This is a genomic window from Pseudooceanicola nanhaiensis (assembly GCF_020171315.1).
GTDB lineage: Bacteria > Pseudomonadota > Alphaproteobacteria > Rhodobacterales > Rhodobacteraceae > Pseudooceanicola > Pseudooceanicola nanhaiensis_A.
Window position 1 is genome coordinate 168,628 of sequence record NZ_JAIUZP010000007.1, and the last position, 54,187, is coordinate 222,814.

Genomic DNA, 54,187 nt, shown 5'->3' on the forward strand with positions numbered 1-54,187 from the left:
TGGGCGGGGTAATCGCCGGCACTTTACCGGTTCGGGCCGCGCCCGATCCTGCGATACTTGTTTCCCGCAAGCAGTGTTCCTGTCTCGCGAAGGGGCTTTCGCGATTACGACCGTTGGCAATCCGGCCGCCGGTCTCATCGCAGCCCGATCCCCTGCCGCGCCCGGATGCGCGGCGCAAAAGGGACCCGCACCGCGGGCCCGAAAGGACCTATTACATGACCTTCGAAACGCTGGGGCTCGCCCCCTCCCTGCTCGCGCGCCTTGCAGAGCTGGAGCTGACGACCCCCACGCCGATTCAAACCCGCGCCATCCCCGAGGCGCTGGACGGCCGCGACGTGATGGGCCTCGCCCAGACCGGCACCGGCAAGACGCTGGCCTTCGGCCTGCCGATCGCCGACAAGCTGCTGCGCGACGGTGGCCGCTGCGCGCCGCGTCAGGCCCGCGCCCTCGTGCTGGCGCCGACCCGCGAACTGGCCAAGCAGATCCACGACAACCTGCGCGAGGTGCTGAAAGGCGCCCACCTGCGCAGCCAACTCGTCGTCGGCGGGGCCTCGGTCAACGCGCAGGCGCAGCGACTGGAGCGTGGCACCCACCTGCTGATCGCCACCCCGGGCCGCCTGATCGACCTGATGGACCGCCGCGCGATCGACCTGTCGGGCACCCGCCACCTCGTCCTGGACGAGGCGGACCAGATGCTCGACCTCGGCTTCATCCACGCGCTGCGCCGCATCGCGCGCGAGCTGCCGTCCGAGCGTCAGACGCTGCTCTTCTCGGCCACGATGCCCAAGCAGATGGAAGAGATCGCAGGCGCCTACCTGACCGATCCGGTGAAGATCGAGGTGACCCCTCCGGGCCGCACCGCCGACAAGGTCACCCAATCGGTGGTCTTCGTCGAACAGGCGGCCCGCGTCGGCAAGCTGACCGGCCTGCTGGACGATCACCGCGAGGAACTGGCGCTGGTCTTCACCCGCACCAAGCATGGCGCCGAGCGTCTGAGCCGCAAGCTGGAGCAGTCCGGTTTCGCCGTCGCCGCGATCCACGGCAACAAGTCGCAGGGTCAGCGCAACCGCGCGCTGGAGAACTTCCGTTCGGGCGAGGTCCGTGTGCTGGTGGCGACCGACGTGGCCGCGCGCGGCATCGACATTCCTGACGTGCGCCATGTCTACAACTTCGATCTGCCCAACGTGGCCGACAACTACGTCCACCGTATCGGCCGCACCGCGCGCGCCGGGCGTGATGGCCGGGCGGTCAGCTTCGTCGGCATCGAAGAAATGGGCGATCTGGTCGGCATCGAGAAGCTGATCGGTCAGGAGATCGAGACGCTGGAAGGCCACCGTCCCGAGGCACCCCGTGGCGGTCGCGGCAAGAGCGGCGGCAATGGCGGCGGTCGCGGTCGGCGCGGCGGCGGCGGTCAGGGCAAGCCCTCGGCGCAAGGCAAGCCGGGCGGTCAGGCCAAGAGCAACGGCGCCCGCAACCGCCGGCGCAAGCCCTCGGGTCAGCGCAGCGCCGCGTGATCGCGGATCGCAGGGTTTGAGAACTGGCATAGGCCCGGCTCGGTGAGCCGGGCCTTTTGCTGTCCCGCTGAGGCCAAACGCGAAGCCGCACATCGACGGCGCGCGCGGAGGCGATACTGTCCTCTCTGGCAGGCATTTTATATCAGCCACACACATCGTGTCCCATCGAGGGACCGCCCAGCCTCACCAAATCGCCGCCGCGTGGGAGCGCGCCGTCGATGCGCGGCGGCCTGCGGCCTTGTCCCGCGCCGGCGGTTTTCTGGGCTAATGTAAGGAGCAGGGCATACCGGTATCGCGTTCGCTGGCGAGCGGCGCGGAGGCGGCATCTGGCGGTGCTGGAGCCAGCACCGGTCACTCGCACACCCGCCCGCCGCAGCGCCCAAAGAAAAACCCCGGTTCCTGCGAACCGGGGTTTCCATCTTCAGCAATCCGCCGACGATCAGGGCTGTTCGTCCTCGTCGTCGTGCTTGCCGCCGGGCAGCGAGAAGAAGCTGTCCGCGTCGGCGTAGTTCTTGTTGTCCTCGTCCTCGTCGTCATCATCGGAGAGCGAGAAGGTCTCGAGCCCTTCGATGGCCGTGGGGATGCGGGGCTCTGCCGGCATGTCGAGGCTCTGCTCGGTCGACAGCAGCTTGCGGCGCTCGTCGTCGGTCATGGCAGCGCCCTCGGCGGCCTTGGCGGCGGCGGCCTTCTGCACGGCGGCGTCCAGTTCCGACTGCTTGCACAGGCCAAGAGCGACGGGGTCGATCGGCTGCATGTTGGCGATGTTCCAGTGCGTCCGCTCGCGGATCGACTGGATCGTCGGCTTGGTGGTGCCCACCAGCTTGGAAATCTGGCCGTCGGTCAGCTCGGGGTGGAATTTCACCAGCCAGAGGATCGAGTTCGGACGGTCCTGCCGCTTGGACAGCGGGGTGTAGCGCGGGCCACGGCGCTTTTCCTCGCCCTGTGCGGCGGCGTTGAACTTCAGCCGCAGCTTGTGCAGCGGGTCCTTCTCGGCGCGGTCGATCTCTTCCTGCGTCAGCTGGTTGTGGCCGATCGGGTCAAAGCCCTTCACACCGGTCGCAACGTCGCCGTCTGCAATGCCCTGGATCTCAAGCTCGTGCATGCCGGTGAAATCGGCGATCTGCTTGAAGGTCAGGGTCGTATTGTCCACCAGCCACACGGCCGTGGCTTTTGCCATAAGCGGTTTTGCCATGTCGCGTCTCCTTCATCCAAAATGTCCCCGAACCAAAACTTTCCCGTTGCCTGACTTGCAGGCGGCACCGTCTGGTGCAGGTTTCCGTTGTAGGGGAACTTGGCGCCTATATAGTCGGGCAAAGGCCGATTGGGAAGAGAGAATGCGCCAAACGCTGATTTTGCTGGTCTTTGCGCTCTGTCTTGCGGGGGCCACCGCCCCCTCCGCCCGGGCCGAGGGAGCGCGCGCGGGCGACTTCGACTACTACCTCCTGTCGCTCAGCTGGTCGCCGACATGGTGTGCGCTGGAGGGCGCGCAGCGCGGCTCGCCGCAATGTGATCCCGGCAAGGGGTTCGGCTGGGTGCTGCACGGTCTCTGGCCGCAGAACGAACGCGGCTATCCCTCCTACTGCAACACCACCGTGCGCAACCCGTCGAAGACGCAGACCGCTGCCATGGAAGACATCATGGGCGCGCCCGGCGTCGCCTGGTACCAGTGGAAGAAACACGGCCGCTGCGCCGGGCTGGAGCCGGAGGCCTATTTCGACCTCGCGCGCCGCGCCTATGCCAGCGTGACCCGCCCGCAGGTGCTGCGCGATCTGGGGCGCGACGTGACCCTGCCGGCCAAGGTGGTGGAGCAGGCCTTCCTCGAGGCCAATCCGCAGCTGGAGCCCGACATGATCACGATCACCTGCCGGTCGCGCCGGATACAGGAGGCCCGCGTCTGCCTGACCCGCGATCTGGAGCCGCGCCGCTGCGGCGCCGACGTGATCCGCGACTGTTCCCAGAGCGATGCGTTGCTGGAGGCGGTGAACTAGGGCGAATAATGCCCCGATGGTCGTCGGTCCGGGGCGGCCCCCGGACCGTGATCCGGCCTCAGCCGACCTTCAGGACGATCTTGCCGATATGGCCCGAGCTTTCCATCCGCGCATGGGCCTCGGACGCCGCGTCGAGCGGGTACTCGCTGTCCATCACCGGGCCGATCCGGCCCGCGTCCAGCAGGGGCCAGACCTGCGCGCGCAGCTCCGCCGCGATCCGCGCCTTGGCGAGGTCGCTTTGCGGGCGCAGGGTGGAGCCGGTGATCGTCAGCCGTTTCACCATGACGAGGGCGAAATTCAGCGCCGCCTTGGGCCCCTGCAGGAAGGCGATCTGCACCAGCCGCCCGTCCTCGGCCATGGCTTTGACGTTGCGCGGGATATACTCGCCGCCGACCATGTCGAGGATCAGGTCGGCGCCCCCCGCCTTGCCCATGACCTCGACGAAATCCTCCTCGCGGTAGTTGATCGCGCGCTCGGCCCCAAGCTCCAGGCAGGCCGCGCATTTCTCCTCGGACCCGGCGGTGACGAAGACCCGTGCGCCAAAGGCCCGCGCCAGCTGGATCGCCGTCGTCCCGATCCCGGAGGAGCCGCCGTGGACGAGGAACCGCTCGCCCGCCTTCAACCCGCCGCGCATGAAGACGTTGGACCAGACGGTGAAGAAGGTCTCGGGCAGGCAGGCGGCCTCGTTCAGGCCCATGCCCGCGGGCACGGGCAGGCAATGGGCGGCGGGCGTCGCCACGTATTCCGCATAGCCGCCACCGGGCAGAAGGGCGCAGACCTGCGTGCCCACGCTGGGCCAGCCGACGCCTTCGCCCACGGCCACCACCTCGCCCGCAGCTTCCAGCCCGGGCAGATCGCTGGCACCGGGGGGCGGGGCATAGCTGCCCGCGCGCTGCAATGCATCGGGGCGGTTCACACCCGCATAGGCCACGCGGATCACCACCTGCCCCGGTCCGGGGGCGGGGACGGGCCGGGTGACCGGCGTCAGCACCTCGGGGCCGCCGGGGGCCGAGATCTCGACCGCGCGCATGGTTTCGGGAAGCACGGACATGGCTCTCCTCCTGTCGTCGTCTTCTGAATTGGGGAAGGGGCCCGGCACCCGGACCCCGCAGGCAGGCGCGTGGCGGCTCAGTGCGACCAGCGGCCCGGCAGGCCGGTGCCGTTGCCCGGCGCACGGATCTTGCCGATCAGTGCCAGCGGCCCGGCCAGCACGGTCTGCGCCAGCTTGTTCTCGCGCAGGCTGGCCTTGGTCTTCTCGATTCGCATCACGCCCTCGATCCGGCGGTCGAGGAAGTCCCAGGTCGCCTTGTGGCCCTCGCTGTCATCGCCCAGCCAGTAGAGCACGGTGGCCCCGTAGACCCCCGAAAGCGTGGCGCGCTTGGTGTACCAGTTCACGTCCTGCGAGGTATCGCCAAGCGCGGTCCAGATCCGGTCCGCCGTCTGCCAGATCGCCCGCGCGCCATCGGCGGCATGCTGCGGCAGGGAGAAGAGCGTCGAGCCCCGGCGCACCAGTTCCTTGTCCGCATCCTCCAGCCGCAGCCGGATCGCCAAGGCAACCCGGTCGGAATACCGCATATCCGACAGGTCCTTGGCGGCCATGGCCTTCATCATCTCCGCGTCACCCCGGGCGTGGTAGGCCAGGGCCAGGTCCACTGCGCCGCGCGGATAGAGCGCCCGCGCCAGCTCGGGACCGACGCCCGCATCCTCGGCCGCGGCGCGGAACGTCGTCTCGGACCAGCCGTCGAAGGGGACGTGCATCAGGGCGGCATCCAGCAGCGCCTCGCTGGGCGACGGGGTGGCGGTCTGGCTCTCGGCTTGGGTCTCGGTGGTGGACATGTGGGCCTCCGGTGGGGCTAGGGCTGTTCTGTCTTGATAAATAGGGCGACCGCTGCTATACGGCCACCTCCTGCAATTTCATGCAACTCTAACTTAGGAAGGTGGTGACAACCACATGCAGGTCTCTGTTCGCGACAACAATGTCGATCAGGCGCTCCGCGCCCTGAAGAAAAAGCTGCAGCGCGAAGGCGTTTTCCGCGAAATGAAGCTCAAGCAACATTTCGAGAAGCCGTCCGAGAAGAAAGCGCGCGAGAAGGCTGAAGCAGTTCGCCGTGCCCGCAAGCTGGCACGCAAAAAAGCGCAACGCGAAGGTCTCCTCTGAGTTTTTCCTCAGACGAACACCAAGCTATTCGACGACCCCCGTGGCCCGGCCCCGGGGGTTTGTCATTTCTGGGGGCCCGGTTCTGAGCGGCCCCAGCCCACCGGATCCCGTCAAGCGGCGCATCTCTCTTTCAGGCAAAGCTCGGCCTGCCGGCCCTCGCGACTGCGCATTCTTGCACAGCGGTCCAGCGCCCTGCTCGGTGCAGATGTCCAGCAGGCGTCCTGCAGGCGCCTTGACCTGAACCGCCGAGTTCATTTATGACGGTTTCTTAAATTTATTGTGTAAATCCCCGGTCGCAAGCCTGTCCCCAGCCAGCGGCCCGCCTCTTCCCCCGAGAGCCTAATGCCCCGCAACCATCCCCTTCTTCTCGCGCTTCTTGCGCTGTTCGTCGTCGGTCACGTGATCTCCATCGGTGTCGCGCTCTATGATCCCGCGCTTTATCCCGTGGCGGTGGGTCAGGAAGACGGGCCGCTGGAATATCTCACCGCGGTCTTCCTGTTCCTCGCCGGCCTCGTTCTCTTCCGCCGCGCAGCCCAGCTTCGCGGCCATCTGCCGCTCTACACGGTCGCGCTGACGGTGCTCTACGGGGCGATGTATGTCTTCGTCGCGGGCGAGGAGATCTCCTGGGGTCAGCGGATTTTCGGCTGGTCCTCGGGCGAGTATTTCGTCGAGAACAACTTCCAGGCCGAGACGAACTTCCACAACCTCGTGGTGGGCGATCATCACCTCGCCTCCACGCTCTTCGGCAACTGGCTGACGCCGGTGCTGCTGCTCTACCTCCTCGTCCTGCCACTGCTCTGGCCGCGGGCGAAATGGGTGCAGGGCTTCGTACGCGCCCTCGCCGTGCCCGTGCCCGCTCCGCGCGAGGCTTTTCTCGCGGTCGCGGCTTCGGTGATCGTCCTCTCGCTGGACTTCGTCTACCGCAACTTCGAACTCTACGAATTCGCTTTCTCGATCATCTCGCTGATGATCTTCCTCAGCCCGTGGAACGCAGCGATGTACGGGTTGGAGCGCGCGCGCGTCCGAGCCACGGCGGTGGCCGCCTGACATCCACTGTTCGGAAATATCCTCGGGGGGTGCGCCCCCATGGGGCGCAGGGGGGCAGACAGCCCCCCTTTTGCACTACGCCTCCACCCGCGCATCCTCGAGGATCATCTCGCTCGCCTTCTCCGCGATCATGATCGTGGGGGAATTCGTGTTCCCGCTGGTGATCCGGGGCATCACGCTGGCATCCACCACCCTGAGCCCGCCCACGCCCCGCATCCGCAGCCGCGCATCCAGCGGCGCGCTCTCTTCCGCGCCCATGGCCACGGTGCCCACGGGGTGGAAGATCGTGGTGCCGATGTCGCCCGCCGCCTGCGCCAGTTCCGCGTCGCTCTGCGCCGCGATGCCCGGTTTCATCTCCTCCGGGCGGTAGGCCAGCATCGGCGCCTGCGCCATGATCTCCCGCACCTGCCGGATCGCCGCGATGGCCACCTGCCGGTCGCCCTCGGTAGAGAGGTAATTCGGCGCGATTTTCGGCGCCTGCAGCGGATCGGCAGAGCCGATGGTGATGCTGCCCCGGCTTTCCGGCCTCAGGTTGCAGACCGAGGCGGTGATCGCCGGATAGTCATGCAGCGGCTGGCCGAAGGCCTCCAGCGAGAGCGGCTGCACGTGGTATTCAAGGTCCGGCGTCGCCAGATCGGGCCGTGACCGGGTGAAGGCCCCCAGTTGCGAGGGTGCCATCGACATCGGCCCGCGGCGGCGGAAGGTATAATCCATCCCGATCAGCGCCTTGCCCCAGAGCGTCGCCGCCAAAGTGTTCAGCGTCTTGGCCCCGGTCAGCCGCCAGGCGCAGCGCAGCTGCAGGTGGTCCTGCAGGTTCGCGCCGACCTGCGCCATGTCGCGCTTCACGGCGATGCCATGCTCCTGCAACAGGGCCGCGGGCCCCAGCCCGCTGAGCTGCAGCAGATGCGGCGAGTTCACGGCCCCGGCGGAGAGGATCACCTCGCCCCGCGCCTTGGCCGTCTTCTCCACGCCGCCCTGCCGGTAGGCGACGCCGGTCACCCGCGTCCCCTCCATCAGCAGTCGCGTCGTCTGGGCGCCGGTTTCGACCTTCAGCTTCTCCGCGCGGGTGGTGCGCAGGAAGGCCTTGGCGGTGTTCATCCGCCAGCCCGCCCGCTGGTTCACCCGGAAGTAACCGACGCCGCCGTTGTCGCCGGTGTTGAAATCCTGCGTGCGGGGAATGCCCGCCGCCTCCGCCGCCGCGATCCAGTCGTCCAGCAGGTCCCAGTGCAGGCGCTGGTTCTCGACCCGCCACTCGCCGCCCGCGCCATGCATCTCGGAGGGGCCGTCGACGTAATCCTCGGAGCGTTTGAAGTAGGGCAGCACATCGTCCCAGCCCCAGCCGGGCAGGCCCATCTGCCGCCAGCCGTCGTAATCCGCTGCCTGTCCGCGCAGGTAGAGCATCCCGTTGATCGAGGAGCAGCCCCCCAGCACCTTGCCGCGCGGATAGAGCAGCGACCGGCCGTTCAGCCCCGGGTCTTCCTCGGTCCGGTACATCCAGTCGGTGCGGGGGTTGCCGATGCAGTAGAGGTAGCCCATGGGGATATGCACCCAATGGTAGTTGTCGCGCCCCCCGGCCTCCAGCAGCAGCACCGAATGTCCCGCCTCCGACAGACGCTTGGCCAGCACGCAGCCGGCACTTCCGGCGCCCACGATGATGTAATCCCAGTCCATGAAAGCTCCTCCCGCCGCGAGCGTAGCGGGCGGGAGGGCGCACGGGAAGCGCTCTGGTGGCGCTGCGGCCACCTGTCGCCCGGGAAGTGGGTGCGGGTTTGAGTATTTGTGGAAAGATGAAGTCTGGTGCCGCGGGGCGCCGGCGCTCAGATCGGCAGCGCGGTGGTCTTGAAGACCGTGCGCAGGGCGAAGGAGCTTTGCATCTGGGCCACGCCCGGCAGCCGCGAGAGGTGCTGGCGGTGGATGCGGGCGAAATCCTCGGTGTTCTCGGCCACGATCTTGAGGATGTAATCGGCCGTGCCCGCCATCAGGTGGCATTCCAGCACGTCCGGGATGCGCGAGACTGCGGTCTCGAAGGCATCGAGCGTGTCGTCGGCCTGTCCCTGCAGGGTGATCTCGACGAAGACCGTGGTGGCCATGCCGATCTTGCGCGCGTCCAGCAGCGCGACGTAGTCCTTGATATAGCCCTCCGCCTCCAGCCGCTGCACGCGGCGGTGGCAGGCCGAGGCCGAGAGCCCGACCTTCTCGCTCAGATCTGCGTTGGACATGCGACCCTTGCGCTGCAAGACGCGCAGAATGTTCTCATCAATCGTGTCGAGGGACATCGGGGCCGGATTCTCCTGCGAAATTCGTCATCCGCGGGAGATTATTCGAAAAGAGCCCCCTTTGGCGAGGGCTCTTTCTGCGTCACTTGGCGGCTTTCAGCGAGTCGCGGATCTCCAGCAGGACATCCAGTTCGGTGGGGCCTGCGGGCTTTTCCTCCGCAGGGACGCCCTCCTCCTCCTTGATCACCGTGTCCTTGGCGCGGTTCACGGCCTTGACCAGCATGAAGACCACGAAGGCCACGATCAGGAAGTTGATCACCGCCATCAGGAAGGAGCCATAGGCGAAGACACCCGCGCCCGCCTCCCGCGCCGCTTCCAGGCTGGCGTAGTCGCCGCCGTCGAGCGCCAGGAAGTTGTTGGTGAAGTCGAGCCCGCCGGTGAACAGCCCGATGATCGGGTTCAGCAGGTCATCCACCATGGATTTCACGATCGCGGTGAAGGCCGCACCGATGATGATGCCGACGGCCATGTCCATGACATTGCCCTTGGCGATGAAGGCTCTGAATTCCTTCAGCATAATCTGTCCCTTTATCTCTGGTCGCGCCGTTGCGCGCGTTTATGCACAGAGCATACCATCGAAATTCGGGACCGCATGGGGGTTTTACGCTGCCGCGCAGAATATATGTTGGCGTCATCCAACAGGAGAACCCTCATGCCTGTCTCTGACTATCTCATCAATAACCGCTGGACCGCGGAAACCCCCGATGTCCTGCAGCTCTACTCCTTCCCGACGCCCAACGGTCAGAAGGTCTCGATCATGCTCGAGGAGGTCGGCATCCCCTACGAGGCCCACCTCGTGACGCTGGCCGATGCCGATGTGCGCAGCCCCGAGTTCCTCTCGGTCAGCCCGAACAACAAGATCCCCGCGATCGTCGATCCCGACGGCCCCGATGGCGAGACGGTGGCGCTGTTCGAAAGCGGCGCGATCCTGATCTACCTCGGCGACAAGACCGGCTTCGGCCTGCCGAAATCCGGCGCCAAGCGGGCCGAGGTGATCCAGTGGCTGATGTGGCAGATGGCCGGCCTCGGCCCGATGTTCGGCCAGCTCGGCTTCTTCGTGAAGTTCGCCGGCGCCGACATCGAGGACCCGCGCCCGCGTGAGCGTTACATCAACGAGGCCAAGCGCATCCTCGGCGTGCTCGACACCGCGCTCGAGGGCAAGGAGTGGATCGCCGGTGATTATTCCATCGCCGATATCGCGATCTGCCCCTGGCTCAACACGCTGGAGTTCTACGGCGCGAAGGAGATGCTGGGCTTCGACAGCTTCAAGAACGTCGTGGCCTATTCCGAGCGCTTCAACGCCCGCCCGGCCTTCCAGAGCGGCCGCAACATCCCGGCCCGTCCCGCGTAAGCACGCACCTGGCGCTGAAAACACGAAAGCCGCTCCCGAGGGGGCGGCTTTCTGCGTCTCGGCCGTCAGGGCCTCAGGCCGGCAGCTGGCCGGTCAGCACGTAGCGCAGCATCTGCACCACCTGCAGCGGCGTCTCCGCCACGGCAAGCGCCGCCGCGTCCACTTCCTTCAGCGCATGCTGATGGTCCGGCCCGTGCAGCACGATCAGCGCCTTGCCGAGCGCCGCCGCCTGACCGGCGTCGAAGGCCGCGTTCCACTGCTTGTACTTCTCGCCAAAGCGCACCACGACCACGTCGGCCTGTTCGATGCCGCGCCGGGTGCGGATCGCGTTCAGCTTGGCGCCCTTGTGGTCGTGCCAGAACTTGCTGTCTTCCGCGCCCAGGATCGCCACGCCGCAATCGTCGCTGGCGTCATGGTCCGTCACCGGCCCGTCGAAACTGACGTCGAGACCGGCACAGCCGTCCATGATCTCCTTGCGCCAGTCGGTGTGGATCTCGCCCGACAGGTAAACCTTCATCTTGCATCCTCCTGATAGGGAAAGGGGGCCACGCGGCCCCCTCATTTTCTTGCCGTAAATATCCGCGCCGCAGGCCGGCGGCGCAAGCCGCCGTCCCGCGCAGGCTCAGCCGCGCAGCACGCCGCCGGTGGCTTTCACCACCTTCTCGACGATCTTGGCCGAGAGCGCCTCGATTTCCTTCTCCTTCAGCGTGGCGTCCTTGGGCTGGATGCGCACGGTGACGGCGAGGGATTTCTTGCCCTCCCCGAGGGAGCCGCCGATGAACTCGTCGAAGACGCGCACGTCTTCGATCAGCGCCTTGTCGGCCCCGGCGGCGGCATTGACCAGCGTCAGCGCCTCCACCTCGGCGTCCACCACGAAGGCGAAGTCGCGTTCCACCGCCTGCAGATCGCTCAGCGTCATCGCGCCCCGCGAGGCCGAGGTGGTGCGCGGCAGCGGCACCTCTTCCGGCCAGAGGGTGAAGGCCACGGCGGGGCCCTTCACGCCCATCTCGCGCAGCACCTTGGGGTGCACCTCGCCGAAGATGCCCAGCACCTTCTTGGGGCCGAGGCAGATCTTGCCGTGACGGCCCGGGTGCCACCAGCCCTCGGCGCCGCGCAGGATTTGCACCTTGGCAGGCGCGCCGATGGCGGCCAGCACGGCCTCGGCATCGGCCTTGGCGTCGTAGAGGTCCACGGCACGGGCCGCGCCATGCACGTCCTTGGGCCCGGTGCGGCCCACCAGCAGGCCGGTCACCTGCGTCTTCTGCTCGCCTGGCTCGCCGCCGAACCACGTGGCGCCGACCTCGAACAGGGCGAGGTCGTTGAAGCCGCGCGACTGGTTGCGCGCCGCCGCCTGCAGCAGACCCGGCAGAAGCTGCGGGCGCAGGTGGCTCATCTCCGAGGAGATCGGGTTTTCCAGCATGGTCGCGTCATCGCCGCCGCCGAAGAGCGTGGCCGAGGCCTTGTCGATGAAGCTGTAGGTCACGCATTCGTTGTAGCCGAGCGCCGCCGCGGTGCGCCGGGCCATCTGCTCGCGCTTCTGGATCGGCGTCAGGATCGGCTTCGGCACGCCGGGCTGGGTGCGGGCCATGGGCTTCGGCTCGAGGTTCGAGAGCGAGGCCATCCGCGCCACCTCTTCCACGAGGTCCGCCTCGCCCAGCACGTCCGGGCGCCACGAGGGCACATGGGCCATGTCACCCTCCATCACGAAGCCGAGGCGCTCCAGCGTGGCCCGCTGCTCCTCGGCCGGGATGTCCATGCCCACCAGCGAGGCACAGCGCGCGGTGTCGAGCTTGTAGGCCCGCGCCACGTCCGGCACTTCGCCCGCGACGACCACCTCGGAGGGTTCACCGCCGCAGAGCTCCATGATCATCTGCGTCGCGAGGTCGAGTGCCTCCATGTTGAAGCCCGGGTCGATCCCGCGTTCGTTGCGGTAGCGCGCGTCGGAATTGATCTTGAGCGCGCGGCCCCCGGTGGCGATCTGGACGTGGTTCCAGACGGCGGCTTCGAGGAAGACATCGACCGTCTCCTCGGTGCAGCCCGACACTTCACCGCCCATGATGCCGCCGATCGACTCGACGCCATTGTCGTCCGAGATCACCAGCACACCGGCCGGGATCGCATAGGTCTTGCCGTCCAGCGCCAGCAGCTCCTCACCGCCCGTGGCGCGGTGCACCCGGACGTCGCCCGCCACCTTGGCCGCGTCGAAGACGTGCAGCGGGCGGTTCTGGTCGTAGGTGAAGAAGTTCGTCACATCCACCAGCGCGTTGATCGGGCGCAGGCCGATGGCGCGCAGCTTGTCCTGCAGCCATGCAGGCGAGGGGCCGTTCTTGACGCCCTTGATCAGGCGACCGGCGAAGACATAGCAGCCGTCCTTGGCGTCTTCGTCGATGGTGACGGTGACGGGGCAGGGGAAGGCGCCGGTCACATCCGCGCTCGGCGCGGGCTTCAGCGTGCCGAGGCCACGGGCCGCAAGGTCACGGGCCACGCCGCGCACGCCAAGTGCATCGGGACGGTTCGGCGTGATCGCGATCTCGATCACGGGATCGACCTTGGCCGGGTCGTTCTTGGCCAGCCAGTCGGTGAACTTCTGGCCCACCTCGCCCGAGGGCAGCTCGATGATGCCGTTGTGCTCGTCCGACAGCTCCAGCTCACGCTCGGAGGCCATCATGCCGTGGCTTTCGACGCCGCGGATGTTGCCGACCGAGAGCGTCACGTCGATGCCCGGCACGTAGTCGCCCGGCTTGCAGAGCACCACGGTGATGCCCTCGCGCGCGTTCGGGGCGCCGCAAACGATCTGCTTCTCGCCCTCGTCGGTCTGCACCATGCAGACCCGCAGGCGGTCGGCGTCGGGGTGTTGCGAGGCCGCGATCACCTTGGCCAGCGTGAAGGTCTTCAGCTTGGCCGCGGGGTCTTCGACGCCTTCCACCTCGAGCCCGAGGTCGGTCAGCGTGTCGAGGATCTCGTCGAGGGTGGCCTCGGTCTCGAGATGATCTTTCAGCCAGGAGAGCGTGAATTTCATGTCATCATCCTAGTGGTTGAGCCGTTGGGCCAGGTCGTCCTTGTCGCCCATGCGGTAGAGTTTGATTTCCCGCACGAGGCGGATGGTCGGCTTGGCGGCAAAGAGCAGCGAGCCGATCAGGAAAAGCCATGTGCCCGCGGTCTGGAGCTTCTCGGAAAAGAAGAAGATCGAGCCGAGGACGAAGGTAAAGGCCGCGCCGAAGTCGACGAAGGTATAGAGGATCTCGAAGCGCGCCCAGAGGTCCTTGGAGGCTTCGGTCTGCTGGCGGGTCTCGTGGCGGAAGAGTTTCATGCGGCGGTCCTCCCTGCGGCGGATGGCAGACGCACTCCCGTCACGTGCCGCGCCAGATCAGGCGCACTGCGGCCGTTCCCATCGACGGCCGTGCCCGTGGCACGGCCAGCGCCCGACCGCCCCCCCGGGCAGGCGCTTTGCGCCCCCCCGCGGCCGGGCCCTGGCCTTGTGGTGGCGCGGGCCGCTGCGGTCGTCAGGGTGCAGGTCATCCCCCCGCTGGCGGGTGCCGGTCGTGCCGTCACGCGTGCCGAAAGGGATGCCATGCCGCCGGTCCTGCCTGTCAGATCCCGCCGCGCAGCGTCGGCACCTGCAGCGAGGCAAAGCCGTAGTGCCGCAGCCACCGCAGGTCGCTGTCGAAGAAGGCGCGCAGGTCGGGGATGCCGTATTTCAGCATCGCGATCCGGTCGATCCCCATGCCGAAGGCAAAGCCCTGCCACGCCGCCGGATCGACGCCGCCGGCCTTCAGCACATGCGGGTGCACCATGCCGGAGCCGAGAACTTCCAGCCAGCCGTCGCCTTCGCCCACCTTCACGGTGCCGTTTTCCCACGAACATTGGATGTCGACCTCGGCCGAGGGTTCCGTGAACGGGAAGTGCGAGGCGCGGAAGCGGGTCTTCACCTTGGTGCCAAAATAGGCCGAGAAGAATTCCTCCAGCACCCATTTCAGGTTCGCCATCGAGATGTCGCGGTCGATGGCAAGGCCCTCGACCTGATGGAACATCGGCGTGTGGGTCTGGTCGTAATCCGCGCGATAGACGCGGCCCGGCGAGATCGTGCGGATCGGCGCGCCCTGCGCCTGCATCGAGCGGATCTGCACCGGCGAGGTATGGGTGCGCAGCACGTTCTGGGGACGGTCGTCGCCCTCGGCGCGGTGCATGTAGAAGGTGTCCATCTCGGCGCGGGCCGGGTGATGGTCGGGGATGTTCAGCGCGTCGAAGTTGTACCAGGTGGTCTCGACCTGCGGGCCCTCGGCAACGGCAAAGCCCATGTCGCCGAAGATCGTGGTGCATTCTTCCCAGACCTGGCTGACCGGGTGGATCGAGCCCTGCCGCTGCGGGCGCACCGGCAGCGTCACGTCGAGCCATTCCTCGCGCAGGCGGGCGTCGAGCGCCGCGTCTTCCAGCGCCACCTTCTTGGCGGCAAGCGCCGAGTTGATCTCGTCCTTCAGCGCGTTGAGCGCAGGGCCGGCCGTCTGGCGTTCCTCGGGCGTCATCTTGCCCAGTTCGCGCATCTTCAGGCTGACCTCGCCCTTCTTGCCGACGGCCTGCAGCCGCAGCTCTTCCAGCGCGCCCTCGTCCGAGGCGTCAGCGATGGCCGAGAGGTACTTCTGCTTCAGATCGTCCATCCGATCCTCCTGAAACTGTCTGGCCTTCCTGCTACCCGGCAGGGCCGGGAAGGGCAAGGGGAGCGGGGGCGGCGAAGCGCCCCCCGAGGCGCGGAAATCGGTGGTTTGCACCGGGAAACCGGCGGTCCCGCCCCGGCCGGGCCTGCGTGTGGCGAGTCGCGGGTGGCCCGTGGCGCCGCGCCCGGCCGCTGGTGCGATCACCGGTCGTTAGGGCCTCGCTCACCCGTCCTTAATCGGTGGGGCCTATGCCGGGGCGGTCGCCCTGTCCCTGCCGTTGGAGTTTTGCCATGCCTGTCCCGCCCCGCCGCCTCGCCGCCCGCCGTCATGGCTGCCTGCGGTCGCTCGCGCGATGGGGGCTGGCCGTTGGTCTCGCAGTGACCTCTCCGGTGGCCTCTCCGGTTGCGGCGCAGGAGGGGCGCGGCGTGATCTACCTCGCCGATCGCCAGCATGGGACGGTGGCCTATACGGCGCAGCACCGGCCTCTCGGGCCGGTGCAGGATCCCACGGCCGCGCCCCTGCCGATGGTCGTTTCCCGCAACGCGGTGCCGGTGCTGGCGCCTGCCGCACCCGCGCCCCGGTCCCTGGGCCGGGCGGTGGTCCCGCGGGCCGCGCCGCGCGCTCTTCCTGCCCCGGTGCCGCGCCTGTCCACGCAGGGCAGGCCGCCTGCGGCCGCCCCGTCCCCCCGGTCTCCGGGCGGGCAGGCGCTGCAGGTGGAGGGGGCCACGGGAGGCGGGCAATGGAGGGTGACGGCGCAGGGCTGCACCTATTCGCGAGCGCAGGCCCCGGGGCGCGCGCCCACCTGGCACCTTGTCCTCAACCCGCGCCACGTGGGGCAGCCGCCCTCGGCCCGGAGATGCCTGCCGATGCTGCGCTGAGGGGGCGGGCGGCCCGCTGGACCACGGCCCGCCCCGTGGACCGGCGTGCGGGCGCGTCGCGCGCCGCCTGCGGTGCCGGACCCGCCGAGCCGGGGCATCGCACCGCACATTCCATCCGGCCAAAGAAAAACGCCGCGGAGCGGGGCTCCACGGCGTTTCTGTCGGTCAGCTCAGCTGTCGCTTACGCGGGCAGAGCGGCCTTTGCCTGGTCCACGATGGCACCGAAGGCTTCGGGCTCGTGCACGGCCAGGTCGGCCAGAACCTTACGGTCCACTTCGATGCCGGCCAGCGACAGGCCGTTGATGAAGCGGGAGTAGGTCAGCGCTTCGTCGTGTGCGCGGACAGCGGCGTTGATCCGCTGGATCCACAGCGCGCGGAAGTTGCGCTTGCGGGTGTGCCGGTCACGGGTCGCGTACTGGTTGGCCTTGTCGACGGCCTGACGGGCGACCTTGTAAGTGCTCTTGCGGCGGCCGTAGTAGCCTTTTGCTGCCTTGAGGACTTTCTTGTGGCGGGCGTGGGTAGTCGTACCACCTTTAACACGGGACATCTGGTGATCTCCTTATTTCGCGTAGGGCATCATCGGCTTGATGATCTTCTCATCAGCCTTCGACAGCGTGGTGGTACCGCGTGCGTCGCGGATGAACTTGGTGGTGCGCTTGATCATGCCGTGGCGTTTGCCGGCCTGACCTGCGATGATCTTGCCAGAGGCAGAGACCTTGAACCGCTTTTTGCAGCTCGACTTTGTCTTCATCTTGGGCATTTCCGTCTCCTGTCTTTTGAGTGCGGTCAACGCGCGACTCGGCATGCCACTACCGGCCGGCCGCGCAACAGAGCGGCCTGATACGCGGTGATCGGCCATTAGGCAAGGGGCATGGGCGGGATTTTCGCTGTTTTTCGGCCCACTGGAGCGGGCTGGGGCCTCAGCCCCGGCGCAGCGCCGCCAGAATCCGGCCCGTCACCCGGATGAAGGCATTGGGTATCTCGGCCAGATCATAGTCCGTAGGCGCCGTGGAAAAGGCCCAGCCGAGGAGCGCGGCCCCGATCATCAGGACGAACACGGCCGCCCGCGGCGCGCGCCGGTCGGCATAGGCCGCCACCAGCGAGGGGATGGCCAGCATCAGCAGGATCACCCCCGTCACCACGACGAGGTCGGTGTCCGGGCGCAGCGCGCGGGCCTGCGCCCAGAGGTCCTGCAAGGCCTCCAATCCGGATCAGCCCGGATCGGTGGCGAAGATCAGGCGCTCTTCGCAGGGGGCGACGCGCAGGATGTTCGTGGTGCCCGAGGTGTTGAATGGCACGCCGGCGACGACGAGGATCTGATCGTCGGGGGTCGCGAAGCCGCCGGAGCGCGCGGCACGGGCCGCGTTGACCACCGCTTCCTTGAAGCGCTCCAGCTCGCCGCACATGACGCAGTTGGTGCCCCAGGACAGCGCCAGCCGCCGGGCGGTGCCGCGTTCCGAGGTCAGCGCGATGATCGGCACCCGGGGCCGTTCGCGCGCGGTCAGCAGCGCGGTGGTGCCGGTCTGGGTGAAGCAGCAGATCGCCTTGATATTCGTGGTCTCGGCAATCTCGCGCGCGGCAGAGACGATGCCGTCGGCCACGGTGCTGCGGCTGACCTTGCGGCTGGCCTCGATGATCTCGCGGTAGTTCGGATCGCTTTCGACCTCGACCGCGACGGCGTTCATGGTGCGCACCGCCTGCACCGGGTACTGCCCGGCGGCGGATTCGGCCGAGAGCATGACGGCGTCGGTGCCCTCGTAGATCGCGGCGGCCACGTCCGAGACCTCGGCTCGGGTGGGCATCGGGCTCTCGATCATGCTTTCCAGCATCTGCGTGGCCACGATCACCGGCTTGGCCGCGGTGCGGCACTTGCGGGTCAGGCGCTTCTGGATCGCGGGCACGTTCTGCACCGGCAGTTCGACGCCGAGGTCGCCACGCGCCACCATGATCCCGTCCGAGGCGGCGAGGATCGAATCGAAGGCCTCGACCGCGGCGGGTTTCTCGATCTTGGCGAGGATCGCGGCCCGGCCATCGGCCAGCTTGCGGGCCTCTTCCACGTCCGCCACGCGCTGCACGAAGGACAGTGCCAGCCAGTCGATCCCCAGCGAGCAGGCGAATTCCAGGTCGGCGCGGTCCTTCTTGGAGAGCGCGGCCAGCGGCAGCACCACGTCGGGCACGTTCACACCCTTGCGGTTGGAAATCGTTCCGCCCGCGATGACGGTGCAGCGGGCGTAATCGGGGCCGCAGTCCTCGACCTTGAGGCGGATCTTGCCGTCGTTCACCAAGAGCGTCGCGCCGGATTTCAGCGCGGCGAAAATCTCGGGGTGGGGCAGCTGGACGCGGTCCTTGGTGCCCGGTGCTTCGTCGAGGTCGAGCCGGAAGGTCGCGCCGTCCACCAGATCCTCGCTGTCATTGGCAAAGGCGCCGACGCGCAGCTTCGGCCCCTGCAGGTCGGCGAGGATGGCGATGGTGGTGTCGAGGTCGCGCTCGATCTGGCGGATGATGCGGTGGCGCTCGGCGATCTCTTCGTGGGTGCCGTGGGACATGTTCAGGCGGAACACGTCGGCACCGGCCTCGAAGAGCGCGCGGATCATGTCATAGTCGTTGGAGGCCGGACCCAGCGTCGCGACGATCTTGGTGTTACGATGGCGTCTCATGGCGCTGTCTCCTCTGCTGTGCGGCCTCTGCCGGGCCGATCCCGGTCTTGTTCGGACGTACGAGGAGCAGTATTGCGCTTTTCGCTAACGTCAACAACCATTACCGATTTTCGGCGCCGGAGGTGACAGTGCCATGACAGAGCAGACGGCAGGGCAGGCTGTGGGACAGACGGGCTATCAGCCCTTTGAAATCAGCGGTGCAGAGCGGTCGTCCCGCTGGCTGGTGTGCTGTGATCATGCGGCCAACACCGTGCCGGCCTTCGTGGGCGGCGGCAGCCTCGGCCTGCCGGAGACGGACATGGCGCGCCACATTGCCTTCGATCCCGGTGCGGCGGGCGTCAGCCGGGCACTGGCGGCGCATCTGGACGCGCCGGTGATCCTGTCGAACTTCTCGCGGCTCGTGATCGACCCGAACCGGGGCGAGGACGATCCGACCCTGCTGATGAAGCTCTATGACGGGTCGATCATCCCGGCCAACCGCCACGCGGGTACGGCAGAGCGCGAGGCCCGGCTCAACGCCTGTCACCGGCCCTACCACGATGCGCTGGAGCGGCTGGCGGCGCGGCGCGACGACACGGTGCTGGTCTCGATCCATTCCTACACGCCGCAATTGCGCGGCCGTCCGCCCCGGCCTTGGCATGTGGGCATTCTCTACGCCTCGGACAAACGCTTTGCCCTGCCGCTGCTGCACCGGCTGCAGGCCGAGCCCGACCTCTGCGTGGGCGAGAACGAGCCCTACGGCGGCCATCTGCCCGGCGATACGATCGACCGCCACGCGATCGACAAGGGGCGGCCCAACGTGCTGATCGAGATCCGCAATGACCTGATCGCGACCGAGAGCCAGCAGGCCCACTGGGCGGCGCGTCTGGCGCCGATTCTTGAGAATGTTCTTGCCGAAACGGGATTGTGAACTTTCTTGTGAGGGGCACGCCCCTTGGCGTGTGACGGATGCGCGGATAGGCTGATCGCGCGCCGGTGAAGCGCCCGTGAGAGGAGCCCCCATGCCCGACCTAGACGAGCAGACCCAGCTGGAACTCGAAGCCGCGGCCTTCCGCCGTCTGCGCCAGCACCTGATGCAGGACCGTCCCGACGTCCAGAACATCGACCTGATGAACCTTGCGGGGTTCTGCCGCAATTGCCTGTCCCGCTGGTATCAGGAAGCCGCCGATGCGCGCGGCATCGAGATCGGCAAGGAAGAGGCGCGCGAATACTACTACGGCATGCCCTACGACCAGTGGAAGGCGCAGAACCAGACCGAGGCCAGCCCCGAGAAGCAGGCCGCCTTTGTCGACGCTTTTGAGAAGAATGTCGGCTCGACCTCCTGAGGGCGGGATGAAGCGATTTGACTGAACCCATTTAGAGAAACCCGGGCGGCGCCCCGCGCCGCGCCAACCGCCCGCAAGAGGCGGGGAACGAGGGAAGTTCGATGACAGTGCTGACCGGCCCCCGTGCCGTCCTGACGGCCGCGCTCGCGGCTGTGATGTTCCTTGCCTCCTGCGGTGGTGGCGGTGGCCCCACGGTCGGGCGGCTGGAGCGGCCCCGCACCCTGAATGCCGCGGATTACCGCGCGACGGGCATCCCGCGCAGCTTCGGTGACACCAAGCCCCATGAATGGGACAGCATCCGCCCGGATCGCTATCCGATCCACGGCATCGACGCGGCCCGGTACCAGGGCGATATCAACTTCTACGCGGCGCGCAGCGCAGGCATCAATTTCGCCTGGCTGAAGGCGACGGAGGGCGGCGACTACCTCGACCCCGGCTTCCCGCGGAATGCGCCGCGCGCGCGGGCGGCGGGCGTGGCCGTGGGGGCCTATCACTTCTACTACTTCTGCCGCACCGCGCGGGAGCAGGCCCACTGGTTCATCGAGAATGTGCCGCGCGTGCCGGGCGACCTGCCGCCCGTGCTGGACATGGAGTGGAACCACCAGTCGCGGACCTGTCAGAAGCGCCCCAGCCCGGAGGCCGTGCGCGAGGACATCCGCGTCTTCTCGACCATCGTGGCCCAGCACTACGGCACGGCCCCCGTGGTTTACACGACACCGGACTTCTACGCGCAGAACGATCTGGGCCGCATGCGCGGGTCGGAGTTCTGGCTGCGCTCGGTCGCGGGCCATCCGTCCGAGCGCTACCCGCAGGAGCGCTGGACCTTCTGGCAATACACCGGCACCGGCGTGGTGCCGGGCATCGACGGGATCGTGGATATCAACGCCTTCGCCGGGGATCCGGTCAGTTGGCAGGCCTGGCTGTCGGTCCGGCGGCAGAAATAGGCGGCGCATATGAGGGAGAGAGCCATGAACGCAACCATGACACGGCGCGGGATCTGCGCAGGTCTCGCCGGGTTCGGTGCCATGACGCTGGCCGCCTGTGGCGGGCCGGGGCCCGTCTCGACCGCAAGCGCACGGCCCACGGGGCTGCCTGACGACCTGCGCCCGGTGCGCGACGCGGGCTATGATGCCTGGGTCGCCTCCTTCCGGGCGCGCGCCCAGGGGCAGGGCATCTCGCCCTCCACGCTGAATGCCGCCTTCCGGCACGCGGGCTTCCTGCCCGGCGTCATCACCCGGGACCGCAGCCAGCCCGAAAGCTCCCGCACGCTGGAGGACTACCTCTCCATCGCGACCTCGGACGAGCGTGTCTCGAAGGGGCGGGCGGCCTATGCCCGCAACCGGGCCACGCTCAACGCCATCGAGGCGCGCTATGGCGTGCCCGCCAACGTGGTCTGCGCGGTCTGGGGGCTGGAGAGCTACTATGGCGAGCGGCGCGGCGATGTGTCGGTCATCGCGGCCACCTCCACGCTGGCCTACGAGGGCCGCCGGGGGGAGTTCTTTGAAAAGCAGCTGATCGCGGCGCTGAAGATCATCCAGTCCGGTGACGTCAGCGCAGACCGGATGACCGGCAGCTGGGCCGGGGCGATGGGGCATACCCAGTTCATCCCGACCTCCTACCTTGCCTATGCGGTGGATTTCACCGGCGACGGGCGGCGCGACATCTGGTCGGAGGATCCCTCCGACGCGCTTGCCTCCACCGCCGCCTACCTGCAGCGCTCCGGCTGGACGCCGGGCGTGAAATGGGGCGGAGAGCTGACCGGCGCCAATCCCGGCGGGCGGGTGATCACCCCGCAGGCGGGCGGGCCCAGCTTCTGGGTCACGGGGAATTTCAACGCGATCAAGCGCTACAACAACTCCGATCTCTACGCGATCGGGATCGGGCACCTGTCGGATCGGATCGCGGGCGGCGGGCCGCTGCGCGGCTCCTTCCCGCCGGATCAATACGGCCTGACCAAGGACGACCGTGTGGCGCTGCAGCAGCGACTGACGGCGCGGGGCTTCGACACCGGGGGCGCGGATGGCGTTCTGGGGCCGAAGAGCCGCGCGGCGATCTCCGACTATCAGCGCAGCATCGGCCTGCCTGTCACGGGCGAGCCCTCGCCCGATCTGCTGCGGCGGCTGGGATGAGGCGGGGCCTCTGGCTCGGGCTGGCGCTGATGCTGGCGGGGCCTGCCGCGGCGCAGCTGGCGCTGCCCTCGCCGCAGGACCGGCTGAGCCCGCAACAGCAGGTGCAGCGCAGGCTGGACGGGGTGAAATCCGGCATCGACGCGCAGCGCCGCGCGCTGGAGACCGCCCCCAAGACGCTGGGCCAGCAGCTTCAGGACGACAGCCGCCGGCAGGTGGAGGAGAACCAGAAGGACGTGGAGCAGCGTGAGGTGATCCTGCCGGACGCGACGCCCGAGTTGCAGTGAGGCGTGACGGGCTCTGTCGGCCCGGCAGCGGTCGACAGTGATGTGGCGCTTACTCATCACGGGTTGTGGTTCATCCCGGCGCGGAACAAGGCCGCAGGCCGCCGCGCATCGCCGGCGCGCCCCCACGCGGCGGCGATTTGGCGAGGCTGGGCGGTGCCTAGATGGGACACGATATGCTTGGCTGAGATAAACTGCTCGCCATAGGGGTCAGGATCGCCCCCGCGCGCGCCGGCAATGCGCGGCTTCGTGTCTGGCCTCGCGGTTGCTGGCTTCGGCGCCCCGCAACTTCCCTGTCAGGTAAACTCTAAACGCGCCGGGACGCGTGGCTTGGCGAAGCGGGACGGCTTCGTCTCCGGCCTTACCCCAAACGAAAAGGGCGCCCCGAGGGGCGCCCTTCGCATTCGGCTGAACCGAAGATCAGATCGCGGCCTTGCGCATCTCGTCGATGTAGATCTCGCGCAGACGCAGCGCGACGGGGCCGGAGGCGCCCGCGCCCACGGCTTCGCCGTCGATCTCGATGATCGGGGTCACATAGGCACCGGCGGAGGTGATGAAGGCCTCGTCCGCGGCCTTGGCTTCCTCAACGGAGAAGGAGCGCTCTTCGACTTCCATCTGAGCTTCCTTGGCGAACTTCAGCACCGAGGCGCGGGTGATGCCGTGCAGGATGTCGTTCGACAGCGCGCGGGTGATGATCTTGCCGTCCTTGACGATGTAGGCGTTGTTCGAGGTGCCCTCGGTCACGAGGCCATCCTCGACCAGCCATGCATCATCGACGCCCGCCTTCTTGGCCATCATCTTGGCCATGGAGGGGTAGAGCAGCTGGACGGTCTTGATGTCGCGGCGGTGCCAGCGGATGTCCGGAACGGTGATGATCTTGTAGCCGGCCTTGGCCTTCTCGCTCATCGCGTTGCCGGGCTTCGACTGGGTGAAGAGCACCAGCGAGGCCTTGGTGGTCTCGGGGTCCGGCCAGATGAAGTCACGGTCGCCGGCAGAGCCGCGGGTGACCTGCAGGTAGATGCCGCCCTCTTCGAGGTCGTTCAGCTTGACCAGCTCGCGGTGGATTTCCAGCAGCTCGTCGAGGGTGACGGGCAGGGTCATGTCCAGCTCCTTGAGCGAGCGCTCAAGGCGTTTGGCGTGGCCTGCGTAGTCCACCAGCTTGCCGTCGAGGACGCTGGTCACTTCGTAGACGGCATCGGCCATCAGGAAGCCGCGGTCGAAGATCGAGACCTTGGCTTCGGTTTCCGGGACAAACTCGCCGTTCACATAGACGGTACGGGTCATCAGGAGAACTCCTTGTTGGAGGCCCCCGGGGGAGACGCGGTCAGGCGCCGGGGGCACGATTATGTGCCCCCGAAGGGGCGGAAAGTCTTAGCCCCAGAGCGCGGACGTTGCAGGGTGCACGCCGGCTTCGTCATAGACGAGGGCCGCATCGCGGTCTTTGGCCAACAGGAGCGGGCCGTCAAGGTCCGTCACGAGGGCGCCCTGTGCCACCAGCACCGCAGGCGCCATGGCGAGGGAGGAGCCGACCATGCAGCCGACCATGACGTCGAAGCCGGCCTTCAGGCCCTCTTCCTTCAGCGCGAGCGCCTCGGTCAGGCCGCCGGTCTTGTCGCACTTGATGTTGATGACATCGTACTTGCCGGTCAGCTTGGGCAAGTCGGCGCGGTCATGGCAGCTTTCGTCGGCGCAGACGGGCACGGGGCGGTCGATGCCGATAAGGGCTTCGTCCTCGGCCTGCGGCAGCGGCTGTTCGACCAGCGACACGCCAAGGTTCACGAGGTGCGGCGCGAGGTCCTTGTAGACGTCGACCGACCAGCCCTCGTTGGCGTCGATGATGATCTTGGACTTCGGCGCGCCGCGGCGCACGGCCTCGAGGCGGGGCATGTCGTCCGGGGTGCCCAGCTTGATCTTGAGCAGCGGGCGGAAGGCGTTCTTGGCGGCCTGCGCCTCCATCTCTTCCGGGCTGGCCAGCGAGAGGGTGTAGGCGGTGATTTCAGGGCCGGGGGCCTGTTTCAGACCGGCCAGCTGCCACGCGGGCTTGCCGGCTTTCTTGGCTTCCAGATCCCACAGCGCACAGTCGACCGCGTTGCGGGCGGCACCGGCGGGCAGCAGGTCATAGAGGTCCATGCGCGAGAAAGAGGCGGGCAGGCCGTTGATCTCGTCCGCGACGCTGTCGAGGGTTTCGTTGTAGCGCGCGTAGGGGACGCATTCGCCCCAGCCGGTGACGCCACCGTCGGTGATGCGCACGGTGATGACCTTGGTCTCGGTGCGCGAGCCGCGGGAAATGGTGAAGACCTGCGCGAGCGGGAAAACGTCGCGGATGACCTCGATCTGCATGGGGGACCTCCTGAGAGAGAGGGGCCCACTGGGGCCCCGGAAGAAAGGGGAGGTCGCCCCCAGCAGGTCAACGGCGCGGAAGGGGGACGCGCCGGACCCGCGGGGGCGACTGGCCTCAGCCGAGCGCGACCAGCGCGTCGACGAGACGACCGGCGCCATGGCGGAACGGATCCACCGTGGGAAGGCCCATTTCTTCTTCGACCTTGGCGAGATACGCCTTGGCGTCTTCCTCGTTCAGGTGCTGGGTGTTGACCGAGATGCCCACGACCTGGACGTCGGGGTTCACGACCTTGGCCAGCGTCAGGGCCACGTCCCGCAGCGCCTCGAGGGAGGGCAGCTTGTAGGAGGGCAGGCCGCGCATGTGCTCACGGGTGGGTTCGTGGCACAGGATCAGCGCGTCGGGCTGGCCGCCGTGCACGAGGGCCATGGTCACGCCCGAGTAGGAGGCGTGGAACAGCGAGCCCTGGCCTTCGATCATGTCCCAGTGGTCAGCATCGTTGTCCGGGGTCAGGTATTCCACCGAACCGGCCATGAAGTCCGCGATGACGGCGTCGAGGGGCACGCCTTCACCGGTGATCAGGATGCCGGTCTGGCCGGTGGCGCGGAACGACGACTTGAGGCCGCGTTCCTTCATTTCCTTGTCCATCGCCAGCGCGGTGTACATCTTGCCGACCGAGCAGTCGGTGCCGACGGCGAGGCAGCGCTTGCCGGTCCGCTTCTCGCCGTTGGCGATCGGGTACTGGACGGTGGGGATACGCACGTCGTGCAGCTGGCGGCCGTTGGCTTCGGCCACGGCGACGAGGTCGGGCTCGTTGCGCAGCAGGTTGTGCAGGCCGGAAGCGATGTCGAAGCCTTCTTCGAGCGCTTCGATCAGCACTTTTTTCCAGGCCTTGGAGATCACGCCGCCACGGTTGGCAACGCCGATGACCAGCGTCTTGGCGCCGGCTTCCTTGGCTTCGGTCAGCGTCATGTCGGCGAGTTTCATGTCGGCTTTGCAGCCTTCCATGCGGAACTGGCCGATGGCGTTGTCCGGGCGCCAGTCACGGATGCCCTGGGCCACTTTCGCAGCCAGCGCATCGGGGGCATCACCAAGGAACAGCAGATAGGGGGTCTCGATCATTCGGGCACCTGTTGGGGAGAGTTGTTGCGCCCGATTTTGTCGGATTCGCGGTGGGATTGCTTTGCAAATCCGCGGAACTCTGGGCGGTGGTTGCAAGTTTCTTCGCAGGATTGGGATTTCTGTCGAAGATTTTCGCATCGCCGTCGCAGACTTTCGCGCAGGTGCAGCGTCGATGATTCCGCGACGCAGCGGCGGATCGCGCTGCATATGCAAAATCCGCTTGCGATCCGTGTTGTAATTTAATATCGCTCACCGGCGAACTGAAGAAATATCCTTGCCCTTTCGCCCTGATCGTCAGGGCCCCCGCGTGTGATGGAGATCGAGAGATGAGCTTCCGCCTTCAGCCCCCGGCCCCCGCCCGTCCGAACCGCTGCCAGCTGTTCGGCCCCGGGTCGAACACCAAGCTGTTCGAGAAGATGGCCGCCAGCGCCGCGGACGTGATCAACCTCGACCTCGAGGATTCGGTGGCGCCCGACGACAAGGAACAGGCCCGGAAGAACATCATTCAGGCCATCGGCGACGTGGATTGGGGCCAGAAGACGATCTCGGTCCGGATCAACAGCCTCGACACGCCGTTCTGGGTGCGGGACGTGGTCGACCTCGTCGAACAGGCGGGTGATCGGCTCGACATGATCATGATCCCCAAGGTGGGCTGCGCCTCGGACGTCTATGCCGTCGATGCGATGATCACCGCGCTGGAACGCGCCAAGGGCCGCACCAAGCCGCTGAAGCTGGAAGTCATCATCGAGAGCGCCGCGGGCATCGCCCATGTGGAAGAGATCGCCGCCTCCTCGCCCCGGCTTGAGGCGATGAGCCTTGGCGCTGCGGATTTCGCGGCCTCCATGGGGATGCAGACCACCGGGATCGGCGGCACGCAGGAAGATTATTACATGCTGCGCGAGGGCCAGAAGTACTGGTCCGATCCGTGGCACTGGGCCCAGACCGCCATCGTCGCGGCCTGCCGCACCCATGGCGTGCTGCCGGTGGACGGGCCCTTCGGCGATTTCTCGGACGATGAGGGCTACCGCGCGCAGGCGCTGCGCTCGGCCACGCTGGGCATGGTCGGCAAATGGGCGATCCACCCCAAGCAGATCGCGCTGGCGAACGAGGTCTTCACCCCCTCCGAGACGAAGGTCGCAGAGGCGCGCGAGATCCTCGCCGCCATGGAAGAGGCCAAGCGCACCGGCGCAGGGGCCACTGTCTATAAGGGCCGGCTGGTCGACATCGCGTCGATCAAGCAGGCCGAGGTGATCGTCCGCCAGTCGGAGCTGATCGCACAGATGTGAGGGATCCCTGAGGGGATCCTGCCGTGCCGCGATGAGGAGATCGCAGAGCGCGGGTCGGGCGGGGGACGCAGGTTCTCCGCCCTTGCTTTTCAATCATATCAGACGTTTGGCGGGCATCCTCCGCTGCGCCGTGGCAGAGCTGCTTCGCGACAGCCGGCGCCGGGCCGTTTCTGCACCCCTCTGGCGCGATCGGACTGCGGCACTAGGTAACTTGCGCGGCGCGCGCTCCAATGTGAGGGTGCGGGCCGACCTGACCCGCCCCAATCGGAGGATTCGCAATGCGCGCACTGCGCCGTCTCACCACCGCCTGCCTGATGACCGGCCTGATGATCGGAGCCAGCTCCGCCAGCCTGTCCGCGCAGGAGCGGATCGAGAATGACGAGGTCGTCGTCTACAGCCAGCGGTGGCTGGTCTCGAAGGACCCTGCGCAGAACGGGCTGATGAGCTACCTGACCGTGCAACGCGGCAAGGCGGGGGAATACTTCTCGGTCACCTGCCGCCGCGAAGGCAGCCACGTGCTGCGCGGTCTGCGCCTCGGCTTCCCCGAGGAACAGCCGTCCTTCGTCCGCGAAGGCGCCAAATTCGCCCGTGTGGAGATCTCGGTGGATGGCCGCGTGCAGCCGCTGGACATCAAGTACACCGGCACCACGGCGGATCAGGCATTCGGCCGCGAGGCGATCTATGGCTACGAGGTGATCTTCCCCTCCGTCGCCGCGCGGGATGGCTTCATCGACGGGCTGCGGACCGGTAGCCACATGAAGATCAGCGGCCAGTCCCTGCCGGTGGAGCTGAAGGGCTCCTCCCTCGCGCTGCAGGGTCAGGAAGACTACTGCAAGTAAGCGCGGGGGCTTGCTGACGCTCCTCCATACCGCTGAGGTGCATGTGGCGCGTTTTGCCGCGCTGCGTGATCGTCTCGCGCCCGGGGCGGAGCTGAGGCAGGAGGTCCGCCCGGACTGGCTGGCCCGCGCCCGCGCCGAGGGTGTGGCGGCCGTGGCCGAGGAGGTCACCGCCTTCATCCGCGCCGCAGGCGGCCCGGTGATCTGCACCTGCACGACGCTGGGCCCGGTGGCCGAGGCCGCGGGCGCGGCCCGTGTCGACCGGCCCATGATGCAGCGGGCTGCGCGCTTCGGCGGGCCGGTGCTGCTGGTCTATACCCTGGCCAGCACCGCCGAGGCGAGCGCCGCGCTGCTTTGCGAATACACACCGGACATCCGGCGCCTCGACCTCTCCCCGCTCTGGCCGCTGTTCGAGACCGGCCGGGGGGCAGACTTCGCTGCGGCCATCGCAGAGGGCGTCCGATCCGAGCTGACGCGGCAGCCAGCGGCCGTGGTCGTGCTGGCGCAGGTTTCGATGAGCGACGCCTCGCCCCTGCTGGCAGGCTGCGGCGTGCCGGTGCTGAGCGCGCCGGAGGCCGCGCTTCGGGCCGGTCTGGGCCTGTGATTGCCGCACTCGACTGCGGTCGCCGGACCCGCTGCCGCCGATGCGATCCGGGGTCTTGCCTGCCGAGTTGCATCCGGGCGCGGAGAAAGCCATATAGCAACAGTCCGGCAAGGAGTGTGAAATGACCAATTACCTCGATTTCGAGCGGCCGCTGGCCGAGATTGAAGGCAAGGCCGAGGAGCTTCGGGCCATGGCCCGGCAGAATCCCGAGATGAAGGTCGAGGAAGAGGCCGCCGCGCTGGACAAGAAGGCCGCGGACATGCTGGTCGATCTCTACAAGACCCTGACGCCCTGGCGGAAGTGCCAGGTGGCGCGTCACGGCGACCGTCCGCATTGCCAGGATTACATCGACGCGCTCTTCACCGAGTACACGCCGCTGGCCGGTGACCGGAACTTTGCCGACGACCACGCCGTCATGGGCGGCCTCGCGCGGTTCAACGACCGCCCCGTCATGGTGATCGGGCACGAGAAGGGCAACGACACCAAGTCCCGGATCGAGCGCAACTTCGGCATGGCCCGTCCCGAGGGCTACCGCAAGGCGATCCGCCTGATGGACATGGCCGATCGCTTCGGCCTGCCGGTGGTGACGCTGGTGGACACCCCCGGTGCCTACCCGGGCAAGGGCGCGGAAGAGCGCGGTCAGTCCGAGGCCATCGCGCGTTCGACCGAGAAATGCCTGCAGATCAAGGTGCCGCTGGTCTCGATCATCATCGGCGAGGGCGGCTCCGGCGGGGCCGTGGCCTTTGCGACCGCCAACAAGGTGGCGATGCTGGAGCATTCGATCTACTCGGTCATCACCCCCGAGGGCTGTGCCTCGATCCTGTGGAAGGATGCCGAGAAGATGCGCGAGGCGGCCGAGCAGATGCGCCTGACCGCGCAGGAGCTGAACCAGCTGGGCGTGATCGACCGGATCATCAAGGAGCCCCTCGGCGGGGCGCATCGCGACAAGAAGGCGACGATCGCCGCTGTCGGCAAGGCGCTGACCGCCATGCTGGGCGACCTGGACGAATCCGATCCCGCCAAGCTGGTGGAGCAGCGCCGGAAGAAATTCCTCGGCATGGGCTCGAAAGGGTTGGCGGCGTAACGCGACGCCGACGATCTGGCCGGAAAATTCGAATTTTCCGGTCCGTTTTCTTCGAAGAAAACGGCAAGGGGGCCCTGGGCCCCCTTTTCCAATGCCGCAAGCGATGGGCCGTCATTGGTGGTCGCGCGTGACGTCTGCGCTGTCTCTTCGTCAGCCGTCCTGCCTCTCCCTCCCTGTCGGGCATCCAAGAATTTTCGAAAATTCTTGGGAAAATTCTTCGAAGAATTTTCCTGCTCCGCCGCGGGGACACGACCCCCGCAAACGAAAAAGCCCCGCCGGGAGGGCGGGGCTTTCGCATGTCCGAGAGGGCCGGATCAGGCCTCCTTGGCCCGTTTCTTGATCGGGGCCCAGATCGCCTTGTTGGTCAGGTAGAGCAGGACCGAAAGGATCACGAGGAACAGGACGGCGGTGAAACCGGCCTGCTTGCGCGCCATCATCTTGGGCTCGGCGGCCCAGGTCAGGAAGGCGGCCACGTCCTCGGCCTCATGGTGCAGCTCGTTCGAGTGACCATCGGCGAATTCCACGTCTTCCCCGCCAAGCGGCGGGGCCATGGCGATCCAGCCGCCGGCAAAGGCGGTGTTCTCGTAGTAGATCGTGCCCGCTTCTTCCTTCTCTTCGCCGGTGTAGCCGGTGAGGATCGAGACGATGTGCTCGGGTCCGCCGATGCCGTTGAAGAGCTGGCTCAGACCGGTGCCATAGGGGCCGTGGTAGCCCGCGCGGGCCTTGGCCATCAGGCTGAGGTCGGGCGCGTTCTCGAGGCTCGACATCGGGAAGTGATCGTTGGGCGTCCGGGCGCGGAAGTCATCCAGCTCGGGGTCCATGATCTCCGACAGGTTCGCGGCATAGGCGCGGACCTGGTCCTCGGGAATCTCCGGCCCGCCCTCGTCCGAGAGCGTGCGGATCGGCACGTAGCGCAGGCCGTGGCAGGCCGAGCAGACCTCGGTGAAGACCTGCAGGCCGCGTTGCAGCTGCATCTGGTCGAAGCTGCCGAACGGGCCTTCGAAGGAGAAGTCCACGTCGTGGGTGTGGCCACCTTCGGCCGCCATCGCCGCCCCGGCCGAAAGGCCGAGTGCGGTCAGGGCAGAAAGGGTGAGTTTCTTCATCATCTGTCTCAGACCTTTCTTATTCGGCTGCGGTCGATTTGCCGTAATGCGCATCGAAGTCTTCCTCGATGGTCGCTGGCGGCGTGGTCGGTTTCTCGATCACGCCGAGCAGCGGCAGGATCACGAAGAAGTAGGCGAACCAGTAGGCTGCACCGATCAGCGAGATCGTCGAGTAGGGCGGCTCTGCCGGCATCGCGCCGGCCCACATCAGGACGACGAAGTCGATGGCGAGCAGGGCGAACCACCACTTGAACATCGGGCGATAGCGGCCCGAACGCACCGAGGAGGTGTCCAGCCAGGGGGTCAGGGCCATCGCGATGATGGCGCCGAACATGGCCAGGACGCCGAAGAACTTCGCATCCACGATGCCGCCGGTGATCCAGTTGAAGAACATCACGATCCAGACGTCGGCGGTGAAGGCGCGCAGGATGGCGTAGAACGGCAGGAAGTACCATTCAGGCACGATGTGCGCGGGCGTCGCCAGCGGGTTGGCCTCGGTGTAGTTGTCCGGGTGGCCAAGGTAGTTCGGCATGAAGCCGACGATGGCGAAGAACACGGCCAGGATCACGGCAAGCGCGAAGAGGTCCTTGATCACGAAGTAGGGCCAGAAGGGCACGGTGTCCTTCTTGGCGTCTTCCTTCGACCCGCGGCGCACTTCGACGCCGGTCGGGTTGTTGTTGCCGGTGTTGTGGAAGGCCCAGATGTGCACCAGCACCAGGCCCGCGATCACGAAGGGCAGCAGGTAGTGCAGCGAGAAGAAGCGGTTCAGCGTCGCGTTGTCCACCGCCGGCCCGCCAAGGAGCCAGGTCTGGATCGGTTCCCCGATGAAGGGGATCGCGCCGAAGAGGCCGGTGATCACCGTTGCGCCCCAGAAGGACATCTGACCCCAGGGCAGAACGTAGCCCATGAAGCCGGTGCCCATCATCAGCAGGTAGATCAGCATGCCGATGATCCACGTGATTTCGCGCGGGGCCTTGTAGGAGCCGTAGTAGAGACCGCGGAAGATGTGGAGGTAGACGGCAAAGAAGAACAGCGAGGCGCCGTTGGCGTGCAGGTAGCGCAGCATGTGGCCGCCGTTCACGTCACGCATGATGTGCTCGACGCTGGCAAAGGCCATGTCCACGTGCGGCGTGTAGTGCATCACCAGCACGATGCCGGTGGCGATCTGCAGCGCAAGGCAGAAGGTCAGGATGATGCCCCAGATCCACATCCAGTTGAGGTTCTTGGGGGTGGGGATCATGATCGTGTCATAGACGAGCGCGACAACGGGGAGACGGGTGTGGACCCATTTCTCGATCCCGGTCTTGGGCTCGTAATGATCGTGCGGAATTCCAGCCATTCGTCGCTCTCCTCAGCCCAGGACGATTTCGGTTTCGCCCTCGAAGCGGGCAACGGGAACCGGCAGGTTCCGCGGGGCCGGGCCTTTGCGGATGCGGCCGGCGGTGTCGTAGTGCGAGCCGTGGCAGGGGCAGAACCAGCCGCCGAAGTCGCCCGAGGCATTGCCGAGCGGCACGCAACCCAGGTGGGTGCAGACGCCCATCATGACCAGCCATTCCTCGGCTGCGTCGCCTTCGGCGCCTTCCGGGGCCAGCGAGCGGTTCGCGTCGGTCGCAGGTGCGCCCGCGGCGACGTTCTCGTTCCGGGCTTCCGGGTCGGGCAGGCTGCTCACGTCCACGGCGCGGGCCGCTTCGATCTCGTCAGGGGTGCGGCGGCGGATGAACACCGGCTTGCCGCGCCACTTGACGGTCAGCTGGGTGCCCGGTTCGACACCGGAAACATCGACGCGAATCGAGGACAGCGCCTGCACGTCGGCGGAGGGGTTCATCTGGTTCACCAGCGGCCAGATCGCGGCGCCGGCGGTCACAGCACCCGCGCCTGCCGTGGCGTAGTAGAGGAAATCTCTGCGGGTGCCTTCGTGGTCGTCTGCGTGGGACACGAGGTTTGCTCCATTCTTCGACCGAGAACGGTCAGACATACGGAGGCCGTCTAATATCTCAACTCCTCCTTCCGGAGGTTTAGCGGCCCAATGTACTTGCGTCCACTATTCCGTGAACGACAGTCAGGGAAGGCGCCTAAGTGTCGCGCTTGTGACATTCTTTTACCGGGTGTATTCGGGTCTCACGATGTATCCGCCACCTTTCCGGCCGTGTCTTGCGACCGGTACCGTCGAACGGAAGCCCCATGTTCAAACGTTTCAAATACGCCCTCGCAGCGCTCGTGCTGACCGCGGCCCCCGCCGCCGCCGAGATCGAGATCAACGCCTACACCGGGTATCAGACCGCCCCCCACAGCCGGATCAAGGGGGATTACCCCGATGCGGTCGGCGGCAGCTACTCCGCCCTGATCGGCTGGGACGGCAAATCCTGGTCCATGCCCCCCTACTACGGTGTGCGCGCCACCTGGTGGCGGACCGAGACCCTCGGCTTCGGCATCGAGTTCTCGCACAACAAGATCTACGCAGACCACGGTGACATGGCCGCTGCCGGTTTCGACACGCTCGAAATGACCGATGGCCTGAACATCCTGACCGTGAACGTCTCGCGCCGCTGGCCGGGCATGTGGATGGACGGCGCGCTGACGCCCTACCTCTCCGCCGGTATCGGTATGGCGATCCCCCACGTCGAGACGACCGCCACCGCCGGCGGCCCCGAGACCTTCGACTACCAGGTGACCGGCCCCGCGGCCCGTGCCACCGCCGGTGTCTCCTATGCCTTCAACGACCGCTGGTCGGTCTTCGGGGAATACCAGTTCGTCTGGACGGACATCGACGCCGATCTGGACGGGGGCGGGTCACTCAAGACCACCGTCTACAACAATGCCATCAACTTCGGTGTCGGCTTCAAGTTCTGAAGCCGCCTACCCGGGAATGAGAAAGGGCCGCGCAGATCGCGCGGCCCTTTTGCTGTCTGACGGTCGTGGAACCCGTGGGCGCCCGGATCACTCCGGCATCGTTTCCTGCATCGACCGGCGCTCGCTGAAGCTGGCGTACCAGTCGTCCAGCCGGCCATGCCCCAGCCGCCAGTTCCGCGCCCCGTGGCGGAAGTCGAGATAGCCGAGCGCGCAGCCCACGGCGATATGGCCCATGTCGACGGGGCCATTCAGATGCTCCATCCAGCGTTCCTCGATCGCGCCGACGGCGCGGATCGCCTTGTCCCACTGGGCCTCGATCCAGCCTTCGAAGACCTTTTCCTCGGGGCGGACCCGGCGCTCGTAGACCATGAGGACCCCCGCATCGAGCAGCCCGTCGGCCGTCGCTTCCAGCACCAGCGTGTCCCAGAGCCGCCCTTCGGGGTAGAATTCGGTCTCCACCAGCGTGTCGAGGTAACGGCAGATCACGCGGCTGTCATAGAGCGTCTTGCCATCGGTCGTGACCAGCGTCGGGATTTTGGCCAGCGGGTTCACCCCGGCTAGACCCATGTCCGATTTCACCGCCGTGGTGGCGACGATCTTCTCGTCGACCTTGCCGTCCAGCCCCGCCTCGCGCAGCAGCACCCGCACCTTGCGCACGAAGGGCGAGGCCGGAGAGGCATAGAGTTTCATCGCGTTACCCATGTCTGTCCCCATTGTGAGTGGGGCCACCCTAGGAGGGGGGCGCAGACCTGTCCATTGGTTGTTCACGCGTGGTCAGGCGCTTTGCAGAAGGCGCTTCCGTGACGGCATCTGCACTGCCTTTGTACGGGTGCGCCGCACTCAGCCTTCGGGAGGAGTGCGCATCATCTGGGCAAGCGCGGGGTCCGAAACGCCCTCTGCCGCCCCCAGCCGTGCGCTTTCGGGCTTGTTCTGCGACAGTTTCCAGGTGCCGTCGACGCCGGTCACCTGCATCCGGGCGGGCAGGATCTGGCGCATCATCCGCTCGGCCACGCCCTCGGTCATCTTGTCCATGACCCAGGGTGTCTTGGGCAGCAGCCGGGTCTCGAACTGCTCCGACAGCCGATCCAGCACGCCGGGCATCTCGCCCGGATCGAGCAGGTCTATCGTGCCGCTCAGGTGCACGGCGACGTAGTTCCACGTCGGCACCTGATCCTCTAGCCCGTACCAGTCGGGCGAGACATAGCCACTGGGCCCCGAGACGATCAGCTTGGCGGGCAACGGCCCGGCGCGCAGCGCCCGCGCGATCGGGTTCGAGCGGACGATATGCACCTCCACCTCGGTGCCTGCGTCGTTCAGCAGAAAGGGCAAGTGGCTGATCAGCGGCAGCCCTTCGGACGAGAGCGCGAGGATGCCGAAGCTCTCCTCCCGCGCGAAGGCGAGGTTGGCGGCGTCGGAGCGGGTGTGGAAGATCGGATTCGGATGCATGGCAGCATCCTTGTCGCGCGGGCCCGGTTTCGGCAAGCGGGATCGCGGGCGGGCGTGGCTGGTTAAGGCGCCCACCCCGGCGCGGGCCCCGGGGTGGGCCCTGTCCGACCCCTGCGGGGCCCCGGCGCAGGTCATTGCGGACCGACGCCCCCCAGAGACCCATTTCGGGCCAGCGGGGTGCCGATGCGATCAGTTCAGCGGCGGCCTTCGCGCAGCCATGCGGCGAGGATCAGGCCCGCGGCCAGTAGCAGCACCAGCCAGGCGGGCAGCAGCGGGATCAGGCGGACGTCCTGCGTTTCATAGGCGTTGCGGGGGGTGAACCCGATCCAGCCGCGCCCGGCGGCGGGCCGTCCGGCCCGCACGTCACGAACCGAGGGCACGCCGTCGGAGAGCGCGAGGATGCCACCGCGGGTGCCATCCACCAGCGGCTCCAGCGTGGTGCCGTCCGCGATGGTCTGCTCGAACTCCCGCGGGGCGGCGGGGCCGAGGCCGATCACCGCGTTCTGGTCATCGTTCGCAAGACGGTAGAGCCCGATCTCGGGGCCGGTGTATTCGGCGGTGAACTGGCCCGGGGCCACCTCCTGAAGCGTCAGTTCCACTTCCTCGCCCGACGGCGTGGTGATGGTCAGCGGGCCGACCTCTTCGCCCAGGGTGCGGCGGATGATGCGCATCCGCTGACCGGTGGCCTCGGCGGTCAGCGCCTCCTCCTCCAGCTCGGGCTCCTTCATCATCCAGTGGGCGAGGCGGCGCAGCAGTTCCAGCTGCGGGCCGCCGCCCTCGTAGCCGCGGTTCCACAGCCACGCCTGATCCGAGGCCAGCAGGGCCACGCGGCCCTCGCCGACGCGGTCGAGGATCAGCAGCGGCTTGTCCTCGGCGCCTTCCATGACGGTGGTCCCGCGTTCCGGCTCCAGCTCGATCTGGCGCAGCCAGCGGCCCCAGTCGCCCTGCCAGCCGCGCGTCAGACCCGCGGTCACCGGGTGGCGTTCGCCCAGATCGGTGACATGGGGGCGATAGCCCTCCTCGATCACCCGGGCGGTGGGGCGGCCCGGCAGCACCTCGGCCAGTGGCGAGCGATAGAGCGAATCGGCAGAGGCGAAATCGGGGCCCGCGTTGATCAGCAGCGCGCCGCCGTCCTCGACGTACTGGCGCACGTTGTCGAGGTAGAGTGCGGGCAGGATGCCGCGCCGCTTGTAGCGGTCGAAGATGATCAGGTCGAAATCCTCGATCTTTTCGAGGAACAGCTCCCGCGTGGGGAAGGCGATCAGCGACAGTTCGGAGACCGGCACGCCGTCCTGTTTCGCCGGCGGCCGCAGGATGGTGAAATGCACGAGGTCGACGGAGCTGTCGGATTTCAGCAGGTTGCGCCACGTCCGCCCGCCCGCGTGCGGCTCACCCGAGACCAGCAGCACGCGCAGCCGGTCGCGCACGCCGTTCATCTGGACGAGGGCGGTGTTGTTGCGGTCCGTCAGCTCGCCATCCTCGGCGGGGACGGAGAACTGGATCACGTTGCGCCCGCCGTGGGGCAGGGTGATCGGCAGCTCGATGTCGCGGCCGGTCTGGACCATGAAGCGTTCCGGCTCTGCCCCATCGACGGAGATGTCGAGCGGCGCCTCGCCGGTGCCCTCGGGGGCGGCGCCGCTGTCCTCGATCCGCAGGGTCAGGGTCACCGGCTCGCCGAGGATGGCAAAGGCGGGGGCATTGCGGACGATCAGGCGGCGGTCCCAGTCCTCGGGCTGGCCAGTCAGCAGCAGGTGCAGCGGCGCGGGCATGTCGGGCGCGCGGTCAAGGTCATGCAGGCGACCGTCCGAGAGCAGGATTGCCCCCGCGATCCGGCCGCGGGGTTCCTCGGCCATGGCCTCGGAGAGGGCGGTCATCAGCTGGGTGCCGCTGTCGCCCGCGCCATCGCCAAGGGTCACGCGGCGGACTTCGGTGTTCGGGCGCGCGGCGATCTCGGCCGCCAGACGTTCGGCGGCGGCCTCGGTCTGCTGCGCCCGGTCCGAGAGCTGTTGCGAGGCGGAGCGGTCCTCCACCAGCAGCACGATGTCGGAGAGCGGCGCGCGGTCCTCCTGCCGGAGCGAGGGGCCGGTCAGCGCCCCCAGCACCACCACGGCGGCGAGGGCGCGCAGCGGCCAGCCGCGCAGGCCACGCCAGAGCGCGAGGCCGATGAAGGCCAGCATCGCGGCACCGAGGCCCGCCAGAAGCGGCCAAGGCAGGAGCGGGTCGAAGATCACACTCGAGGTCATTATTGTCCCAGACGGTCCAGCAGGGCAGGGACATGCACCTGGTCGGACTTATAGTTCCCGGTCAGCACATGCATGATGAGGTTGACGCCGAAGCGATAGGCGATCTCGCGCTGCCGCTCGCCGGCATAGCCGCGGCCCACCGGGTAGAGCGGCGCACCGGAAGTATCCACCGCCCAGGCCGAGGCCCAGTCATTGCCGCCGATCACCACCGGGCTGACGCCGTCGTTGAGGTTGCGGAAGGGCATCCCGTCGATCAGCTCGGCATCGGCGGGGGCGGCCTCGACCCAGACCTGCCCGCCGGCGTAGCGGCCGGGGAAGTCCTGCAGCAGGTAGAAGGTGCGCGTCAGAACGTGGTCGGAGGGCACCGGCTCCAGCGGCGGCACGTCGAGGGGGGCGGCCAGCTGTTGCAGCTTGCGCCCCTCGGGGCTGGCGGCGCCATAGCGCGCCACATCCGCGTCGCGGGTGTCGAAGAGGATCATCCCGCCCGAGCGCAGGTAGCGGTTCAGCTTGGCATAGGCCGCGGCGGAGGGCGTCGGCTGATCCGGCGTGATCGGCCAGTAGAGGAAGGGGAAGAAGGCCAGTTCGTCGGTCTCGAGGTTCACGCCCATCGGCTCGGCCGGTTCCACGGAGGTGCGGAAGAAGAGCGTGTCCGAAAGCCCGCGCAGGCCCGCCTGCGCGGTGTCGTCGATCTGGCGGTTGCCGGTCATGACATGGGCCAGCACCAGTTCCCGCGTGGCCTCGATGGCGCGGGCATCGGCGGCGGGATCGGACGCGGGCGCTGTCTCCTCGGTGGTGTCTTCGGTGCCCTGTGCACGGGTCGGCGCGCCGGGCAGGGCCAAGGCGAGCGCCAGCAGGACCACGGCGGCCCCCGCGGCACGGGGCCGCGCGCCGGTCAGCCGGCCGGAGAGCGCGAGCGAGGCGAGGATGTCGGCCATCAGCAGCGCCAGTGCAAGGGCGAGCAGGTAACCGCCGAGCGGTGTTTCCTCGGGCCGGGCCAGGCCTTCGACCGGAACGGAGGCGGGCCATGCGGCGGGCGCCAGCGTGCTGTCCGCGCCCATGACGTTGCGGGCGATGCGGCGGTCCTCGCCCTCGTAGACGCCGGGGCGCAGGTCGGCGCCAAGCGGGGCGGAGAGCAGAACGGCGCCATCCACACCGGGCAGGGTGCCCGCGTTGGAGAGCGTGCCATTGGCCTCGACCAGCCGGACCGGCTGCCAGGTGGTGCCTTCCAGTTCCTCGGGCGCGGGGGCCGTGGCGGAGGAGGAGATCGACAGCCGCTCAAGCATCTGCACGAAGAGACCGGAGAGCGGCAGGCTCGACCATTCGGCATTGGCGGAGATGTGGAACAGCACGACCTGCCCGTCGCCAAGGTCCTTGCGGGTTACCAGCGGGGTGCCGTCGGAGAGCCGCGCGATCACGCGGGCGGCGAGCGTCGGGTCGGGCTGGGCCATGACCTGCGATGAAATCGTCACGTCCGCGGGCACGTCGAGGCCCCAGAAGGGGCTGTCCTCGTCGAAGGGGGCAAGTGTCTTGGGTTCGCCCCAGCTCATCGCGCCGCCCACGTTGCGCCCGCCCGAGCGCAGGCGCACGGGCATCAGGGGGTCTTCCTCGGCGCGGCTCACGTCCGAGGCGGCGAGGCGGGGCCCGGCAAAGCGCAGCAGGATGCCGCCGCCCTCGACCCAGGTTTCCAGCGCCTCCGTCTCGGCGTCCGAGAGAGTGGCCACATCGGCCAGTGCCACCACGTCGGGATTGGCGGGCAGGATGTCCATCAGCGCGCCTTCCAGCAGGTCGGCGTTCGGCTCCAGCGCCTGGTGCAGGTAGTGAAGCGGCGAGAGCAGTTCGAGGCCTTCGCGGTCTTCCCGGCCGGCGATCAGGGCAACCTCGCGGCGGCGCAGGCTGTCATCGGTGGCGGCCACGGCCCCGGCGGTGCGGGCGCCGGCGATTTCGAAGTGGCTGAGGCGGGCACGCAGCTCGGCCGGCAGGTCCATCTCGACGCTGGCCTCGGTCTCGCCAGGTGCGAAGGTGGCGGGCTCGATCGCCAGCAGGCGCATCTGGCCGGAGGGATCGCGGCCATGCGCCTCGACCATGACCTCGCGCTCGGCTCCGGCGATGGCGCGCAGGGCCGTCAGGCGGACGGCGCCGTCCTCGAAGGTGGCGGGGCGCAGGGCAAAGACCGGGCGGCTGCCCTCGTGGATGGTGACCGCGCCGTGCTCCTCCAGCGCCGCCAGCAGCGGGTCGCGGCTGGCGCGGTCCAGCCCGTCGGACATCCAGTAGGTTTCGAAGCGATCGGTGCCGAGGCTCTCGATGAAGCCCTGCACCGCGTCCTCGCGCGGCTCCCAGGCCTGCGGGGTGAGGCCGGGAAGGCGGCTGCGCCAGGTGTCGGCGGACTGGAACACCGGGGCCTCGGGCGTGGTCAGGCGCACGACGGCGGCGGTGCGCCCCTCGCGGCCCGCCTCGGCCAGCAGGCCATCGACGAGGTCGGCCCGTTCGGACCAGTCGCGGGACGAGGCCCAGGACCCGTCGAGCAGGATCAGCAGCGGGCCGGAGCCGGTGCGCCCCTGCTGCTGCGGGTTCAGCACCGGACCGGCAAGGCCCACGATCACGGCGACCACGGCCAGCATCCGCAGCAGCAGCAGCCACCACGGCGTCCGGTCCGATACCGCCTCGTCATCCTTGAGGCCCAGAAGCAGCGCCACGCCGGGGAAACGCCGCCGTATGGGGGCCGGCGGCACGGCACGCAGCAGGATCCACAGCAGCGGCAGCGCGGCCAGTGCCAGCAGCAGCCAGGGTGCGGCAAATCCGATCGGGCCCAGCATCATTTCAGGCAGTCCCCCTGTCCATGGCGCGGTAAATCCAGAGCAGCGCAGATTGCGCCGAGTCACTGGTGTGATGCGTGGTGAACTGCCAGCCGGTGGCATGGCAGAGCGCCTGCAACTCCTCCTTCCGCTCTGCCAGCCGCTGCTGGTAGCGCGTCTTGAGGTCGCCGGCCTTCAGCGTCTCGTGCAGGAGGCTGCCGCCCACGGATTCGAAGATCGTCCGGCCCTGGAACGGGAAGGCCTCTTCGCTGGGGTCGAGCACCTGCATCAGCACGCCGCGGACGCCACGGTCGGCGGCCTTGGTCAGGGCCAGTTTAACCTCTGCAGGTTCCGCGAGGAAGTCCGAGACGAAAAGCGCCCGCGCATTGGGGATCATGGCGCGGTGTTCGGGCACGCCGTAATCGGCGCTGTCCTCGACCGAGAAGAACTCTGCCAGCCGCAGGATCTGGTTCTGGCCGCGCCGGGGCGGCAGCAGCGTGCCGGTCAGGCCCACCCTTTCGCCGCCGCGCACCAGAAGGATCGCGGTGGCAAGCGCCAGCAGGCGGGCGCGGTCGCTTTTCTGCGGCAGCTTGTCGGTGGAGGAGAACCGCATCGAGGCCGCCTGATCGACCCAGAGCATGACGCTCTGCGCGATCTGCCATTCCTTTTCCCGCACGAAGCGGTCGTCGCCCCGGGCGGAGCGGCGCCAGTCGATCCAGCGCCGGGGGTCGCCGGGCTGTACGGGGCGGTATTGCCAGAAATCATCCCCCAGACCCGAGCGTCGCCGCCCGTGATCGCCCAGAAGGACAGTCCCCGCCAGATGCTCCGCCCGGGCCAGAAGGGGCGGGAAACGGGCCGCCTCTTCCTCGGCGCGGCTGCGAAGGTGGCGGGGTTCGCTCACGCCGCGGCCTCGGTCCGGGTGACGGAGGCGGCGATGTCTTCGATCAGCGCGGGCAGGCTGTCGCCGCGGGCGCGGGCGGCAAAGTTCAGCCCCATGCGGTGCACCAGCACCGGGCGCGCCATGGCGATCACGTCCTCGGTCGAGGGCGCGAGGCGGCCCTGCAGCATGGCGCGGGCGCGCACGGTCAGCATCAGCGCCTGCGCGGCGCGGGGGCCGGGGCCCCAGTTGACCGTGTCGCGCACCTTCTGCGGGGCGGAGGGATCGCCCGGGCGGCAGGCCCGCACGAGGTCGAGGATCTGCTCCACCACCGTCTCGCCCACGGGCATCCGGCGCAGCAGGTGCTGCGCGGCGATCAGTGCCTCCGGGGTGAAGACCGCATGGGCCTCCTCCTCGATGGTGCCGGTGGTCGCCATCAGGATGGCGCGCTCGGTGTCGCGGTCGGGATAGGCCACGTCGATCTGGACGAGGAACCGGTCCAGCTGGGCCTCGGGCAGGGGATAGGTGCCTTCCTGCTCGATCGGGTTCTGGGTCGCGAGGACGTGGAACGGCAGCCCGAGGGAGCGGTTCTCACCGGCCACGGTCACGACCTTTTCCTGCATCGCCTGCAGCAGCGCCGACTGGGTCCGGGGCGAGGCGCGGTTGATCTCGTCCGCCATCAGCAGCTGGCAGAAGATCGGGCCGGGCAGGAAGCGGAACGAGCGCGTGCCATCCGCGGCCGTCTCCAGCACCTCGGAGCCGAGGATGTCCGCCGGCATCAGGTCGGGGGTGAACTGGATCCGGTTGCCATGCAGGCCCATCACCGTCGAGAGCGTTTCCACCAGCCGCGTCTTGCCGAGGCCGGGCAGGCCGATCAGCAGGGCATGCCCGCCGCAGAGCAGCGCAGACAGGGTCAGCTCCACCACGCGCTCCTGCCCGATGAACCGGGCGGTGATGGAATTCCTGGCCTCGGCCAGCTTCTCCTCCAGTGCCTCGATCTCGGCGACAAGGTCTTCGGACTGGGCGGCGGCCTCGGTCATGGCAATACTCCGGTCAGATCTATATCTATGGTTTCGAGTGTATCGCGCGAAATGATTTAGGCAAAAGCAATGTCGGCACAAAACTCCGTGAAACCCTCGGCCGAGTCATTGGCTGCCTCCGCCAAGGCGGCGGGTGGCAAGGGCTTGCCACCGGTGCACAAGTGGAACCCGCCATTCTGTGGGGACCTCGACATGCGCATCGCGCGCGACGGCACATGGTTCTACCTCGGCACGCCGATCGGGCGGCCTGAACTGGTGCGCCTGTTCTCGACCATCCTGCGCAAGGACGACGACAAGTATGTCCTCGTCACCCCGGTCGAGAAGGTCGGCATCACCGTGGATGACGCCCCCTTCGTCGCGGTGGATTTCACGGTCGAGGGCACGGGCGAGGCGCAGGTGCTGACCTTCACCACCAATGTCGGCGACCGTGTCAGCGCCGGGCCAGACCATCACATCCGCGTGACCCGCGATTCTGAGACGGGCGAGCCGTCGCCCTACGTGCACGTGCGGGCCGGTCTGGAGGCGCTGATTGACCGCAAAAGCTTCTACCGGCTGGTCGATATCGGCGGGAATCACCCCGTTGAGGGGCAGGATTGGTTCGGCCTCTGGTCTGACGGCGAATTTTTCCCCATCATAGAAGCCGAATACCTGATCCAAGAATAGGACTGCCCGCGCGCTCCCCAGCTCTCCCACGGGTGGACATCATCACATGCCCCGCTTTGCGGCCAACATTTCGCTTCTCTTCCGGGAGATGCCCCTCCCTCAGAGAGTCTTTGCCGCGGCCGACGCCGGGTTCGAGGCTGTTGAAATCCTGTTCCCCTACGATGAGCCGGTCCGGGACCTGCGCCTTGCGCTGACACGCACCGGGCTGCCGCTGGCGCTGATCAATTCGCCGCCGCCGAACTACACCGGCGGGCCACGCGGTTTCGCGGCCGTGCCCGGCAGCGAGGAGCGGTTCCGCTCGGACTTCCAGCGCGCCCTGCGCTACGTGGACAGCCTCAAGGCAGAGCGCATCCACATCATGTCCGGCCAGACGGACGATCCCGCGGCGCTCGATACCCTGATCGCGAACCTCCGCTGGGCCGTGGCCGAGGCGCCGCAGCAGGCGCTAACCATCGAACCGATCAACCGGGACGACATCCCGGGCTATTTCCTGTCGGACTTCGACCTCGCGGCCGAGATCCTGGATACGGTCGGGGCGCCCAATCTCGGGCTTCAGTTCGACGCCTACCACGCCCACAAGATCACCGGCGACCTGCCGGGGACATGGGCCAGGCACGGCGCCCGTGCGGTGCATGTGCAGATCGCGGGCGTGCCGGGGCGGCATGAACCCGTCAAGGGCGACATCGACTATCCCGCCTTCTTCGCGCAACTGGATGCGGAAGGCTACGCCGGCTACGTCTCGGCCGAATACGGACCTGCGGCAGATACGGCATCGGGCCTTGGCTGGCTGGCCGAGGCGCAGGCCGCCATGCCCCTGCCGCCGTCGTCCACGGGCCGGTCCTCGAGCCGCGCCAGCAGCGGGCGCGGCTGACGGCTGGCGCTTTTCGCGGCCTCCTGACAGGATGCTGACAGAATGCTGTCAGCAGGGCTGTGCGATGGTCTGTCCATCGCAACACCTGAAAGGAAACACCATGACCTCCCCTGCGTCCCTGCCCCCCGTCACCGTGGTCTGGGCCGAGATCCCGGTCTCTGACCTCGATGCGGCAACGGCCTTCTACAACAGCGTCTTCGGATGGGAGATGACGCCCATGATGATGGGGCCCGAGACGGTTTCGGCCTTTGGCCGCGGCGGTGTCGGCGGCAACCTCGTCGAAGGTCCGGTGCCCGCGGGCAAGGGCCCGGTGATCCACATCGCCGTGGCCGATGGCGTCGAGGCCGCCCGCGACCGCGCCGCCGCGGCGGGGGCCACCTTCGAGGGCGAGATCACCACGATCCCGCCGGGGCGCTACCTCGTAATGCATGATCCGGACGGCAACCGGATCGGCCTCTTCGAGCCCGCCTGATGCGCCGCGCCGACCGCCTCTTCCAGATCGTGCAGCATCTGCGCGGCGGTCGGCTTCTCACCGCGAAGGCCCTTGCCGAACGGCTCGAGGTCTCGCCCCGGACGATCTACCGCGACGTGGCCGACCTGATCGGTTCCGGCGTGCCGATCGAAGGCGAGGCGGGCGTGGGCTATGTGATGCGGGCGGGCTACGACATGCCGCCGCTGATGTTCCCGGAGGAGGAGATCGTGGCGCTGGTGGCCGGGGCGCGGCTGCTGCGCGCCTGGGGCGGCCTGCAGATGGCCGCCGCGGCGGAGGAGGCGCTGGTGCGGATCGAGGCGGTGCTGCCCGATCCCCTCAAGGCCCGCGCGGCGCAGGTGAAGATCCACGCCCTGACGCTGAATGGCGAGATGAGCGAGGCGCAGCGTGCCCTGCTGGACGAGATCGAGGCCGCATGCGACAGCCGCCACCGGCTGGAGATCTCCTACCGCGATGCGGCAGGGGCCGAGACCCGCCGGGTGCTGCGGCCGCTGGGGCTCTATTTCTGGGGCAAGGTCTGGACGTTGGTCGCCTGGTGCGAGTTGCGGCAGGATTTCCGGATGTTCCGCCTCGACCGTATCGCGGCGGCAGAGCTCGGCGCGCCCTTCCGGGATGAGCGCGACAAGACGCTGGCCGCCTTCTACGCCACCCACCCGGAACGCCGCCGGGACTAGCGGCTCCGCTGGCCGTCTGCCCACACGTCTGTCGTCCCGTGACGCTGGCGTGGTTCCCCCGTTTTCTTCGAAGAAAACGGTCCGGAATTTTTGAAAATTCCGGGCACCGCCTCTCAGTGGCCGATGGCCTTGGCGTTCTGGCAGGCCGAGCCCGCGTCTTCCAGTTCCAGCACCGAATGGTGCAGGTCGAACTTCTCGTGCAGCAGGGTCTTGAGCCGCTGGCGCACCACCGTGCCCTCGGCCCCGGCGGAGATCACCACATGGGCCTCCAGCGAGGTCTCGCGTTCCTGCATCCGCCAGAGATGGAGGTGGTGGATATCCTCCACGCCTTCCTCGGCGCGCATGGCGTCCAGCACGGTCTGGGTGCCGGGTTCGTCCGGGGCGCCAAGCATGAGGATGCGGATCACCGGCCCGATCTCGACGCCCGCGTGCCACAGGATGTAGGCCGAGATGCCCAGCGTCACGATCGGGTCCACCAGCCGCCAGTCGTAGACGAGGATCGCCACGCCCGCGACGATCACCGCGACGGAGCCGAGCGCATCGGCCACGTTGTGCAGGAAGGCCGCGCGAATGTTCACGCTGTCCTTGGACATGGAAAAGACCAGCAGCGCCGTGACCGTGTCGATCACCAGCGCCACGCCGGCCACGATCACCACGGTCCAGCCTTCGACCTCGACCGGGTTGAAGAGCCGCTGCACGCCCTCGGCGGCGAGGTAGAGCGCGACCACGATGAGGGTGACGTAATTCACCAGCGCGGCCACCACCTCGGCCCGGCCATAGCCGAAGGTCATCGCGGCATCGGCGGGCCTGCGGGCGATACGCCGCGCGGCAAAGGCGATGACGAGCGAGAGCGCATCGGAGAGGTTGTGGATCGCATCGGCGATCAGCGCCAGCGAGCCCGAGAAGATCCCCGCCACGATCTGCACCAGCGTGAGCACGATGTTGACGCCGATCGCAGCCCAGAGCCGCCCGTCGCCGCCGCCTTCGGGCAGGGCGTGATGATGGTGGTGGTGTTGGTGGCCGTGGTCGTGGTCGTGGCCGTGATCGTGGGGCATCGGGGAACCTTCCGTCGCATGTCGATGCCACCCTATCTAGGAGCTACAGCCGCTGTAGGTTCAAGGGGAAAATCACGGGGCATCCCTGTCCTGCGCCGGGGGCTTCTGAACGGGCAGCACATGCTGGCCGCAAAGGCAGCGGGCGGACGTGGCCGGAGGCCGGGATGGGATCGGGTGCGGCGGCGTCAGGGCGCGCGACCGGGGCCCGCCCTCAGGAAGCGGGGCCGGTGACGGCGACGATCGGGCCCATCTTGCGGCCGAGGTCGTTGCGGTTGAGCTGCGGCGCGAAGATCCGCGAGACGTTGCCGTCGAAGTAGAGCGCGTTGGGCAGCTTCAGCAGGTCGCGGAAGACCGAGGCGAACTCGTAGAAGGTCACCACCTCGTTCGAGATCACGAAGACCGCGCGGCTGCCGTCCGCCGTCGTCCCCACCCCGTTGCGCACATAGCGCGACGTGCCGTCCGGCATGATCCGGGGATGCAACTCGCCATTCAGCACCAGCATCGGGCCCGATTGGGTGGCATCGCGGCAGGAGCCCGCGGGCCGGTCCTGAAACGCCAGCGTCTCGATCACCTCGACCCGGTTCTCGTTGATGCAGAGCACCCCGTTGGGCAGCATGCCGAAATTGCCCGGACCCGCATTGGGGATCACGCGCATCAGCTCCTTGCCGTTTTCGACATAATGGCCGACGGGCGAGCGGTCCTCGTGGTACATGCCCGCGTTCATGCCGAAGAGCAGCTGCTTTCCCTCTCCGGCCAGCCGGGCCTGCAGCGCAGTGAACTCGCCATAGGGCGCGCCACCGGCGTCGTAGAGGAAGAGCCGCAGGTCGGCACGGGTCACGTCGACTTCACACAGGGTGAAGCTGCGGCCCTGATAGATTTCGTTGCGGCAGGCGACGGGGCTGTCCTCGGCCCGCGCGGGATCGGGCAGGGCAAGCGCGGTCAACGGCAGGGCGAGGCCCAGCAGGGCCCCGGCGAGACGGCGGTGGCGGCGCTGTGCTTTACGAGCGGTCATCGGCCCCGTCGTCGTCCCCGAAATCGTCATCCTCGTGGTCCACGTCGCGGCGCACGTCGTCCTTGTTGAACAGGCGACGGGTCTCGTCCATCCGGTCGAAGGTCTCGTCGAGGCGGAACCGCAGGTCGGGCGTGAACTTCAGCGCCACCTTCTTGCCGATCATCCGGCGCAGCTCGCTCTTGTTGCGGGCCAGCAGCGAGACGGCCTCCTCCTGTCCCTGCCCGCCGAGGGGCAGCACATAGGCGGTGGCGATCTTCAGATCGGGAGAGCAGCGGACCTCGCCCACGGTGATGGAGAGGCGGTTCAGCTCCGGGTCATGCACGTCACCACGGGCCAGCACCTCCGAAAGGGCACGGCGGATGACTTCGCCGACGCGAAGCTGACGTTGCGAGGGGCCTGCGCCCATACCGGTATCTTGGTGACGTTTCATGCAACGCATCTAGACTTTCGCCGCCCCTTTGCCAAGCGTGGAGCAACGGGCTAAGCAGGGTCCGGCCCGCGAAAGGGCGAGAAAACGGAGAGTACCATGGCAGAGCTTCCCGGAATCGTGATTACCGGTGCTTCTGGGCGGATGGGCCAGATGCTGGCGCGGACCGTGCTGGAGAGCGACAAGGCCCGCCTCGTCGGCGCGGTCGAACGCGAGGGCAATGCCTGGGTCGGGCAGGACCTGGGCGAGGCAATGGGCGGCGCCGCGCTCGGGGTGAAGATCACCGATGACCCGCTGGAGGCTATGTCCAAGGCGCAGGCGGTGCTGGACTTCACCGCGCCCGCGGCCTCTGTCGCCTTTGCCGAACTGGCCGCGCAGGCCCGCGCCGTACATGTGATCGGCACCACCGGCTTCGAGCCCGCGCATCTGGAAAAGATCGAGGCCGCCGCCCGTCACGCGGTGATCGTGCGCGCGGGCAACATGAGCCTGGGTGTGAACCTGCTGGTGAAGCTGACCCAGAAGGTGGCCGCCGCGCTGGACGAGGATTTCGACATCGAGGTCATCGAGGCGCATCACAACCGCAAGGTGGACGCGCCCTCGGGCACCGCGCTGATGCTGGGCGAGGCCGCGGCCGAGGGCCGGGGCGTGAAACTGGCAGATGTCAGCGACAGCGGTCGCGACGGGATCACCGGCGCCCGGCGGCGCGGCGACATCGGCTTCTCGGCCATCCGCGGTGGCGACATCGTGGGCGAGCATGACGTGCTCTTTGCCGGGCCGGGCGAGCGGATCGTGCTGCGCCACATGGCGACGGACCGGGGCATCTTTGCCCGTGGCGCGCTCAAGGCCGCGCTCTGGGGGCAGGACAAGGGGCCCGGGTCCTATGACATGATGGATGTGCTGGGGCTCTGAACCGCACCCTTCGGTTTGGCACATTGGTTTGAAAGGCCCCCGCGCGGGGCCTTTCGCGTTTTCGGCCGCCGGTTACCGCATGTTCATGACTTGGGGCCAGTAAGGCCGGGGTGATCCGGTCGCGGCGCAGACACGTAAACCGGGCGTAACTTCAGGGCTACCGAAGGGAGACCCGGATGCCGGACCGAACGTTTGCCTTGTCCTTGCCCGCCCACCTGCGGCCCGATGTGCCTGGGCCTCAAATGCTTATGGCCGGGGCGCTCCTGCTGACTGCGCTGCTGGGCAGCGGGTTGCGGGCGGAAACCGCCTTCGACCGGGTTGAAAGCCGCGAAGGTTTCGTTGCGCAGATCACCGGGCGGGAACTGACCTACCCCGGCATCCGCCTGCAGGTGAGCGAGGCGGGGCGAATCGACGGGCGCGCCTTCGGGCGCCCCGTGACCGGCGACTGGCGCTGGAAGGACGGCTATTTCTGCCGGACGATGGTCTGGGGGCGCAAGGAACTGGCCTACAACTGCCAGCTGGTCGAGAAACGCGCGGGCGCGCTGCGCTTCACCTCGGATCGCGGGGCGGGCGACTCGGCCGTGCTCAGCCTGCGTTAGGGGTGCCACGGCGCCGGGGTGCCACTGGTACGCGGCGCAAGGCTCTGGCCGCGCAGGAGAAACCAGCGCGGCGCCGGGGCAAGGCCTCAGAAGTCGACGGCGAGGCCCTTCTTTTCCCAGTCGCCGTAGCGCACCGGCTCGGGTCCGTCACGGCCGCCCAACTCGGTGGGCAGCTCGAACTCCCCGGCCTTGCGGCGGCGTTCCTCGGCTTCGGCCAGAGCGCGCTGTGCGGCGGGGGGCAGGTCGCGGGTGTCGGATGTGCTCATCTTCGCTTCCTCTTTCGGTGGCCCATTGTTATATGGGTCCGCCCCGGAAGGGCAAGGAGCCCCCATCATGAGTGACGATCGAAATTCCAAACGCCCCCGCCCCACGGCAGGAGGCTCTTCGCGCGGCGGCGGGTCTGCCCCGCGCCGTGGCGCAGCGCCCACGTCGGGCGGCAGCAACCCCTGGGCGGATCCCTCGACCAGCGGTCGGCGCGGATCGGCCAAGCCGGGCGCGCCCAAGGCCGGGAAACCGGCCAAGCCGGGCAGCAAGCCCGCGGGCAAGATGGGTGGCAAACCTTCCGGTAAACCGTTTGGCAAACCGGGCGGCAAGCCCGAGGGCCGGTCCTTCGGCAAGCCAGGGGACAAACCCTATGGCAAGGGCGGCCCGCGCCGCGACGGCGAAGGCCGGGATGGCGGCCGTGATGGTGGCCGCGACGGGGGCAAGCCTTGGGAAAAGCGCGGTGCCTCCAGCGATGGCGGGCGTCCGCCGCGCCGTGATGGCGACCGTCCCGAGGGGCGGCGCGATGGCAAGCCGGGCGGCAAACCGGGACAGGGGCGTCCGGGCCGCGACGGCGAGGGCCGGGGCAAGTTCGGCGGCAAGCCCGGTGAAGGCCGCGGCGGCTACCGTGACGACCGTGGCCCCCGCGGTGAAGGCCGTGGTGGGTCCCGTGATGATCGCGGCCCCCGTGGTGCGAGCCGTGGCGGTCCTCGTGGCGAAGGCCGCGGTGGCCCCCGTGGTGAAAACCGGGGCGGCAATCGCGACCGGGCCGAGGGCCGCAAGCCGCGCCACGGCGCGGGCGAACGCCCGACGCCGCAGGCTCCGCGCCTGCCGAAGGAGCCCCGCCGCGCCGCGCTGCGCCTGCTGGAAGGGGTCCTGACCGAAGGCAAGCTGCTGAGCGAAATGCACCCCGGCCTCGCGCCCATGGCGCCCGAGGACCGGGCCCGCACCCAGCGGCTGACCTCGGACACGCTGCGCTTCCTGCCGCGTCTGGATCAGCTGCTGTCGCAGCACATGGAACGCCTGCCCGACCTCGAGGTGCTGAACATCCTGCGCCTCGCCGCGCTGGAACTGGTGCAGGGCACCGCGGCCCATGGCGTGGTGAACGAGGCCGTCGAGGCCTGTTCGAAACTGCCCCGTCACGGCCACCTCAAGGGCCTCGTGAACGCCGTGCTGCGCCGCGTCTCGGAAGGCGGCGAGGCGGCGTGGAACGCCCTGCCGGTGCCCGAGATGCCCGAATGGCTGCGCGAGCCGCTGATCGAGGGCTGGGGCGAAGAGGCGATCGAGGGCATGGAGGCGGCCCATGCCGCCGGTGCGCCCCTCGACATCACCCCGCGCGATCCAGCGCAGGCGGCGGCGCTGGCTGAACAACTGGGCGGCACGCTGCTGCCCACCGGCTCGATCCGCCTGACGGAGCAGGGCAAGATCTCGGCCCTGCCGGGCTTCGACGAGGGCGCATGGTGGGTGCAGGACGCCACCGCCGCCCTGCCGGCCCGCCTGCTGGCAGCACAGCCGGGCGAGCGCGTGCTCGACCTCTGCGCGGCGCCGGGCGGCAAGACCATGCAGCTGGCCGCGGCCGGTGCCGATGTGACGGCGGTGGACGTCTCGGAGAAGCGGCTTGAAACCGTGTCCGAGAACCTTGGCCGCACCGGCCTCGCCGCCTCGATCATCGCCTCCGATGCGCTTGCCTTCACCGCCGAGCCCTTCGACGCGATCCTGCTGGATGCGCCCTGTTCGGCCACCGGCACGATCCGGCGCCACCCGGACCTGCCCTATGCCAAGGACGGCAGCGACTTCGCCGGGCTCTTCGAGCTGCAGGAGAAGATGATCGACCACGCGCTCAGCCTGCTGAAGCCCGGCGGGCGGCTGGTCTATTGCACCTGTTCGCTGCTGCCGGACGAGGGCGAGGTCCAGATCGAGGAGGCACAGGTGCGCAACCCGCAGCTGACCGTCGATCCGGTGCCCGAAGACCTGCCGGGGCTGGAACCCGAATGGCTGGCCGAGGAAGGCGGACTGCGCCTGCGGCCCGATTTCTGGGCAGACCGTGGCGGCATGGACGGCTTCTACATGGCCGTGCTGCGCAAACCGGCCTGAACCCGCCTGTCTGCTGACTGATTTTCGGCCCGGTCCCGCCTGAACGCGGGGCCGGGCCAAATTGTGATCGCCCGTGGCGCCCCGAGGGCCTGCACATGGTTGATCCCTGCGCCCCGGGCGACTAATTTACCTGACGTGACCGCGGGAGATTCCCATCCCCGCGATGTGCCATGTGACATGGTTTTCGGGCGGCAACGGCGTCGCCCCGGCGGTGGGGCCAGTATCGCCCATCCCGCGACTTTCAGACGACACGACCCGCCACGGGCCCTTCAGGGGCGTGGCCACGCCATAGGCCCCGGGCCTTGGCGCTGATTGGAACAGACGACACGCGTTCGGCCGGGGAAGGGGGCTTTATGCGATCGGATGATGACAGGGCACACCGGTTTCCACGCCGCGCAGCACTGCGCCGGGCGGCTCTTGCGCTGTGCGCCAGCCTCGCGCTGATCGCGCCGCAGGCCCGGGCGCAGAGCACGACAACCTCCACCAGCCTCAGCCTGATGGAGGCGCGGACCAATTCCATGATCGCGCAGCAGCCCGACCTGCTGCATTTCCTGACCACGCGGCGCAAGTTCAACCTCTACAGCAAGGTGACCGGCGACGACGGCACGCTGAGGATGAAGACTGGCAACCGCCTGCCGGTCTGGGCCGAGGCGGCGGCGAACTGGTCCAAGCTGGACGGCACCGAGAGCGAGTCGATGAGCGCGACCCTCGGCTTCCACATGCCCCGGGGCGAGAAGCTGGTGTATGGGGTCATGATGACCGTGGACCACAGCGGATCGGACGCGACGGAGGACGACAAGTTCGCCGACGGCTGGCTGGCCGGGCCCTACATCATCGCGCAGTTGACGGACCATCCGCTCTACTTCGAGGGGCGGCTTCTCTATGGCCAGTCGCGCAGCAAGCTGACCCTGAACACGGGCCGCGTGGGCTATCGCAGCAAGCGGTGGCAGACCCGGCTCAAGCTGTCCGGTGAAATGCCCCGCGACAACGTCACATGGCGGCCCAATCTCAGCTTCATCTACGGCGCGACCAAGCATGGCGCGGTGACCGACAGCCTCGGCACCGGGCTCTCCGCGCAGATGGTGGCGATCGGGCGTGTCACGCTGGGCCTCGACTTCGACATGCCGCTGATGGCGCAGGTCGGGGACCTTTCGCTGGTGGGCGGTCTCTCGGGCAACTGGAACTCCACCGCCACGGGCGAGACGGCGGTCGCGCTGCCGGGCCGCAACGATGGCTGGGCCAAGGCGCGGCTCGGCTTCCGCCGCACCCTGCCCGAGGGCACGGTGCTGGGCGGGCAGGCCTATGTCGAGGGGCTGGGCTCCAACACCTACGAGAACTACGGCCTGACCCTGAACCTGACGGCCAAGTTCTGAGGTTCAGCTGCCGCGGTAGGTCGAATAGCCGAAGGGCGAGAGCAGCAGCGGCACGTGGTAATGCGCCTCCGGGTCCGAGATGCCGAAGCGGATCGGCACAAGGTCGAGGAAGCGCGGCTCTTCCGGCGGGGTACCGCTGGCGTCGAGATAGGCGCCCGCCTCGAAGACCAGCTCATAGGTGCCCGGCGCGAAATCCTCGGCCGGCAGGATCGGCGCATCGGTGCGTCCGTCGTCGTTGGTCAACATGCAGGCCAGCTCCACCCGAGTATCGCCCTCGATCCGGTAGAGCGTCACGGCAAGGCCGGCGGCGGGCATGCCGCGGGCAGTGTCCAGAACATGGGTCGTCAGATAGCCCTCGGCCATGACGCGGCCTCCCTTCGCGTATTTTCCCTTGAACTGCCGGGGCCTGCGGCGTTGAGTTGCCGGGGTCCTGACTTGAGGGAGAGAACCACATGCACCGCTACCCGCGCAACCTGATCGGTTATGGTCCCACGCCGCCGGATCCGGCATGGCCGGGCGGGGCGAAGATCGCGGTGAGCTTCGTGCTGAACTACGAGGAAGGCGGCGAGAACAACCTGCTGCACGGCGATGCCGCCTCCGAGGCCTTCCTGTCCGAGATTGTGGGCGCCGCGCCCTGGCCCGGCCAGCGGCACTGGAACATGGAAAGCAACTATGAATACGGCGCCCGCGCCGGGTTCTGGCGGCTGCACCGGCTGTTCACCGGGGCGGGGATTCCCCTGACGGTCTATGGCGTGACCACGGCGCTTGCGCGCAGTCCGGAACAGCTCTGGGCCATGCAGGAGGCGGGCTGGGAAATCGCCAGCCACGGTCTGAAGTGGATCGAACACAAGGACATGACCGAGGAGGAGGAGCGCGGCCACATGGAAGAGGCCGTGCGGCTTCATACCGAGGTCGTGGGCACCCCGCCGCAGGGCTGGTACACCGGGCGCTGCTCCATGAACACGGTCAAGCTGGCGGCAGAGCTGGGGATGGACTGGGTCTCCGACACCATCGACGACGATTTGCCCTACTGGCTGCCCGTGGGCGATCGCGACCAGCTGGTGATCCCCTACACGATGGACGCCAACGATATGCGCTTCGCCGTGGCCGCGGGCTTTGGCGGCGGGGACGAGTTCTTCACCTACCTCAAGGACAGTTTCGACGCGCTCTATGCCGAGGGGCAGGCCGGCGCGGCCAAGATGATGTCCATCGGGATGCACTGCCGCATCCTGGGCCGACCGGGCCGTATCATGGCGCTGAAACGCTTCCTCGACTACGCGCAGGGCCACGCGGGCGTCTGGTTCCCGCGCCGCATCGACATCGCGAAGCATTGGAAGGCCGTGCACCCGCCCTCGCGCTTCGGGTTCAAGCCCTCGCAGATGGACCGCGAGACCTTCGTGAAAACCTTCGGCGGCATGGTCGAACATTCGCCCTGGGTGGCCGACCGGGCCTTCGATCTCGAACTGGGCCCGGCGCATGACCGCGCCGTGGGGCTGCAGAACGCGCTGGTCCGCGTGCTGCGCTCTGCCTCGGACGAGGAAAAGCTGGGCGTGCTGAAGCTGCACCCCGATCTTGCAGGCAAGCTGCAACAGGCCAAGCGGCTGACGCCCGAGAGCGAGGACGAACAATCCTCCGCCGGGCTGACGGCGCTGACCGACGCGGAACGCGCCACCTTCACCGCGCAGAACGAGGCCTACCAGTCGAAATTCGGCTTCCCCTTTATCATCGCGGCGAAAGACAATACCAAGGCCACCATCATGGCCGCCTTCGAGACCCGCCTCGCCAATGACCGCGAGACCGAGTTCAGGACGGCCTGCGCTCAGGTCGAGCGCATCGTGTATCACCGACTGAAGGATCTGCTGCCGTGACCCGCAGCTACTAT

Annotated in this window: 57 protein-coding genes (1 of these 57 cut by a window edge); 26 read left to right on the forward strand and 31 right to left on the reverse strand. The window is 68.0% G+C overall.

The window, feature by feature from the left end; genetic code table 11:
- Positions 1-215 precede the first annotated feature (215 nt).
- Positions 216-1,514, forward strand: a complete 1,299-nt coding sequence (locus tag LCM32_RS13195; RefSeq protein ID WP_224821547.1) for a DEAD/DEAH box helicase — start codon at positions 216-218, stop codon at positions 1,512-1,514.
- Between the two features lie 439 nt (positions 1,515-1,953).
- Here the strand turns inward: LCM32_RS13195 and LCM32_RS13200 are convergent, their stop codons facing one another.
- Positions 1,954-2,706: a DUF1013 domain-containing protein gene (locus LCM32_RS13200; protein WP_222490999.1), complete on the reverse strand. Its 753-nt coding sequence runs from the start codon at positions 2,704-2,706 to the stop codon at positions 1,954-1,956.
- Positions 2,707-2,848: 142 nt separating this feature from the next.
- Between LCM32_RS13200 and LCM32_RS13205 the strand changes: the two genes are divergently transcribed.
- Positions 2,849-3,502, forward strand: a complete 654-nt coding sequence (locus LCM32_RS13205) for a ribonuclease T2 family protein (RefSeq protein WP_224821548.1) — start codon at positions 2,849-2,851, stop codon at positions 3,500-3,502.
- A gap of 58 nt (positions 3,503-3,560) precedes the next feature.
- On the opposite strand, the gene LCM32_RS13210 is transcribed toward LCM32_RS13205, so the two are convergent.
- Positions 3,561-4,553: an NAD(P)H-quinone oxidoreductase gene (locus LCM32_RS13210; RefSeq protein WP_224821549.1), complete on the reverse strand. Its 993-nt coding sequence runs from the start codon at positions 4,551-4,553 to the stop codon at positions 3,561-3,563.
- A gap of 77 nt (positions 4,554-4,630) precedes the next feature.
- On the reverse strand, positions 4,631-5,338 hold the full coding sequence (locus LCM32_RS13215; protein ID WP_224821550.1) for a COQ9 family protein: 708 nt from the start codon (positions 5,336-5,338) through the stop codon (positions 4,631-4,633).
- Positions 5,339-5,453: 115 nt separating this feature from the next.
- On the opposite strand from LCM32_RS13215, the gene rpsU reads away from it, so the two are divergent.
- Both rpsU and LCM32_RS13225 read left to right on the forward strand, forming a co-directional pair.
- Entirely contained in the window at positions 5,454-5,660 is a 207-nt protein-coding gene (gene rpsU, locus LCM32_RS13220) for a 30S ribosomal protein S21 (RefSeq protein ID WP_042458983.1), read from the forward strand.
- A 342-nt stretch (positions 5,661-6,002) separates the two neighbouring features.
- Entirely contained in the window at positions 6,003-6,707 is a 705-nt protein-coding gene (locus LCM32_RS13225; RefSeq protein WP_224821551.1) for a hypothetical protein, read from the forward strand.
- A gap of 75 nt (positions 6,708-6,782) precedes the next feature.
- Here LCM32_RS13225 and LCM32_RS13230 read toward each other — a convergent pair whose 3' ends face one another.
- The 3 genes from LCM32_RS13230 to mscL form a co-directional block, all read right to left on the reverse strand.
- Complete coding sequence (locus LCM32_RS13230) at positions 6,783-8,378, reverse strand: GMC family oxidoreductase (protein WP_224821552.1); 1,596 nt, start codon at positions 8,376-8,378, stop codon at positions 6,783-6,785.
- Between the two features lie 146 nt (positions 8,379-8,524).
- Positions 8,525-8,983, reverse strand: a complete 459-nt coding sequence (locus tag LCM32_RS13235; RefSeq protein ID WP_222491004.1) for an Lrp/AsnC family transcriptional regulator — start codon at positions 8,981-8,983, stop codon at positions 8,525-8,527.
- Between the two features lie 82 nt (positions 8,984-9,065).
- Positions 9,066-9,500, reverse strand: coding sequence for a large conductance mechanosensitive channel protein MscL (mscL, locus tag LCM32_RS13240; protein WP_224821553.1), 435 nt, complete (start codon positions 9,498-9,500; stop codon positions 9,066-9,068).
- A gap of 135 nt (positions 9,501-9,635) precedes the next feature.
- Between mscL and LCM32_RS13245 the strand changes: the two genes are divergently transcribed.
- Complete coding sequence (locus LCM32_RS13245; protein WP_224821554.1) at positions 9,636-10,334, forward strand: glutathione S-transferase N-terminal domain-containing protein; 699 nt, start codon at positions 9,636-9,638, stop codon at positions 10,332-10,334.
- A 73-nt stretch (positions 10,335-10,407) separates the two neighbouring features.
- Here LCM32_RS13245 and LCM32_RS13250 read toward each other — a convergent pair whose 3' ends face one another.
- From LCM32_RS13250 to pheS, 4 genes are all read right to left on the reverse strand, one after another.
- On the reverse strand, positions 10,408-10,851 hold the full coding sequence (locus tag LCM32_RS13250) for a YtoQ family protein (protein ID WP_224821555.1): 444 nt from the start codon (positions 10,849-10,851) through the stop codon (positions 10,408-10,410).
- 105 nt (positions 10,852-10,956) lie between these two features.
- Positions 10,957-13,353, reverse strand: a complete 2,397-nt coding sequence (gene pheT, locus LCM32_RS13255) for a phenylalanine--tRNA ligase subunit beta (protein WP_224821556.1) — start codon at positions 13,351-13,353, stop codon at positions 10,957-10,959.
- A 9-nt stretch (positions 13,354-13,362) separates the two neighbouring features.
- Complete coding sequence (locus tag LCM32_RS13260; RefSeq protein ID WP_224821557.1) at positions 13,363-13,644, reverse strand: YrhK family protein; 282 nt, start codon at positions 13,642-13,644, stop codon at positions 13,363-13,365.
- 280 nt (positions 13,645-13,924) lie between these two features.
- Complete coding sequence (pheS, locus tag LCM32_RS13265; protein ID WP_224821558.1) at positions 13,925-14,989, reverse strand: phenylalanine--tRNA ligase subunit alpha; 1,065 nt, start codon at positions 14,987-14,989, stop codon at positions 13,925-13,927.
- Between the two features lie 287 nt (positions 14,990-15,276).
- Between pheS and LCM32_RS13270 the strand changes: the two genes are divergently transcribed.
- Positions 15,277-15,864, forward strand: a complete 588-nt coding sequence (locus LCM32_RS13270; protein WP_224821559.1) for a hypothetical protein — start codon at positions 15,277-15,279, stop codon at positions 15,862-15,864.
- Between the two features lie 181 nt (positions 15,865-16,045).
- Here the strand turns inward: LCM32_RS13270 and rplT are convergent, their stop codons facing one another.
- The 4 genes from rplT to pyk all read right to left on the reverse strand — a co-directional run bounded on the left by rplT (position 16,046) and on the right by pyk (position 18,521).
- Positions 16,046-16,411: a 50S ribosomal protein L20 gene (rplT, locus tag LCM32_RS13275; protein WP_224821560.1), complete on the reverse strand. Its 366-nt coding sequence runs from the start codon at positions 16,409-16,411 to the stop codon at positions 16,046-16,048.
- 12 nt (positions 16,412-16,423) lie between these two features.
- On the reverse strand, positions 16,424-16,624 hold the full coding sequence (gene rpmI / locus LCM32_RS13280) for a 50S ribosomal protein L35 (protein WP_222491014.1): 201 nt from the start codon (positions 16,622-16,624) through the stop codon (positions 16,424-16,426).
- A 160-nt stretch (positions 16,625-16,784) separates the two neighbouring features.
- Positions 16,785-17,060, reverse strand: a complete 276-nt coding sequence (locus LCM32_RS13285) for a hypothetical protein (protein ID WP_224821561.1) — start codon at positions 17,058-17,060, stop codon at positions 16,785-16,787.
- A gap of 15 nt (positions 17,061-17,075) precedes the next feature.
- Entirely contained in the window at positions 17,076-18,521 is a 1,446-nt protein-coding gene (gene pyk / locus LCM32_RS13290) for a pyruvate kinase (protein WP_224821562.1), read from the reverse strand.
- 133 nt (positions 18,522-18,654) lie between these two features.
- Between pyk and LCM32_RS13295 the strand changes: the two genes are divergently transcribed.
- The 5 genes from LCM32_RS13295 to LCM32_RS13315 all read left to right on the forward strand — a co-directional run bounded on the left by LCM32_RS13295 (position 18,655) and on the right by LCM32_RS13315 (position 22,259).
- Positions 18,655-19,431, forward strand: coding sequence for an N-formylglutamate amidohydrolase (locus LCM32_RS13295; RefSeq protein ID WP_224821563.1), 777 nt, complete (start codon positions 18,655-18,657; stop codon positions 19,429-19,431).
- A 91-nt stretch (positions 19,432-19,522) separates the two neighbouring features.
- On the forward strand, positions 19,523-19,846 hold the full coding sequence (locus tag LCM32_RS13300; protein WP_224821564.1) for a DUF1244 domain-containing protein: 324 nt from the start codon (positions 19,523-19,525) through the stop codon (positions 19,844-19,846).
- 101 nt (positions 19,847-19,947) lie between these two features.
- Complete coding sequence (locus LCM32_RS13305) at positions 19,948-20,790, forward strand: GH25 family lysozyme (protein WP_224821565.1); 843 nt, start codon at positions 19,948-19,950, stop codon at positions 20,788-20,790.
- Positions 20,791-20,814: 24 nt separating this feature from the next.
- Positions 20,815-21,975 (forward strand): lytic murein transglycosylase, encoded by a 1,161-nt coding sequence (locus tag LCM32_RS13310; protein ID WP_412070684.1) that lies wholly within the window; start codon positions 20,815-20,817, stop codon positions 21,973-21,975.
- Positions 21,972-22,259 carry a hypothetical protein gene (locus tag LCM32_RS13315; RefSeq protein ID WP_224821566.1) on the forward strand — a complete coding sequence of 96 codons (288 nt, stop codon included), beginning with the start codon at positions 21,972-21,974 and terminating at the stop codon, positions 22,257-22,259. Before LCM32_RS13310 ends, LCM32_RS13315 begins: the two co-directional genes overlap by 4 nt.
- A 417-nt stretch (positions 22,260-22,676) precedes the next feature.
- Here the strand turns inward: LCM32_RS13315 and LCM32_RS13320 are convergent, their stop codons facing one another.
- The 3 genes from LCM32_RS13320 to dgcN form a co-directional block, all read right to left on the reverse strand.
- Positions 22,677-23,540 carry a D-amino-acid transaminase gene (locus LCM32_RS13320; RefSeq protein ID WP_224821567.1) on the reverse strand — a complete coding sequence of 288 codons (864 nt, stop codon included), beginning with the start codon at positions 23,538-23,540 and terminating at the stop codon, positions 22,677-22,679.
- An 87-nt stretch (positions 23,541-23,627) separates the two neighbouring features.
- Positions 23,628-24,596: an N-acetyl-D-Glu racemase DgcA gene (gene dgcA, locus LCM32_RS13325; RefSeq protein ID WP_224821568.1), complete on the reverse strand. Its 969-nt coding sequence runs from the start codon at positions 24,594-24,596 to the stop codon at positions 23,628-23,630.
- A gap of 115 nt (positions 24,597-24,711) precedes the next feature.
- Positions 24,712-25,716, reverse strand: coding sequence for an N-acetyltransferase DgcN (dgcN, locus tag LCM32_RS13330; RefSeq protein ID WP_224821569.1), 1,005 nt, complete (start codon positions 25,714-25,716; stop codon positions 24,712-24,714).
- Between the two features lie 326 nt (positions 25,717-26,042).
- Here dgcN and LCM32_RS13335 point away from each other — a divergent pair, with 326 nt between their 5' ends.
- The 4 genes from LCM32_RS13335 (at position 26,043) to LCM32_RS13350 (ending at position 29,526) form a co-directional block, all read left to right on the forward strand.
- Complete coding sequence (locus tag LCM32_RS13335; RefSeq protein ID WP_224821570.1) at positions 26,043-27,002, forward strand: L-malyl-CoA/beta-methylmalyl-CoA lyase; 960 nt, start codon at positions 26,043-26,045, stop codon at positions 27,000-27,002.
- Between the two features lie 278 nt (positions 27,003-27,280).
- Positions 27,281-27,841 carry a hypothetical protein gene (locus LCM32_RS13340; RefSeq protein WP_224821571.1) on the forward strand — a complete coding sequence of 187 codons (561 nt, stop codon included), beginning with the start codon at positions 27,281-27,283 and terminating at the stop codon, positions 27,839-27,841.
- Positions 27,842-27,851: 10 nt separating this feature from the next.
- Positions 27,852-28,442: a hypothetical protein gene (locus LCM32_RS13345; RefSeq protein ID WP_224821572.1), complete on the forward strand. Its 591-nt coding sequence runs from the start codon at positions 27,852-27,854 to the stop codon at positions 28,440-28,442.
- Between the two features lie 121 nt (positions 28,443-28,563).
- Entirely contained in the window at positions 28,564-29,526 is a 963-nt protein-coding gene (locus LCM32_RS13350) for an acetyl-CoA carboxylase carboxyltransferase subunit alpha (RefSeq protein WP_224821573.1), read from the forward strand.
- A gap of 314 nt (positions 29,527-29,840) precedes the next feature.
- On the opposite strand, the gene LCM32_RS13355 is transcribed toward LCM32_RS13350, so the two are convergent.
- The 3 genes from LCM32_RS13355 to petA are packed head-to-tail and all read right to left on the reverse strand — an operon-like array spanning position 29,841 to position 32,565.
- Positions 29,841-30,632, reverse strand: coding sequence for a cytochrome c1 (locus LCM32_RS13355; protein WP_224821574.1), 792 nt, complete (start codon positions 30,630-30,632; stop codon positions 29,841-29,843).
- Between the two features lie 16 nt (positions 30,633-30,648).
- Positions 30,649-31,968, reverse strand: a complete 1,320-nt coding sequence (gene petB, locus LCM32_RS13360; RefSeq protein ID WP_224821575.1) for a cytochrome b — start codon at positions 31,966-31,968, stop codon at positions 30,649-30,651.
- Between the two features lie 12 nt (positions 31,969-31,980).
- On the reverse strand, positions 31,981-32,565 hold the full coding sequence (gene petA / locus LCM32_RS13365) for a ubiquinol-cytochrome c reductase iron-sulfur subunit (protein ID WP_224821576.1): 585 nt from the start codon (positions 32,563-32,565) through the stop codon (positions 31,981-31,983).
- 245 nt (positions 32,566-32,810) lie between these two features.
- On the opposite strand from petA, the gene LCM32_RS13370 reads away from it, so the two are divergent.
- Positions 32,811-33,479 carry an outer membrane beta-barrel protein gene (locus LCM32_RS13370; RefSeq protein ID WP_224821577.1) on the forward strand — a complete coding sequence of 223 codons (669 nt, stop codon included), beginning with the start codon at positions 32,811-32,813 and terminating at the stop codon, positions 33,477-33,479.
- An 87-nt stretch (positions 33,480-33,566) separates the two neighbouring features.
- Here LCM32_RS13370 and LCM32_RS13375 read toward each other — a convergent pair whose 3' ends face one another.
- From LCM32_RS13375 to LCM32_RS13400, 6 genes are all read right to left on the reverse strand, one after another.
- Positions 33,567-34,169, reverse strand: a complete 603-nt coding sequence (locus LCM32_RS13375; protein ID WP_224821725.1) for a glutathione S-transferase N-terminal domain-containing protein — start codon at positions 34,167-34,169, stop codon at positions 33,567-33,569.
- A gap of 150 nt (positions 34,170-34,319) precedes the next feature.
- Positions 34,320-34,925, reverse strand: coding sequence for an FMN-binding negative transcriptional regulator (locus tag LCM32_RS13380; RefSeq protein WP_224821578.1), 606 nt, complete (start codon positions 34,923-34,925; stop codon positions 34,320-34,322).
- Positions 34,926-35,119: 194 nt separating this feature from the next.
- Positions 35,120-37,168, reverse strand: a complete 2,049-nt coding sequence (locus LCM32_RS13385; protein WP_224821579.1) for a hypothetical protein — start codon at positions 37,166-37,168, stop codon at positions 35,120-35,122.
- Complete coding sequence (locus LCM32_RS13390; protein ID WP_224821580.1) at positions 37,168-39,984, reverse strand: DUF4159 domain-containing protein; 2,817 nt, start codon at positions 39,982-39,984, stop codon at positions 37,168-37,170. Before LCM32_RS13390 ends, LCM32_RS13385 begins: the two co-directional genes overlap by 1 nt.
- A gap of 1 nt (position 39,985) precedes the next feature.
- A complete protein-coding gene (locus tag LCM32_RS13395; protein ID WP_224821581.1) occupies positions 39,986-40,861 on the reverse strand; it encodes a DUF58 domain-containing protein in 876 nt (291 codons plus the stop codon).
- Positions 40,858-41,877, reverse strand: coding sequence for an AAA family ATPase (locus LCM32_RS13400; protein WP_224821582.1), 1,020 nt, complete (start codon positions 41,875-41,877; stop codon positions 40,858-40,860). Before LCM32_RS13400 ends, LCM32_RS13395 begins: the two co-directional genes overlap by 4 nt.
- 69 nt (positions 41,878-41,946) lie before the next feature.
- Here LCM32_RS13400 and LCM32_RS13405 point away from each other — a divergent pair, with 69 nt between their 5' ends.
- The 4 genes from LCM32_RS13405 (at position 41,947) to LCM32_RS13420 (ending at position 44,575) form a co-directional block, all read left to right on the forward strand.
- Positions 41,947-42,540 carry a DUF1285 domain-containing protein gene (locus LCM32_RS13405; protein WP_224821583.1) on the forward strand — a complete coding sequence of 198 codons (594 nt, stop codon included), beginning with the start codon at positions 41,947-41,949 and terminating at the stop codon, positions 42,538-42,540.
- Between the two features lie 46 nt (positions 42,541-42,586).
- Positions 42,587-43,411, forward strand: a complete 825-nt coding sequence (locus tag LCM32_RS13410; protein ID WP_224821584.1) for a hydroxypyruvate isomerase family protein — start codon at positions 42,587-42,589, stop codon at positions 43,409-43,411.
- Between the two features lie 100 nt (positions 43,412-43,511).
- On the forward strand, positions 43,512-43,883 hold the full coding sequence (locus LCM32_RS13415) for a VOC family protein (RefSeq protein ID WP_224821585.1): 372 nt from the start codon (positions 43,512-43,514) through the stop codon (positions 43,881-43,883).
- A complete protein-coding gene (locus LCM32_RS13420) occupies positions 43,883-44,575 on the forward strand; it encodes a helix-turn-helix transcriptional regulator (protein ID WP_224821586.1) in 693 nt (230 codons plus the stop codon). The genes LCM32_RS13415 and LCM32_RS13420 overlap by 1 nt, the downstream gene beginning before the upstream one ends.
- 113 nt (positions 44,576-44,688) lie before the next feature.
- Here LCM32_RS13420 and LCM32_RS13425 read toward each other — a convergent pair whose 3' ends face one another.
- The 3 genes from LCM32_RS13425 to rbfA form a co-directional block, all read right to left on the reverse strand.
- Positions 44,689-45,630 (reverse strand): cation diffusion facilitator family transporter, encoded by a 942-nt coding sequence (locus LCM32_RS13425; RefSeq protein ID WP_224821587.1) that lies wholly within the window; start codon positions 45,628-45,630, stop codon positions 44,689-44,691.
- 211 nt (positions 45,631-45,841) lie between these two features.
- Positions 45,842-46,642 carry a phosphodiester glycosidase family protein gene (locus LCM32_RS13430; RefSeq protein ID WP_224821588.1) on the reverse strand — a complete coding sequence of 267 codons (801 nt, stop codon included), beginning with the start codon at positions 46,640-46,642 and terminating at the stop codon, positions 45,842-45,844.
- Positions 46,629-47,072, reverse strand: a complete 444-nt coding sequence (gene rbfA / locus LCM32_RS13435) for a 30S ribosome-binding factor RbfA (RefSeq protein WP_224821589.1) — start codon at positions 47,070-47,072, stop codon at positions 46,629-46,631. The genes LCM32_RS13430 and rbfA overlap by 14 nt, the downstream gene beginning before the upstream one ends.
- Positions 47,073-47,168: 96 nt before the next feature.
- On the opposite strand from rbfA, the gene dapB reads away from it, so the two are divergent.
- Positions 47,169-47,978, forward strand: coding sequence for a 4-hydroxy-tetrahydrodipicolinate reductase (gene dapB / locus LCM32_RS13440; RefSeq protein ID WP_224821590.1), 810 nt, complete (start codon positions 47,169-47,171; stop codon positions 47,976-47,978).
- A gap of 248 nt (positions 47,979-48,226) precedes the next feature.
- Positions 48,227-48,577 carry a dihydrodipicolinate reductase gene (locus LCM32_RS13445; protein WP_224821591.1) on the forward strand — a complete coding sequence of 117 codons (351 nt, stop codon included), beginning with the start codon at positions 48,227-48,229 and terminating at the stop codon, positions 48,575-48,577.
- A gap of 86 nt (positions 48,578-48,663) precedes the next feature.
- Here the strand turns inward: LCM32_RS13445 and LCM32_RS13450 are convergent, their stop codons facing one another.
- On the reverse strand, positions 48,664-48,843 hold the full coding sequence (locus LCM32_RS13450) for a DUF1674 domain-containing protein (protein ID WP_224821592.1): 180 nt from the start codon (positions 48,841-48,843) through the stop codon (positions 48,664-48,666).
- Positions 48,844-49,666: 823 nt separating this feature from the next.
- Between LCM32_RS13450 and LCM32_RS13455 the strand changes: the two genes are divergently transcribed.
- A complete protein-coding gene (locus LCM32_RS13455; RefSeq protein ID WP_224821726.1) occupies positions 49,667-50,932 on the forward strand; it encodes an RsmB/NOP family class I SAM-dependent RNA methyltransferase in 1,266 nt (421 codons plus the stop codon).
- 353 nt (positions 50,933-51,285) lie between these two features.
- Positions 51,286-52,305 carry an autotransporter domain-containing protein gene (locus LCM32_RS13460; protein WP_224821593.1) on the forward strand — a complete coding sequence of 340 codons (1,020 nt, stop codon included), beginning with the start codon at positions 51,286-51,288 and terminating at the stop codon, positions 52,303-52,305.
- A gap of 3 nt (positions 52,306-52,308) precedes the next feature.
- Here LCM32_RS13460 and uraH read toward each other — a convergent pair whose 3' ends face one another.
- Positions 52,309-52,668, reverse strand: a complete 360-nt coding sequence (uraH, locus tag LCM32_RS13465; protein WP_224821594.1) for a hydroxyisourate hydrolase — start codon at positions 52,666-52,668, stop codon at positions 52,309-52,311.
- Positions 52,669-52,757: 89 nt separating this feature from the next.
- Here uraH and puuE point away from each other — a divergent pair, with 89 nt between their 5' ends.
- On the forward strand, positions 52,758-54,173 hold the full coding sequence (gene puuE / locus LCM32_RS13470) for an allantoinase PuuE (RefSeq protein WP_224821595.1): 1,416 nt from the start codon (positions 52,758-52,760) through the stop codon (positions 54,171-54,173).
- On the forward strand, positions 54,170-54,187 hold the 5' end (the start) of the coding sequence (locus LCM32_RS13475) for a bifunctional allantoicase/(S)-ureidoglycine aminohydrolase (protein WP_224821596.1). Its footprint extends 804 nt past the window's final position; only the first 18 of its 822 coding nucleotides appear in the window; the start codon lies at positions 54,170-54,172; the stop codon falls past the right edge of the window. The genes puuE and LCM32_RS13475 overlap by 4 nt, the downstream gene beginning before the upstream one ends.

Excerpts from the sequence above, each read along its gene's own strand:
- LCM32_RS13305 (WP_224821565.1), top strand. The coding sequence starts at position 19,948 with ATGACAGTGCTGACCGGCCCCCGTGCCGTCCTGACGGCCGCGCTCGCG.
- LCM32_RS13350 (WP_224821573.1), top strand. The coding sequence starts at position 28,564 with ATGACCAATTACCTCGATTTCGAGCGGCCGCTGGCCGAGATTGAAGGC.
- LCM32_RS13260 (WP_224821557.1), bottom strand. The coding sequence starts at position 13,644 with ATGAAACTCTTCCGCCACGAGACCCGCCAGCAGACCGAAGCCTCCAAG.
- pheT (WP_224821556.1), bottom strand. The coding sequence starts at position 13,353 with ATGAAATTCACGCTCTCCTGGCTGAAAGATCATCTCGAGACCGAGGCC.
- LCM32_RS13385 (WP_224821579.1), bottom strand. The coding sequence starts at position 37,168 with ATGACCTCGAGTGTGATCTTCGACCCGCTCCTGCCTTGGCCGCTTCTG.
- LCM32_RS13420 (WP_224821586.1), top strand. The coding sequence starts at position 43,883 with ATGCGCCGCGCCGACCGCCTCTTCCAGATCGTGCAGCATCTGCGCGGC.
- rplT (WP_224821560.1), bottom strand. The coding sequence starts at position 16,411 with ATGTCCCGTGTTAAAGGTGGTACGACTACCCACGCCCGCCACAAGAAA.
- pyk (WP_224821562.1), bottom strand. The coding sequence starts at position 18,521 with ATGAGACGCCATCGTAACACCAAGATCGTCGCGACGCTGGGTCCGGCC.
- mscL (WP_224821553.1), bottom strand. The coding sequence starts at position 9,500 with ATGCTGAAGGAATTCAGAGCCTTCATCGCCAAGGGCAATGTCATGGAC.
- LCM32_RS13390 (WP_224821580.1), bottom strand. The coding sequence starts at position 39,984 with ATGATGCTGGGCCCGATCGGATTTGCCGCACCCTGGCTGCTGCTGGCA.
- LCM32_RS13215 (WP_224821550.1), bottom strand. The coding sequence starts at position 5,338 with ATGTCCACCACCGAGACCCAAGCCGAGAGCCAGACCGCCACCCCGTCG.
- LCM32_RS13375 (WP_224821725.1), bottom strand. The coding sequence starts at position 34,169 with ATGAAACTCTATGCCTCTCCGGCCTCGCCCTTCGTGCGCAAGGTGCGG.
- LCM32_RS13415 (WP_224821585.1), top strand. The coding sequence starts at position 43,512 with ATGACCTCCCCTGCGTCCCTGCCCCCCGTCACCGTGGTCTGGGCCGAG.
- LCM32_RS13405 (WP_224821583.1), top strand. The coding sequence starts at position 41,947 with ATGTCGGCACAAAACTCCGTGAAACCCTCGGCCGAGTCATTGGCTGCC.
- puuE (WP_224821595.1), top strand. The coding sequence starts at position 52,758 with ATGCACCGCTACCCGCGCAACCTGATCGGTTATGGTCCCACGCCGCCG.
- LCM32_RS13340 (WP_224821571.1), top strand. The coding sequence starts at position 27,281 with ATGCGCGCACTGCGCCGTCTCACCACCGCCTGCCTGATGACCGGCCTG.
- LCM32_RS13355 (WP_224821574.1), bottom strand. The coding sequence starts at position 30,632 with ATGATGAAGAAACTCACCCTTTCTGCCCTGACCGCACTCGGCCTTTCG.
- LCM32_RS13380 (WP_224821578.1), bottom strand. The coding sequence starts at position 34,925 with ATGCATCCGAATCCGATCTTCCACACCCGCTCCGACGCCGCCAACCTC.
- LCM32_RS13315 (WP_224821566.1), top strand. The coding sequence starts at position 21,972 with ATGAGGCGGGGCCTCTGGCTCGGGCTGGCGCTGATGCTGGCGGGGCCT.
- LCM32_RS13310 (WP_412070684.1), top strand. The coding sequence starts at position 20,815 with ATGAACGCAACCATGACACGGCGCGGGATCTGCGCAGGTCTCGCCGGG.
- dgcN (WP_224821569.1), bottom strand. The coding sequence starts at position 25,716 with ATGATCGAGACCCCCTATCTGCTGTTCCTTGGTGATGCCCCCGATGCG.
- LCM32_RS13245 (WP_224821554.1), top strand. The coding sequence starts at position 9,636 with ATGCCTGTCTCTGACTATCTCATCAATAACCGCTGGACCGCGGAAACC.
- LCM32_RS13450 (WP_224821592.1), bottom strand. The coding sequence starts at position 48,843 with ATGAGCACATCCGACACCCGCGACCTGCCCCCCGCCGCACAGCGCGCT.
- LCM32_RS13235 (WP_222491004.1), bottom strand. The coding sequence starts at position 8,983 with ATGTCCCTCGACACGATTGATGAGAACATTCTGCGCGTCTTGCAGCGC.
- dapB (WP_224821590.1), top strand. The coding sequence starts at position 47,169 with ATGGCAGAGCTTCCCGGAATCGTGATTACCGGTGCTTCTGGGCGGATG.
- LCM32_RS13230 (WP_224821552.1), bottom strand. The coding sequence starts at position 8,378 with ATGGACTGGGATTACATCATCGTGGGCGCCGGAAGTGCCGGCTGCGTG.
- LCM32_RS13225 (WP_224821551.1), top strand. The coding sequence starts at position 6,003 with ATGCCCCGCAACCATCCCCTTCTTCTCGCGCTTCTTGCGCTGTTCGTC.
- LCM32_RS13300 (WP_224821564.1), top strand. The coding sequence starts at position 19,523 with ATGCCCGACCTAGACGAGCAGACCCAGCTGGAACTCGAAGCCGCGGCC.
- pheS (WP_224821558.1), bottom strand. The coding sequence starts at position 14,989 with ATGGACGATCTGAAGCAGAAGTACCTCTCGGCCATCGCTGACGCCTCG.
- rpsU (WP_042458983.1), top strand. The coding sequence starts at position 5,454 with ATGCAGGTCTCTGTTCGCGACAACAATGTCGATCAGGCGCTCCGCGCC.
- LCM32_RS13200 (WP_222490999.1), bottom strand. The coding sequence starts at position 2,706 with ATGGCAAAACCGCTTATGGCAAAAGCCACGGCCGTGTGGCTGGTGGAC.
- LCM32_RS13410 (WP_224821584.1), top strand. The coding sequence starts at position 42,587 with ATGCCCCGCTTTGCGGCCAACATTTCGCTTCTCTTCCGGGAGATGCCC.
- LCM32_RS13335 (WP_224821570.1), top strand. The coding sequence starts at position 26,043 with ATGAGCTTCCGCCTTCAGCCCCCGGCCCCCGCCCGTCCGAACCGCTGC.
- LCM32_RS13295 (WP_224821563.1), top strand. The coding sequence starts at position 18,655 with ATGACAGAGCAGACGGCAGGGCAGGCTGTGGGACAGACGGGCTATCAG.
- LCM32_RS13460 (WP_224821593.1), top strand. The coding sequence starts at position 51,286 with ATGCGATCGGATGATGACAGGGCACACCGGTTTCCACGCCGCGCAGCA.
- LCM32_RS13250 (WP_224821555.1), bottom strand. The coding sequence starts at position 10,851 with ATGAAGGTTTACCTGTCGGGCGAGATCCACACCGACTGGCGCAAGGAG.
- LCM32_RS13370 (WP_224821577.1), top strand. The coding sequence starts at position 32,811 with ATGTTCAAACGTTTCAAATACGCCCTCGCAGCGCTCGTGCTGACCGCG.
- dgcA (WP_224821568.1), bottom strand. The coding sequence starts at position 24,596 with ATGCAGATCGAGGTCATCCGCGACGTTTTCCCGCTCGCGCAGGTCTTC.
- LCM32_RS13270 (WP_224821559.1), top strand. The coding sequence starts at position 15,277 with ATGCCTGTCCCGCCCCGCCGCCTCGCCGCCCGCCGTCATGGCTGCCTG.
- LCM32_RS13445 (WP_224821591.1), top strand. The coding sequence starts at position 48,227 with ATGGCCGGGGCGCTCCTGCTGACTGCGCTGCTGGGCAGCGGGTTGCGG.
- LCM32_RS13205 (WP_224821548.1), top strand. The coding sequence starts at position 2,849 with ATGCGCCAAACGCTGATTTTGCTGGTCTTTGCGCTCTGTCTTGCGGGG.
- rbfA (WP_224821589.1), bottom strand. The coding sequence starts at position 47,072 with ATGAAACGTCACCAAGATACCGGTATGGGCGCAGGCCCCTCGCAACGT.
- LCM32_RS13320 (WP_224821567.1), bottom strand. The coding sequence starts at position 23,540 with ATGACCCGTACCGTCTATGTGAACGGCGAGTTTGTCCCGGAAACCGAA.
- rpmI (WP_222491014.1), bottom strand. The coding sequence starts at position 16,624 with ATGCCCAAGATGAAGACAAAGTCGAGCTGCAAAAAGCGGTTCAAGGTC.
- LCM32_RS13430 (WP_224821588.1), bottom strand. The coding sequence starts at position 46,642 with ATGACCGCTCGTAAAGCACAGCGCCGCCACCGCCGTCTCGCCGGGGCC.
- uraH (WP_224821594.1), bottom strand. The coding sequence starts at position 52,668 with ATGGCCGAGGGCTATCTGACGACCCATGTTCTGGACACTGCCCGCGGC.
- LCM32_RS13195 (WP_224821547.1), top strand. The coding sequence starts at position 216 with ATGACCTTCGAAACGCTGGGGCTCGCCCCCTCCCTGCTCGCGCGCCTT.
- LCM32_RS13425 (WP_224821587.1), bottom strand. The coding sequence starts at position 45,630 with ATGCCCCACGATCACGGCCACGACCACGACCACGGCCACCAACACCAC.
- LCM32_RS13210 (WP_224821549.1), bottom strand. The coding sequence starts at position 4,553 with ATGTCCGTGCTTCCCGAAACCATGCGCGCGGTCGAGATCTCGGCCCCC.
- LCM32_RS13400 (WP_224821582.1), bottom strand. The coding sequence starts at position 41,877 with ATGACCGAGGCCGCCGCCCAGTCCGAAGACCTTGTCGCCGAGATCGAG.
- petB (WP_224821575.1), bottom strand. The coding sequence starts at position 31,968 with ATGGCTGGAATTCCGCACGATCATTACGAGCCCAAGACCGGGATCGAG.